The organism is Streptomyces massasporeus (assembly GCF_014648995.1).
In the GTDB taxonomy this organism is placed as follows: domain Bacteria; phylum Actinomycetota; class Actinomycetes; order Streptomycetales; family Streptomycetaceae; genus Streptomyces; species Streptomyces massasporeus.
On sequence record NZ_BMSE01000002.1, the window covers coordinates 459,885 to 515,999 of the forward strand.

The 56,115-nt window shown below is 70.8% G+C and carries 55 protein-coding genes and 2 tRNA genes (1 of these 57 cut by a window edge); 29 read left to right on the forward strand and 28 right to left on the reverse strand.

The annotated features are described in order from the left end of the window. A protein-coding gene (gene pepN, locus IE153_RS06885) for an aminopeptidase N (RefSeq protein WP_189588868.1) crosses the window boundary here: on the reverse strand, positions 1-1,151 show its beginning. The gene continues 1,429 nt to the left of window position 1, outside the view; the window shows 1,151 of its 2,580 coding nt (coding positions 1-1,151); the start codon lies at positions 1,149-1,151; the stop codon falls past the left edge of the window. Between the two features lie 137 nt (positions 1,152-1,288). Here pepN and IE153_RS06890 point away from each other — a divergent pair, with 137 nt between their 5' ends. Continuing rightward, positions 1,289-1,927, forward strand: coding sequence for a mycothiol-dependent nitroreductase Rv2466c family protein (locus IE153_RS06890; protein ID WP_189588869.1), 639 nt, complete (start codon positions 1,289-1,291; stop codon positions 1,925-1,927). Positions 1,928-1,930: 3 nt separating this feature from the next. On the opposite strand, the gene IE153_RS06895 is transcribed toward IE153_RS06890, so the two are convergent. The 10 genes from IE153_RS06895 to IE153_RS06940 form a co-directional block, all read right to left on the reverse strand. Continuing rightward, a complete protein-coding gene (locus IE153_RS06895; RefSeq protein WP_031106210.1) occupies positions 1,931-2,158 on the reverse strand; it encodes a hypothetical protein in 228 nt (75 codons plus the stop codon). Then, on the reverse strand, positions 2,158-3,213 hold the full coding sequence (locus IE153_RS06900) for a glycerophosphodiester phosphodiesterase family protein (RefSeq protein ID WP_189588870.1): 1,056 nt from the start codon (positions 3,211-3,213) through the stop codon (positions 2,158-2,160). The genes IE153_RS06895 and IE153_RS06900 overlap by 1 nt, the downstream gene beginning before the upstream one ends. Before the next feature lie 26 nt (positions 3,214-3,239). Next, complete coding sequence (locus tag IE153_RS06905) at positions 3,240-4,664, reverse strand: FGGY-family carbohydrate kinase (RefSeq protein WP_189588871.1); 1,425 nt, start codon at positions 4,662-4,664, stop codon at positions 3,240-3,242. A gap of 19 nt (positions 4,665-4,683) precedes the next feature. Next, positions 4,684-5,715 (reverse strand): 2-hydroxyacid dehydrogenase, encoded by a 1,032-nt coding sequence (locus IE153_RS06910; protein WP_189588872.1) that lies wholly within the window; start codon positions 5,713-5,715, stop codon positions 4,684-4,686. Further along, on the reverse strand, positions 5,712-6,737 hold the full coding sequence (locus IE153_RS06915) for an ABC transporter ATP-binding protein (protein WP_229828884.1): 1,026 nt from the start codon (positions 6,735-6,737) through the stop codon (positions 5,712-5,714). The genes IE153_RS06910 and IE153_RS06915 overlap by 4 nt, the downstream gene beginning before the upstream one ends. A 106-nt stretch (positions 6,738-6,843) precedes the next feature. Further along, positions 6,844-7,665 carry a DeoR/GlpR family DNA-binding transcription regulator gene (locus IE153_RS06920; protein ID WP_189588874.1) on the reverse strand — a complete coding sequence of 274 codons (822 nt, stop codon included), beginning with the start codon at positions 7,663-7,665 and terminating at the stop codon, positions 6,844-6,846. After that, on the reverse strand, positions 7,662-8,753 hold the full coding sequence (locus tag IE153_RS06925; RefSeq protein WP_189588875.1) for an ABC transporter ATP-binding protein: 1,092 nt from the start codon (positions 8,751-8,753) through the stop codon (positions 7,662-7,664). The genes IE153_RS06920 and IE153_RS06925 overlap by 4 nt, the downstream gene beginning before the upstream one ends. Next, complete coding sequence (locus IE153_RS06930) at positions 8,750-9,574, reverse strand: carbohydrate ABC transporter permease (protein ID WP_189588876.1); 825 nt, start codon at positions 9,572-9,574, stop codon at positions 8,750-8,752. Before IE153_RS06930 ends, IE153_RS06925 begins: the two co-directional genes overlap by 4 nt. Next, positions 9,571-10,455 carry a carbohydrate ABC transporter permease gene (locus IE153_RS06935; RefSeq protein WP_189588877.1) on the reverse strand — a complete coding sequence of 295 codons (885 nt, stop codon included), beginning with the start codon at positions 10,453-10,455 and terminating at the stop codon, positions 9,571-9,573. The genes IE153_RS06930 and IE153_RS06935 overlap by 4 nt, the downstream gene beginning before the upstream one ends. Before the next feature lie 4 nt (positions 10,456-10,459). Further along, positions 10,460-11,881 carry an ABC transporter substrate-binding protein gene (locus tag IE153_RS06940; RefSeq protein WP_189588878.1) on the reverse strand — a complete coding sequence of 474 codons (1,422 nt, stop codon included), beginning with the start codon at positions 11,879-11,881 and terminating at the stop codon, positions 10,460-10,462. 156 nt (positions 11,882-12,037) lie between these two features. Here IE153_RS06940 and IE153_RS06945 point away from each other — a divergent pair, with 156 nt between their 5' ends. From IE153_RS06945 to IE153_RS06955, 3 genes are read left to right on the forward strand one after another with little or no spacing between them, the layout of a single operon-like run. Then, a complete protein-coding gene (locus tag IE153_RS06945; RefSeq protein WP_189588879.1) occupies positions 12,038-13,513 on the forward strand; it encodes an FGGY-family carbohydrate kinase in 1,476 nt (491 codons plus the stop codon). Beyond that, positions 13,510-14,133: a histidine phosphatase family protein gene (locus IE153_RS06950; RefSeq protein ID WP_189588880.1), complete on the forward strand. Its 624-nt coding sequence runs from the start codon at positions 13,510-13,512 to the stop codon at positions 14,131-14,133. The genes IE153_RS06945 and IE153_RS06950 overlap by 4 nt, the downstream gene beginning before the upstream one ends. A 12-nt stretch (positions 14,134-14,145) precedes the next feature. Next, complete coding sequence (locus IE153_RS06955; RefSeq protein ID WP_189588881.1) at positions 14,146-14,922, forward strand: SAM-dependent methyltransferase; 777 nt, start codon at positions 14,146-14,148, stop codon at positions 14,920-14,922. Positions 14,923-15,046: 124 nt separating this feature from the next. Here the strand turns inward: IE153_RS06955 and IE153_RS06960 are convergent, their stop codons facing one another. The 8 genes from IE153_RS06960 to IE153_RS06995 form a co-directional block, all read right to left on the reverse strand. Then, positions 15,047-15,694 (reverse strand): superoxide dismutase, encoded by a 648-nt coding sequence (locus IE153_RS06960; RefSeq protein WP_189588882.1) that lies wholly within the window; start codon positions 15,692-15,694, stop codon positions 15,047-15,049. A 134-nt stretch (positions 15,695-15,828) separates the two neighbouring features. Then, on the reverse strand, positions 15,829-17,211 hold the full coding sequence (locus tag IE153_RS06965) for an amino acid permease (RefSeq protein ID WP_189588883.1): 1,383 nt from the start codon (positions 17,209-17,211) through the stop codon (positions 15,829-15,831). Positions 17,212-17,332: 121 nt separating this feature from the next. Continuing rightward, the gene (locus IE153_RS06970) at positions 17,333-18,226 is read right to left on the reverse strand and encodes a TauD/TfdA dioxygenase family protein (protein ID WP_189588884.1); all 894 of its coding nucleotides are present in this window, start codon (positions 18,224-18,226) and stop codon (positions 17,333-17,335) included. Between the two features lie 33 nt (positions 18,227-18,259). Then, on the reverse strand, positions 18,260-19,603 hold the full coding sequence (locus IE153_RS06975) for an LLM class flavin-dependent oxidoreductase (RefSeq protein ID WP_189588885.1): 1,344 nt from the start codon (positions 19,601-19,603) through the stop codon (positions 18,260-18,262). Then, positions 19,600-20,334, reverse strand: a complete 735-nt coding sequence (locus tag IE153_RS06980; RefSeq protein WP_189588886.1) for an ABC transporter ATP-binding protein — start codon at positions 20,332-20,334, stop codon at positions 19,600-19,602. The genes IE153_RS06975 and IE153_RS06980 overlap by 4 nt, the downstream gene beginning before the upstream one ends. Then, positions 20,310-21,200 carry an ABC transporter permease gene (locus IE153_RS06985; protein WP_189588887.1) on the reverse strand — a complete coding sequence of 297 codons (891 nt, stop codon included), beginning with the start codon at positions 21,198-21,200 and terminating at the stop codon, positions 20,310-20,312. Before IE153_RS06985 ends, IE153_RS06980 begins: the two co-directional genes overlap by 25 nt. Next, positions 21,197-22,255 carry an ABC transporter substrate-binding protein gene (locus IE153_RS06990; protein ID WP_189588888.1) on the reverse strand — a complete coding sequence of 353 codons (1,059 nt, stop codon included), beginning with the start codon at positions 22,253-22,255 and terminating at the stop codon, positions 21,197-21,199. The genes IE153_RS06985 and IE153_RS06990 overlap by 4 nt, the downstream gene beginning before the upstream one ends. Before the next feature lie 239 nt (positions 22,256-22,494). Then, positions 22,495-23,694, reverse strand: a complete 1,200-nt coding sequence (locus IE153_RS06995) for an ROK family protein (protein ID WP_189588889.1) — start codon at positions 23,692-23,694, stop codon at positions 22,495-22,497. A gap of 452 nt (positions 23,695-24,146) precedes the next feature. Between IE153_RS06995 and IE153_RS07000 the strand changes: the two genes are divergently transcribed. Further along, positions 24,147-24,767 carry a biotin transporter BioY gene (locus IE153_RS07000; protein ID WP_189588890.1) on the forward strand — a complete coding sequence of 207 codons (621 nt, stop codon included), beginning with the start codon at positions 24,147-24,149 and terminating at the stop codon, positions 24,765-24,767. Between the two features lie 85 nt (positions 24,768-24,852). Here IE153_RS07000 and IE153_RS07005 read toward each other — a convergent pair whose 3' ends face one another. Next, complete coding sequence (locus IE153_RS07005) at positions 24,853-25,578, reverse strand: hypothetical protein (RefSeq protein ID WP_189588891.1); 726 nt, start codon at positions 25,576-25,578, stop codon at positions 24,853-24,855. A 241-nt stretch (positions 25,579-25,819) separates the two neighbouring features. On the opposite strand from IE153_RS07005, the gene IE153_RS07010 reads away from it, so the two are divergent. Next, positions 25,820-27,817 (forward strand): serine/threonine-protein kinase, encoded by a 1,998-nt coding sequence (locus IE153_RS07010; RefSeq protein ID WP_229828946.1) that lies wholly within the window; start codon positions 25,820-25,822, stop codon positions 27,815-27,817. A gap of 93 nt (positions 27,818-27,910) precedes the next feature. Here the strand turns inward: IE153_RS07010 and IE153_RS07015 are convergent, their stop codons facing one another. After that, the gene (locus IE153_RS07015) at positions 27,911-29,401 is read right to left on the reverse strand and encodes an amino acid permease (protein WP_189588893.1); all 1,491 of its coding nucleotides are present in this window, start codon (positions 29,399-29,401) and stop codon (positions 27,911-27,913) included. A gap of 278 nt (positions 29,402-29,679) precedes the next feature. Here IE153_RS07015 and IE153_RS07020 point away from each other — a divergent pair, with 278 nt between their 5' ends. Further along, positions 29,680-30,165 carry a ribose-5-phosphate isomerase gene (locus tag IE153_RS07020; protein WP_185014222.1) on the forward strand — a complete coding sequence of 162 codons (486 nt, stop codon included), beginning with the start codon at positions 29,680-29,682 and terminating at the stop codon, positions 30,163-30,165. 854 nt (positions 30,166-31,019) lie between these two features. Continuing rightward, entirely contained in the window at positions 31,020-31,829 is an 810-nt protein-coding gene (locus IE153_RS07025) for an Fpg/Nei family DNA glycosylase (protein ID WP_189588894.1), read from the forward strand. Positions 31,830-31,887: 58 nt separating this feature from the next. Here IE153_RS07025 and IE153_RS07030 read toward each other — a convergent pair whose 3' ends face one another. Beyond that, entirely contained in the window at positions 31,888-33,138 is a 1,251-nt protein-coding gene (locus IE153_RS07030) for a GNAT family N-acetyltransferase (protein ID WP_189588895.1), read from the reverse strand. 162 nt (positions 33,139-33,300) lie between these two features. On the opposite strand from IE153_RS07030, the gene IE153_RS07035 reads away from it, so the two are divergent. The 4 genes from IE153_RS07035 to IE153_RS07050 all read left to right on the forward strand — a co-directional run bounded on the left by IE153_RS07035 (position 33,301) and on the right by IE153_RS07050 (position 38,320). Further along, positions 33,301-34,479 carry a PP2C family protein-serine/threonine phosphatase gene (locus IE153_RS07035; protein ID WP_189588896.1) on the forward strand — a complete coding sequence of 393 codons (1,179 nt, stop codon included), beginning with the start codon at positions 33,301-33,303 and terminating at the stop codon, positions 34,477-34,479. A gap of 120 nt (positions 34,480-34,599) precedes the next feature. After that, positions 34,600-35,442 carry an ABC transporter ATP-binding protein gene (locus IE153_RS07040; RefSeq protein ID WP_229828888.1) on the forward strand — a complete coding sequence of 281 codons (843 nt, stop codon included), beginning with the start codon at positions 34,600-34,602 and terminating at the stop codon, positions 35,440-35,442. Then, positions 35,442-37,868 (forward strand): ABC transporter permease, encoded by a 2,427-nt coding sequence (locus tag IE153_RS07045; RefSeq protein WP_189588897.1) that lies wholly within the window; start codon positions 35,442-35,444, stop codon positions 37,866-37,868. The genes IE153_RS07040 and IE153_RS07045 overlap by 1 nt, the downstream gene beginning before the upstream one ends. A gap of 14 nt (positions 37,869-37,882) precedes the next feature. Then, positions 37,883-38,320, forward strand: a complete 438-nt coding sequence (locus IE153_RS07050) for an HD domain-containing protein (RefSeq protein ID WP_189589255.1) — start codon at positions 37,883-37,885, stop codon at positions 38,318-38,320. A 15-nt stretch (positions 38,321-38,335) separates the two neighbouring features. Here the strand turns inward: IE153_RS07050 and IE153_RS07055 are convergent, their stop codons facing one another. Continuing rightward, entirely contained in the window at positions 38,336-39,448 is a 1,113-nt protein-coding gene (locus IE153_RS07055) for an acyltransferase family protein (RefSeq protein WP_229828890.1), read from the reverse strand. A gap of 698 nt (positions 39,449-40,146) precedes the next feature. Here IE153_RS07055 and IE153_RS07060 point away from each other — a divergent pair. Both IE153_RS07060 and IE153_RS07065 read left to right on the forward strand, forming a co-directional pair. After that, complete coding sequence (locus IE153_RS07060; RefSeq protein WP_031107160.1) at positions 40,147-40,341, forward strand: hypothetical protein; 195 nt, start codon at positions 40,147-40,149, stop codon at positions 40,339-40,341. A 490-nt stretch (positions 40,342-40,831) separates the two neighbouring features. Further along, positions 40,832-41,008, forward strand: coding sequence for a hypothetical protein (locus IE153_RS07065; protein ID WP_189588898.1), 177 nt, complete (start codon positions 40,832-40,834; stop codon positions 41,006-41,008). 551 nt (positions 41,009-41,559) lie between these two features. Here IE153_RS07065 and IE153_RS07075 read toward each other — a convergent pair. The 3 genes from IE153_RS07075 to IE153_RS07085 form a co-directional block, all read right to left on the reverse strand. Further along, positions 41,560-42,018: an ASCH domain-containing protein gene (locus IE153_RS07075; protein WP_189588899.1), complete on the reverse strand. Its 459-nt coding sequence runs from the start codon at positions 42,016-42,018 to the stop codon at positions 41,560-41,562. 243 nt (positions 42,019-42,261) lie between these two features. Further along, positions 42,262-42,513: a hypothetical protein gene (locus tag IE153_RS07080; RefSeq protein ID WP_189588900.1), complete on the reverse strand. Its 252-nt coding sequence runs from the start codon at positions 42,511-42,513 to the stop codon at positions 42,262-42,264. A gap of 349 nt (positions 42,514-42,862) precedes the next feature. Continuing rightward, positions 42,863-43,279, reverse strand: coding sequence for an Imm10 family immunity protein (locus IE153_RS07085; RefSeq protein WP_189588901.1), 417 nt, complete (start codon positions 43,277-43,279; stop codon positions 42,863-42,865). Between the two features lie 470 nt (positions 43,280-43,749). Here IE153_RS07085 and IE153_RS07090 point away from each other — a divergent pair, with 470 nt between their 5' ends. Beyond that, a complete protein-coding gene (locus IE153_RS07090) occupies positions 43,750-44,544 on the forward strand; it encodes an NUDIX domain-containing protein (protein WP_189588902.1) in 795 nt (264 codons plus the stop codon). On the opposite strand, the gene IE153_RS07095 is transcribed toward IE153_RS07090, so the two are convergent. Beyond that, positions 44,528-45,661, reverse strand: coding sequence for a helix-turn-helix domain-containing protein (locus tag IE153_RS07095; protein ID WP_189588903.1), 1,134 nt, complete (start codon positions 45,659-45,661; stop codon positions 44,528-44,530). The two genes, IE153_RS07090 and IE153_RS07095, sit on opposite strands and share 17 nt — an antisense overlap. Positions 45,662-45,992: 331 nt before the next feature. Between IE153_RS07095 and IE153_RS07100 the strand changes: the two genes are divergently transcribed. The 10 genes from IE153_RS07100 (at position 45,993) to IE153_RS07145 (ending at position 52,203) form a co-directional block, all read left to right on the forward strand. Then, complete coding sequence (locus tag IE153_RS07100) at positions 45,993-46,346, forward strand: SCO3933 family regulatory protein (protein WP_030835946.1); 354 nt, start codon at positions 45,993-45,995, stop codon at positions 46,344-46,346. A gap of 2 nt (positions 46,347-46,348) precedes the next feature. Next, entirely contained in the window at positions 46,349-47,704 is a 1,356-nt protein-coding gene (locus IE153_RS07105; protein WP_189588904.1) for an FtsK/SpoIIIE domain-containing protein, read from the forward strand. 83 nt (positions 47,705-47,787) lie between these two features. Then, positions 47,788-48,468, forward strand: a complete 681-nt coding sequence (locus IE153_RS07110) for a DUF2637 domain-containing protein (RefSeq protein ID WP_189588905.1) — start codon at positions 47,788-47,790, stop codon at positions 48,466-48,468. Positions 48,469-48,484: 16 nt separating this feature from the next. Continuing rightward, complete coding sequence (locus tag IE153_RS07115) at positions 48,485-48,676, forward strand: mobile element transfer protein (protein WP_031108984.1); 192 nt, start codon at positions 48,485-48,487, stop codon at positions 48,674-48,676. A gap of 13 nt (positions 48,677-48,689) precedes the next feature. Then, on the forward strand, positions 48,690-48,845 hold the full coding sequence (locus IE153_RS07120; RefSeq protein WP_104779910.1) for a hypothetical protein: 156 nt from the start codon (positions 48,690-48,692) through the stop codon (positions 48,843-48,845). Between the two features lie 23 nt (positions 48,846-48,868). After that, positions 48,869-49,192: a SpdD-like protein gene (locus tag IE153_RS07125; protein WP_189588906.1), complete on the forward strand. Its 324-nt coding sequence runs from the start codon at positions 48,869-48,871 to the stop codon at positions 49,190-49,192. A gap of 88 nt (positions 49,193-49,280) precedes the next feature. Continuing rightward, positions 49,281-49,466, forward strand: a complete 186-nt coding sequence (locus tag IE153_RS07130) for a hypothetical protein (protein WP_189588907.1) — start codon at positions 49,281-49,283, stop codon at positions 49,464-49,466. Continuing rightward, complete coding sequence (repSA, locus tag IE153_RS07135) at positions 49,459-50,841, forward strand: replication initiator protein RepSA (RefSeq protein ID WP_189588908.1); 1,383 nt, start codon at positions 49,459-49,461, stop codon at positions 50,839-50,841. Before IE153_RS07130 ends, repSA begins: the two co-directional genes overlap by 8 nt. Beyond that, entirely contained in the window at positions 50,834-51,046 is a 213-nt protein-coding gene (locus IE153_RS07140) for an excisionase family DNA-binding protein (protein WP_189588909.1), read from the forward strand. The genes repSA and IE153_RS07140 overlap by 8 nt, the downstream gene beginning before the upstream one ends. Beyond that, complete coding sequence (locus tag IE153_RS07145) at positions 51,046-52,203, forward strand: tyrosine-type recombinase/integrase (RefSeq protein ID WP_189588910.1); 1,158 nt, start codon at positions 51,046-51,048, stop codon at positions 52,201-52,203. The genes IE153_RS07140 and IE153_RS07145 overlap by 1 nt, the downstream gene beginning before the upstream one ends. 66 nt (positions 52,204-52,269) lie before the next feature. On the opposite strand, the gene IE153_RS07150 is transcribed toward IE153_RS07145, so the two are convergent. Then, positions 52,270-52,343: transfer RNA gene (locus IE153_RS07150), tRNA-Gly, on the reverse strand. A 164-nt stretch (positions 52,344-52,507) separates the two neighbouring features. Here IE153_RS07150 and IE153_RS07155 point away from each other — a divergent pair. The 4 genes from IE153_RS07155 to IE153_RS07170 all read left to right on the forward strand — a co-directional run bounded on the left by IE153_RS07155 (position 52,508) and on the right by IE153_RS07170 (position 55,941). Then, a tRNA-Pro gene (locus IE153_RS07155) sits at positions 52,508-52,584 on the forward strand. A gap of 193 nt (positions 52,585-52,777) precedes the next feature. Beyond that, positions 52,778-54,163 (forward strand): trigger factor, encoded by a 1,386-nt coding sequence (gene tig / locus IE153_RS07160; protein ID WP_189588911.1) that lies wholly within the window; start codon positions 52,778-52,780, stop codon positions 54,161-54,163. Positions 54,164-54,518: 355 nt separating this feature from the next. Then, on the forward strand, positions 54,519-55,124 hold the full coding sequence (locus IE153_RS07165) for an ATP-dependent Clp protease proteolytic subunit (RefSeq protein ID WP_167526581.1): 606 nt from the start codon (positions 54,519-54,521) through the stop codon (positions 55,122-55,124). A gap of 109 nt (positions 55,125-55,233) precedes the next feature. Beyond that, positions 55,234-55,941, forward strand: coding sequence for an ATP-dependent Clp protease proteolytic subunit (locus IE153_RS07170; protein WP_435811830.1), 708 nt, complete (start codon positions 55,234-55,236; stop codon positions 55,939-55,941). Positions 55,942-56,115 lie beyond the last annotated feature (174 nt).

A 56,115-nucleotide genomic window follows, 5' to 3' on the forward strand; every position in this document is an offset into this window, starting at 1 on the left:
GCGTCCTGGAGGTCGTGGATGTCCGCCGTGATCGGGTGTGTGGAGGGCAGCTGGTCGGCCCGGTAGGCCCAGGCCTTGCGGCGGTTGGCGAAGGTGATCCAGCCGTTGACGAAGCGGGTCGCGCCCACGAGCGAGAACGCGCCCATGAAGTCCGCGAAGGACTCCTTCAGCCACAGGTCGTCCCACCACTCCATGGTGACCAGGTCGCCGAACCACATGTGCGCCATCTCGTGCAGGACGACGTTGGCCCGGCCCTCGTAGGACGCCTGCGTCACCTTACCGCGGAAGATGAACTCCTCCCGGAACGTCACCAGGCCCGGGTTCTCCATCGCGCCCAGGTTGTACTCGGGCACGAACGCCTGGTCGTACTTCCCGAACGGGTACGGGTAGTCGAAGTGGTCGTGGAAGAAGTCCAGGCCCTGCTTGGTGACCAGGAAGACGTCGTCGGCGTCGAAGTGGGGCGCGAGGCCCTTGCGGCACAGGGCGCCGAGCGGGATCTCCAGCGTCGTGCCGTCCGCGAAGGTACGCGTGTAGGAGTCCGTCACATAGTGGTACGGGCCCGCCACCACACACGTGATGTACGTCGAGATCGGCTTGGTCTCGGCGAACCGCCACACCCCGTCGGCCTGCTCACCGGCGCCGTTGCTCCACACCGTCCAGCCCTCGGGCGCCCGTACCTCGAAGCGGTACGGGGCCTTCAGGTCGGGCTGCTCGAAGTTCGCGAAGACGCGGCGCGAGTCGGCCGGCTCGTACTGCGTGTACAGGTACACCTCGCCGTCCTCGGGGTCGACGAAGCGGTGCATGCCCTCGCCGGTGCGGGAGTAGGCGCACTGGGCGTCGACCACCAGCTCGTTGTCCGCGGCCAGGTCCTCCAGCGTGATCCGGGAGCCGTCGAAGACCTCTCCGGGGTCCAGATCACGGCCGTTGAGCGAGACGGCCGTCACACTCGGGGCGATCAGGTCCGCGAAGCTGCTCGCCCCGGGCTCGTTGCAGCGGAAGCGGACCGTCGTGACGGAGCGGAACGTGCGGGGCCCGTCCCCGGGGTCCTCACCGACCGCGGACCGCAGGTCGAGGGACACCTCGTACCCGTCGACGCTCAGCAGGGCGGCCCGCTCCCGGGCCTCGTCGCGGGACAGATTCTCACCGGGCACGGGCGGCACTCCTCAAGTGTCGTGGGGTACGGCTGAACAGGACCGATCCTGCCACGTGCCCCTGACGCGGGGCAGCCGGGAATGACGGGAGCGCGTACCGGCGTTGCCCGAGAAACGGTTTCCTGCTGAGGAGAGACATGTCGGACAAGACCCCCGTCGACTTCTGGTTCGACCCGCTGTGCCCCTGGGCCTGGATGACCTCCCGCTGGGTCCTGGAGGTGGAGAAGGTCAGGGACATCGAGGTGCGCTGGCACGTCATGAGCCTCGCCGTCCTGAACGAGAACCGGCTGGACGAGCTGCCCGAGGAATACCGCGACATGCTGGCGACCAAGGCGTGGGGCCCCGTCCGGGTCGTCATAGCCGCCCAGCAGGAGAAGGGCCCCGAGGTCCTCGGCGACTTCTACACCGCGCTCGGCACCCGCATCCACAACCAGGGCGAGGGCCCCGGCAAGGAGACGGTCGCCGCCGCCCTGAAGGACGTCGGCCTGCCCGAGTCCCTCCTGGAGCACTGGGACTCCACCCCGTACGAGCCGGAGCTGCGCGCCTCCCACCAGGAGGGCATCGACAAGGTCGGCCAGGACGTCGGCACCCCGGTCATCGCCGTGCCCGGCTCCGACGGCGAGCAGATCGCCTTCTTCGGCCCGGTCGTCACCCCGGCCCCGCAGGGCGAGGAGGCCGGCCGCCTGTGGGACGGCACCCTCGCCGTGGCCTCCGTCCCCGGCTTCTACGAGATCAAGCGCACCCGCACCAAGGGGCCGGACTTCTCCAACCTGTAGGCCTCACCCGGCGGGGGCGGGCTGGATCCTGAGCTCCTCCGGGAGCAGCCCGTCCTCGCCACGGTTGAGGTAGCGCTGGTACCACCGGCAGCCGGCCGCGGTGCAGCGCCAGTAGTCGTCCACGAAGTGCCCGGCCCCCTTCTCCGCCCGGACGGCCGCCCGCTCGGCGGCGTTGAACATCCGGAACTCCTGCATGGTGCCGCAGGTCCGGCACGCCCGGCTCACCGTCATCAGCTCCTCCTCGCGATCACCGCCAAGTCCGGGAAGTCGGTTACGACCGCATCGACCCCCATGCGGTAGTACAGCGCGTATTCCGCGAACGCGTCCCCGAAATCGTTCGGTCCGCTCCCGCGCCGGAACCGATCGGGCAGAAACTGGTTCTCCGCGCGGAAGGTGTACGGACCGATCCGCAGCCCCGCCGCGTGCGCGTCCGCGACGAGCGACGTGCCGGCGAGCGAGACCTTGTCCGGGCCGATCCAGTCCGCGTACGCGGCGATCCGCGCCAGTCCCGCCGGGCTCATCATGTCCTTGTACGTCGTCGGATCACCGGCCGCGACCAGGTCGTACGGCCCGCCCGTCGTGCCCAGCGCCTGCCACAGCGGCACGCCCAGCCGCTCCGCCGCGATCCGCTTCAGGCTCGTCGGCTCGAAGGACTGCACGACGCACTCGCGCCGGCCGAGCCGGTTGCGGCGGATCACGGCCGCCAGCTTCGGCTCCAACGGCAGGCCGATCGAGCGGAAGTACGTCGGATGCTTGGTCTCCGGGAAGACTGCGACGGTCCGGCCGTGCTCCCGCGACAGCCGCCGCGCCAGATCCACGACCTCCTGGAAGGTCATGACTTCTTCCCGCCCGTCGAAGACGGTGTTGCGGTTGCGGACCGCCGGCAGCCGCTCCACCGCCCGCAGCGTCTTCAGTTCGGCCAGCGTGAAGTCCTCCGTGAACCAGCCGGTGACGGCCCGCCCGTCGACCGTCTTCGTCGTACGGCGGCCCTCGAACTCCGGCCGGCGGGCCACGTCGGTCGTCTGGGAGATCTCGTTCTCGTGCCGCACCACCAGCACGTGGTCCTTCGTCGGCACCAGATCCGGTTCGATCCAGTCGGCCCCGGTCTGCACGGCGTACGTGTACGACGGCGCCGTGTGCTCCGGGCGCCAGCCGGCCGCGCCGCGGTGGCCGATGACGACCAGGCCGCCGCCCTTGCGGGGTGCGGCGCCGGCCGTGCCGGCCGTGCCGGCCGTGGCGGTTCCCGCGGCCGCCGCGAGCAGGAGGGATCTCCGTCCGAGCTGCATGCAACTCCCCTTTGTCGAAGACAGGTTCACTTGCGGGCCCGGTCCCGGGCCTGCGCCAGCCGGTCCAGGTGCTCCGCGTAGCCGCTCGTGTAGAACGCGGCCCGCTCCGGGTCCGGCTCGACGACCGCCGTCGGTTTCGTCCACGCCCGCGCGTCCAGCCCGACCCCGTACCGCTCGGCCGCCGCCAGGACCGCGCCCCGGGCGCCGACCTCGCCCTCCACGACCCGCAGCGGCCGCCCGAGCACATCGGCCAGCAGCCGCATCCAGGCGGAGCTGCGGGTGCCGCCGCCGCAGACGGCCAGGCTCCCGGCCAGGCCCGCCGCCTCCAGGCAGTGGCGGGCCGCGTACCCGATGCCCTCACAGGTGGCGCGGACCAGATCGCCCCGGGTCGACTCCAGCGAGACGCCCGTGAGTTCGGCGCGCAGACGGGGTTCCACGAAGGGCGCTCGTTCGCCGGAGGGCGCGAAGTACGGCAGCACACGGACGCCGTGCGCGCCCGGCGGCGTCCCGGCCAGCAGGCCGTCCACCTCGTCGTGCCGCACGCCGGTCGTCGACAGCACCCAGTCCAGCGCCGCCGTGCCGACCATCGCGGGCATGGCGCGCAGCCAGTGCCCGGGCCGGTCGGTGGAGATGTACAGGCCGGCCGGTTCGCCGCTCAGCTCGAGCTCGGTGGTGGCGACCAGGCTGGCCAGACAGGTCCCGACGATCAGCAGACCGTCCCCCGGGGACGTCACCCCGGCGCCCAGCGCGCAGGCCGGCAGATCGTAGGGCCCGTTCGCGATCCGGGTCCCGGAGGGCAGGCCCTCGCCCCGCGCCTCGGCGGTCGCGACCGGGTCGCTGACCGGGGCGAGCAGATCCCGGCGGTGCGCCAGCCCCAGCAGCTCGACGACCCGGTCGTCGTACGTCCGGGTCCGCGGGTCCAGGAACGGCATCGACGCGTCCGACACATCCGTCGCCGGGCCGGCCCCCGTCAGCCGCTGGAACACCATGTCCTTGCAGTACAGGGCCGCCTTCGCGGTGTCCAGTGCCTTCGGCTCGTGCCGGTCCAGCCATGCCAGCAGCGGGCCCGGGCAGCCGGGGAACATCGCGCTGCCCGTCCGCCGGAACACCGACTCGAACGTGCCGTCCGCCAGCCACCGGTCGACCAGCTCGTGCGCCCGCCCGTCCATCCAGGAGGCGGCGGGCCGCACCGGCCGGCCCTCGCCGTCGACCAGCCACACCCCGTCGCCCTGCCCGGTGAGCCCGGCCAGCTCCACCGGCTCCGGGACCCGCCCGGTGACCTCCCCGAGCACGGCGACGACCGCCCCGTACACCTCCTCCATGTCCTGCTCGACGACCCCGCCGTGCAGGGAGAGCTTCACCGGGCGGGACGCCACGGCGAGTTCACGGCCCGTGGCGTCGAAGGCCGCCGCCTTGACCATGGACGTGCCCACATCGATTCCGACGTACATGCGGCTCTCCTCCGGGTCCTCAGGTCAGACAGTGCGCGAGCGGCTCCCCGCGGACCCAGCGGCCCACCTCTTCGGCGGCGATCCGGGCGGCCTTCTCCGCGACCGCCCGCGACGCCCCGCCCAAGTGGGGGGTGAGGACCACGCGTTCGGCCAGTCCCAGCAGCCGGGACCCAGCCGGCAGCGGCTCCCGCTCGTAGGTGTCCAGAGCCGCCGCCGACAGCCGCCCGCTCTCCAGCGCGTCACACAGCGCGCCCTCGTCCAGCAGCGGGCCCCGGGCCACGTTCACCACCACCGCGCCGGACGGCAGCAGCCCCAGCTCCCGGGCGCCGATCAGCCCCCGCGTCTCGGGCGTGAGCCGGGCGTGCAGGGTGATCACCTGCGAGCGGCGCAGGAGGTCGTCCAGCGAGGTCACGCGCAGGCCGTGGATCTCGCCGTGCACATACGGGTCGTGGACCATCACCCGGGCCCCGAACGCGCACAGCACCCGCGCGACCCGGCTGCCGACGGCCCCGTACCCGACCAGACCGACGGGCAGGTCCTCCAGCTCCAGTCCGCTCCGCTCGTAGGTGTAGTACGTCGCGCCCTCCCAGCTGCCCTGCCGGACGAGCGGGTCGTGGGCCTGGGGGATGCGGCGCAGGGCGGCCAGCATCATTCCCACGGTGAACTCGGCGGTGGCGGCGGCGTTGCGGCCCGGCGCGAAGCACACCCGCACGTCGTGGTCCTTGGCCGCGTCCAGGTTGACGTTGACCGGCCCGCCCCGGCAGACCACGACCAGCCTCAGATCCGGGCAGGCGGCGAGGACCTTCCCGGTGACCGGGCCCATCTGCGTGACCAGCACCTCCGCTCCGGCCAGCGCCTCGATCATCGCGTCCTCGGCGTCACTGGCCTCCTGCACCTCGGCGACCGGCCCGAACGGCTCCAGCGGCCAGCCCAGTGTCAGCTCCCGGACGTCCGCCCGCTCCACCTCGTGCTCCACCGCCCGTGCGATCAGCGACGGCAGGACGAAGTGGTCACCGGCGGCCACGACACGCACGCTGTTTCCGTCAGTCATCGCAGGGAAGCTCCCGTCTCGGCGTCGAAGACATGGGTGTGCCCGGGGTCGGCGGCGACCCGGACCCGCTCGTCGTGCGCGAGCCGTACCTCGGGGTCGGTGAGGACGACCAGATGCCGTTCGACACCGTCCAGGGCGAGGGTCGCCAGGCCCGACTCCAGGAGCGGTTCATGGGCGACGACCCGGGCGGGCAGACCGCCCTCGGCGGTGAGGCGGACGTCCTCGGGGCGGATCCCGACGACCACCTTCCGGCCCTCGTCCACCGGCACCGGCAGCGCGATCCGCACCGTGTCGGAGAGCCGGGCGTGGCCGTCGCCGGCGATGCCGGGCAGCAGGGTGATCGCCGGTTCGCCGACGAAGTCCGCGACGAACACGTTGGCCGGACTGTCGTAGATCTCGTAGGGCGTGCCGAGCTGCTGGATGACGCCGTCCTTCATCACGGCGATCCGGTCGGCGAGGGAGAGGGCCTCCTCCTGGTCGTGGGTGACCAGGATCGTGGTGTGGCCCAGGTCCTTCTGGATGCGCTTGAGTTCCCGGCGGGTGGAGTCGCGCTGGGCCGCGTCCAGGTGGGAGAGGGGTTCGTCGAGGAGCAGGACGTCGGGTTCGCGGATCAGGGCGCGAGCCAGGGAGACGCGCTGCTTCTGGCCGCTGGAGAGGCCGGCCGGGCGGGCGCCGAGGAGGTCGGTCAGGCCGACCCGCTCGGCGATGTCCTTCACCTTGCGCTCGACGTCCCCCCGGGAACCGCGGGCGGCCCCGCGGCGGGCCTTCAGCCCGAAGGCCAGGTTCTCCGCGACCGACAGCGGCGGATACAGCGCGTAGTTCTCGAACGCGACCCCGATGTTGCGCTGCTGGGCGGGCCGTTCGACGACCGACGTCCCGCCGACCAGGATGTCCCCGCCGGTGACGGGCTCCAGCCCGGCGATCATCCGTAAGGTGGTCGACTTGCCGCACCCGGACGGCCCGAGCAGCCCGAGCAGCTCCCCGGACCGCAGGGTCAGGTCGATCCCGCGGACGGCGTCCACGGAAGGCCGCCCTCGCGACCGGTAGGTCTTCCGCAGCTCACGTAACTCCAGTCCCGTTCCCGTCATGGCCGTCCCCTTTCATGGCTCGTTCGCCTCCAGGGCGCTTTCAGCCGGCGCCGAGGCCGCGGGCAGGCGTGCCGCAAACCTCGTAACGGACCTTGTGCTCGTCCAGATCCCGCAGTGCCTCCGGCGACGCCCCGTCGTCCACGAGGAGCGTGTCGAAGCGGGACAGCGGGACGACCCGGTGCAGGGCGACCCGGCCGAGCTTGGTGTGGTCGATCAACAGGACGTTCCGTGCCGCCGCGTCGAGCATCGCCCGCTTCACCGACACGATGTGCTGCTCCTGGTGGTAGGCGTAACCCCCGTGCACCGCCGACGTCGACGCGAAGCACACATCCACCCGGAGCTGCTGCACCGCCTCCACGCAGGACACCCCGAGGAACGAGGAGTGCAGCGGGTCGTAGTCGCCGCCCAGCGCCATCAGGTGGATGCCGCGCTGGTCGGACAGGAGGTTGATGGCCTCCAGGAAGTTGGTGACGACCGTCAGCGGTGTGACCTCGGCCGTGCGCAGCCGCCTGGCTATCTCCAGCGTGGACGTGGAGTCGTCCAGCAGGATCGCCATCCCGGGCTCGACCATCCGCAGCGCGTGCTCGGCGACGGCCGCCTTCTCGGCCCGCATGCTCTTCAGCCGGTACTGCACGTTCGACTCGAAGACCCCCGACGGCTGCGCGGTCACCCCGCCCCGGAACTTCCGTACGATGCCCTGCCGTTCGAGCTCGTCGAGGTCCCGGTGGATGGTCATCAGACTCACCCCGAACCGCTCGGCGAGCTCCGCCGCCGTGGCCGAGCCGTCGGCCAGCACCTGCTCGGCCATGGCGGCCTGCCGCGCCGCGGGCCCCTGCTGTCCACCACTGCTGTTGCCGCTCATGGCTGTGTCTCTATCCGTCGTCCCGGTCGCTCCGGCCGGTCGGCCTCGAACAGCAGCAGGTTCTCAGGCCGGACCACGAGCCGTACCGGATCGTCCGCACGAAGGCGCGCCGCGTCGGCCCGGGGGGCCACCAGCGACACCCGCTGCTCCCCGGTGCCGAGACGCACGGTGACCTCGACGGACCGGCCGAGCACCTCGGTGACGTAGACCGTCCCGGTCAGCTCGTGGCCCTCGCCGCCGTGCAGGGCGAGGTCCCGGGGGCGTAGGCCCACCAGTACCTCCGTGCCCGGCGCGGCCCGGGCCCGGACCGGCAGCTCCACACCGCCGTCCGCGCGCACGCCGCTCTGCGTCACCACTCCCGGCAGCAGGTTGATCCGGGGCCGGCCGAAGGCCCGGGCGACCTCGGTGTCCTGGGGTCGGTACCAGATCTCCTCCCGCGTGCCCGTCTGCACGATCCGGCCCTGGCGGATGACCCCGATCCGGTCGCCGAGCGCGAGCGCCTCGACCGAGTCGTGGGTGACGTAGAGGGTGGTGGTGTGCTGCACGGCCCCGATCGCCTTCAGCTCGGCCCGCATCTGCTGGCGGAGCTTGGCGTCGAGGTGGGAGAGCGGCTCGTCGAGCAGGAAGGCCCGGGCGGGGCGGACCAGCACCCGGCCGAGGGCGACCCGCTGCCGCTGGCCGTTGGACAACTGGCCCACGGGCCGGTCCAGCAGCCCGGAGATGCCGAGCAGCTCGGCGATCGCGCCGATCCGCTGCCGGGCCTCGCCGGCGGGCAGCCGGTGCCGGGGCGAGCGCAGCGGCGAGGCGAGGTTGTCGTAGGCCGAGCGGTGCGGGTAGAGGGCGTAGCTCTCGAAGCACATCGCCACGCCCCGGTCGTACGGCTCGACCCCCCGCATGTCCTCGCCGTCGAGCACGACCGTGCCGGAGTCGGGCTGTTCGAGCCCGGCGACGGTTTTCAGGGTCGTGGTCTTGCCCGCGCCCGACGGGCCGAGCAGGCAGAAGAACTCGCCCTCCCGCACCTCCAGTTCGAGCTCGTCGAGCGCGAGCGTCTTCCCGTACGCCTTGCGTATCCCGCTCAACCGGATCACGACTTCACCGCCCCGAACGACAGGCCGCGCACCAGATATCGCTGGATCGTCAGCGCCAGCAGCAGGGGCGGTACGACCGAGACCAGCGCGGCGGCGGCCGTGAGGTTGTACTTGGGCCGGTCCCCGCCGAGGAACGACAGGGCGCCCACGGTCACCGTCTGGGCCTCGTTGGAGGTGAGGATCAGCGGGAAGACGAAGTTGTTCCAGGCGAAGATGAACGCCAGCAGCGACACGGCCGCGATGCCCGGCTTGACCAGCGGGAGCGCCACCTTGAAGAACGCCTGCTTGCGGGTGTAGCCGTCCAGCAGGGCCGCCTGCTCCAGCTCCGGTGTCAGATCGGCGAAGTAGGACCGCATGATCCACACGATCAACGGCAGCGTGACGAGTTGCAGCACCCACACCATGCCGACGTACGTGTCGAAGAGACCGAGCTTCTGGTAGAGCACGAACAGCGGGATGATCACGGTGAGTTCGGGTGCGAAGCGGAACGAGAGCAGCGTGAACATCAGGTTCTCGGAGCCCTTGAACCGCCACCGCGCCGAGGCGTACGCCGCCGGCAGCCCCACCACCAGCGACAGCACGACCGCCCCGACCGACACCACCAGGCTGTTGACGAAGAACCGCACGAACGGGATGCCCTCGCTGTCGCCGAGGACGGTCCGGTAGCCGTCGAGGGTGGGGGAGAAGGAGAAGTAGGTGGAAAAGAGCTGGTCGGTCGGCTTCAGCGACAGGATCACCATCCAGGCGATCGGGAACAGTGCGAAGACGAAGTAGAGGACGAGGGCGGCGTCGCACAGCCATCCCCCCAGGCGTTTCCTCATGTGGTGACCTCCGCGGCCTTCCGCTGGATCTTCCCCAGGTGTTTCACCAGCACCATCGCGGCCAGGTACACCACGGCCCACAGGACGATCGTGTAGGAGATCCCGAAGGAGTAGCGCTGGAAGCGGATGGCTTCCAGGTATGCCCGGATCTGGAGTACGACGGTCGAGTCGCCCGGGCCGCCTTCCGTGAGCGCGTAGATGATGTCGAAGACCTTCAGCGAGTCCATGAACCGGAAGATCACCGCGACCAGGACGTACGGCCACAGCATCGGCAGGGTCAGGCGCCGGAAGGTGTACCACCACCCCGCGCCGTCCACGGCCGCCGCCTCGAACGGGGAGGTGGGCAGCGACCGCAGTCCGGCGAGGGCGAGGATCGCCACGAACGGGGTGTAGACCCACACGTCCACGGCGATCGACGACAGCAGCGCGCCCGTCGGGGTGTCGGTCCACTGCACCCCGCCCAGCCCGAAGGGCTTGAGCAGGTGGTTGACCACCCCGACCGACGGCTGGAGCATCAGCTTCCAGATGATCGCCGCGATCACCGGGGCGATCATCAGCGGCAGGATCAGGATCTTCTCCAGCATCCGGCCCAGCAGGGACGAGCGGTACAGGAGCAGGGCGACGGCCACGCCGAGCACGGTCTCGGTGAGGGCCGCCCCGACCGCGTACAGCACCGTCACCCACGCCGAGTTCCAGAACGCCTCCTGGGTGAAGACGGCTCTGTAGTTCTCGAACCGCACCATGTCCGGCTGCGGTTTGCTCGCCGAGAAGTCGAACAGCGTGTAGTACAGCCCGAGTCCGAAGGGGTAGAGGATCCCGCAGGTCAGCAGCAGTGCCGGGACGATCAGGAGGTACGGGCGCAGGGTGAGCCGCCACCCCATCGCTCTAACCCACCTTGCCGGCGAGGTCGTCCGCCAGCCCGTCCAGGACCGACTTCGCGCCCTTGCCGCCGTAGATCTCCTGGAGGGCCGCCGCCCAGCTGGTCGTCGCGTCGAAGAACTGCGCCTGCGGGGTGAACTGGATCTTCGTCTGGTCGACGACCGTCTCGAAGGTCTCCAGGAAGCCCGGCAGGTGCCGCATCTTGTTCTTGTAGGCGGCGTCGTCGGCGACGGACTTGCGCACCGGGTCGATGTGGTTGTGGGCGATCGCGCTCCTGCGCAGGTGCTCCTTGCCGGTGGCCCACTGCAGGAACAGCCAACTGGCGCTCTTCTTCTTGCTCTTGGCGTTCATGCCGAGCGACCAGATCCACATGTTGGTCGCCAGCGACCCGCCGGGCCCCTTCGGCCCCGGGTGGAAGGCGATCTTCCCGGAGGCGGGGCTCGCGCCCTTCACCGCCTGGAAGTAGGCGGCCGTGTCGGCGTCGAACAGCATGCCGGCCTTCTTCGCGCCCAGGTCGCTGGAGCACTGGTACCAGGTGTACGACGTCCAGGACGGCGGCCCGCCCTGCTTGACCATGCGGGCCCAGTCCTCGGTGAAGGCGACGGCCTCGGGGCTGTTCATGGCGGGGGTGAGCTTGCCGCCGTCGACGGTGAAGTCCTTCAGCCCGTTGCGGGCGTACATCGTCATGAAGCCCGGGTGGATGGTGGCCCAGCTCCTGGACCCGCGTACGGCGATCCCGTACATCCCGTCGTAGCCGGCGCCCGGCGCCTTGCGCTTGATGGTCCCGGCGAGTTCGGTCAGCTCGTCGAACGTCTCGGCCGGCTTCACGCCGAGCTTCCCGAACAGCTCGGTGTTGTAGGCGACGACGTTGGTCTCCCAGCCCCACGGCAGCGCGTACTGCCCGCCCTGCCCGAGCGGCGCGCCCGCCTTCAGGGACCACTGGTCGGCCTGGAGCAGGTTCGGGAAGAAGTCCGCCTGGTCCCATTCGGCGCCCGTCGCCGAGGAGTTGCGCATCCAGGGGCCGAGATCCTCCAGCCAGTTCGGCGGCCCGTACTGCCACACCATGTACGCGCCGAGCATGAACACGTCGTAGGAGGCACGCCCGCTGGACAGGTCCACGGTGAGCTTGTCGAAGTAGTTGTCCTCGGGGAAGACGTCGTACTCGACCTTGATGCCGGTCTTCTCGGTGAACGATTTCAGGTCGGCTATCAGGGCGTCCGTGTACGGGTGCTTGTTGAGCAGGGCCTTGACGGTGGTGCCCTTCTCCCGCTTCCAGTCGAAGGAACCGGTGACGTCGTCCGCCGCCGACCCGTCGCTCTTGTCGTCGTTCCCGCCGAAACCGGCGCCGCAGGCCGCGAGTAACGGGGCCGCCGCCGCCCCGGCGGCGAGGGCGAGGAAGCGCCGGCGGTCGTGCACGTGCGTGTCCATCCGTACCTCCGCGTGGAGCCTGGTTAACACGTCGAGTCGACTCGTTAACAGAGGGTGGAACGGCTGAAGTTGGGCGTCAATCCCTCGCGCACGGGAAAATATCGGGGCACAGTGAGAAGTTCACAGATCCGGCTGCGACGGCACGGGAGGTTCCGGATGGTGGACGAGGGTGCGGGCTGGCTGGGTATCGACCTCGGCACGCAGAGCGTCCGCGTGCTGCTCGTCACCGCCGACGGCACGGTTCTCGGCAGCGGCTCGGCCCCGCTGACCGGGCGGCGGGACGGCGTGCGGCACGAACAGGACCCGCTGCGGTGGTGGGCGGCGCTGTGCACGGCGTCCAGGGCGGCCCTCGGCTCCGCGCCCCCGCGCCTGCGGGTCGGCGGACTCGCGGTGTGCGGCACCTCCGGCACGGTCCTGCTGACCGACGGCTCCGGCCGTCCGGTGAGCCCCGCGCTGATGTACGACGACGGGCGGGCCCAGGCCGAGGCCGCGCGGGCCCGGCGGGCGGGGCTCGCCGTCCAGGACACCTGGGCGCTGCCGAAGGCGCTGTGGCTGCTCGGGGAGTACGGCGGCGGCTCGCTGCGCCTGGCGCATCAGCCCGACCTGATCGTCTCCCGCCTCACCGGCGAGCCGCCCCCGGCCGATTCCAGCCACGCCCTGAAGACGGGTTACGACCTCGACGGCGACCGCTGGCCGCGGGCCGCCCTGGACGGACTGGGCGTGCCCGACAGCCTGTTGCCGGACGTCGTCCGCCCCGGGACGCGCCTCGGCGAGGTCGGCCCGGCCGCCGCCGACGCCACCGGCACCCCCGCCGGCACACCGGTGTTCGCCGGGATGACCGACGGCTGCGCGGCCCAGATCGCGTCGGGCGCGCTGCGGCCCGGCTCCTGGAACTCGGTGCTCGGCACCACGCTCGTGCTGAAGGGCGCCGCCCGCGACCCGGTCCGCGACCCCTCCGGCGTGGTCTACAACCACCGTGCCCCCGACGGCACCTGGCTGCCCGGCGGGGCGTCGAGCGTCGGCGCCGGGGCACTCTCGGCGCGCTTCCCCGACGCCGACCCGGCCGGTATGGACGCGCGGGCGGCGGCGTACGAACCGTCCCGTGCGGTCGCCTACCCGCTGGTGTCACCGGGGGAGCGGTTCCCCTTCCGGGCGCCGGAGGCGACCCCGCTGATCCTGGGCGACCCCGCGGAGGGCGCCGATCTGTGGGCCGCGCTCCTCCAGGGCGTCGGCTTCGCCGAACGCCTGTGCCTGGACTACCTGCACCACCTCGGCGCTCCCCTCGACGGCCCGCTCACCTTCACCGGCGGCGGCGCCCGCAGCCCCTACTGGAACCAGCTGCGCGCCGACATCCTGGGCCGCCCGGCCCGCGTCCCCGAGCAGACGGAACCGGCCCTGGGCATGGCGGCGCTCGCCGCGTACGGGGCGTCGGGGTCCGGTGCGACGCTCGCGGACGTCGCCGAGCGTATGGTCCGCGTCCGGACCGTCGTCGAACCCCGCCCCGGCCGCACGGCCGCCTTCGCCGAGCCGTACGCGCGTCTGGTGGACGCCCTGCGGGACCGCGGCTGGCTGCCCGGGCCGGTCGCCGCGCACGCACACAGCCGACTGAGCCGGGATACTTCCGCATCATGAGTACGACCCTCCTGCTGGTCCGCCATGGACAGACCGTCTGGCACGCGGAGAACCGCTATGCCGGCATCAGCGACATCGACCTGACCGACACCGGCCGCACCCAGGCCGAGGCCCTCGGCCGGTGGGCCGGTGCCCACCCCGTCGACGCGATCTGGACGTCCCCGCTGTCCCGCGCCGTCGCCACCGCCGAGCCCGCCTGCCGTGCCCTCGGCCTCACCTCCCAGAGCGAACCCCACCTGCGTGAATGCGATTTCGGCGTGCTCGAAGGCCGTACGCTCGCCGAGTTCGAGGCCGAGGACCCGGAGTGGGCCGCGGCCTACCGGGCCGACCCGGTGGAGCACTCCTTCCCCGGCGCCGAGGACCCGCTGGCCGCGGCGGCCCGTGGCGTGAAAGCCCTGCGGGACATCGCCGCCGCCCACCCCGGCGAACGCGTCCTGGTCGTCGCCCACAACACCCTGCTGCGCCTGGTGCTGTGCACCCTGCTGTCGATCCCGGTCGGCGAGTACCGCAGAGTGCTCCCACGGCTCCGGAACGCGGCGATCAGCGAACTGCGCATGAACCCCGACGGTTCCGCCGCACTCCTCTCACTCAATGTGCCGTGCGAGACCGATGTGCCGTAGCACCATGGGCACATGACGCAGATCGACACGTCGGTGCCGCACTCGGCCCGGATCTGGAACTACTGGCTGGGCGGCAAGGACAACTACCCGGTGGACGAGGCGGCGGGTGACGCGTACACCGCCGTCTTCCCCGGCATCGTGACCATCGCCCGCAGCAGCCGCGCCTTCCTGGGCCGCAGCATCCGGTACCTCGTCCAGGTGGCCGGCGTACGGCAGTTCCTCGACGTCGGCACCGGCCTGCCGACCGTCGACAACACCCACGAGGTCGCCCAGCGCCTCGCTCCCGAGTCGCGCGTCGTCTACGTCGACAACGACCCGCTGGTCCTCACGCACGCCCGCGCCCTGCTCACCTCCACCCCCGAGGGCGCGACGGCGTACGAGCCGGTCAGTCTCTACGAGCCCGAGCAGATCCTGGAGGCCGCCGGGAAGACCCTCGACCTCACCCGGCCCACGGCCCTGATCCTCAGCGGCATCCTGGGGCACGTGGCCGACTACGAGCAGGCCCGCGACCTGGTCCGCCGTCTCCTGGCCGGCCTGCCCCCGGGGAGCCACCTCTCCCTCAACGAGGGCTCCCGCGGCACGGACCCGGCCTACGAGCAGGCCCAGGACGCCTACAACGAGACGGGCGCGGTCCCCTACTTCCTGCGGCCGGTCGAGCAGATCGAGGCGTTCTTCGAGGGCCTGGAGCTCGTGGAACCGGGCGTGGTCTCGGTGCCGCTGTGGCATCCCGAGCCGGGCGCGCCGACCGGGCCGATCGGCCAGCACGGCGGGCTGGGCCGCAAGCCGTAGCGCGGCGAACGGACAGAAGCCCCCCGCGAGTCACGTCCTCGCGGGGGGCTCCCTCTTACCGCCTGCCGTGCGTGAAAGGTGAGAAGACGATCACGAGGCAGGACGACTCAGCGGCGGGCCGTCGTCACGGCGCCAGCAGCAGCACGTCCGTCCGGGACTTGGCGGCCTCGTAACGGCGCGCCACGTCCTGCCAGTTGACGACCTGCCACATGGCCTCGATGAAGTCCACCTTCTGGTTCTTGTACTGCAGGTAGAAGGCGTGCTCCCAGGCGTCGAAGACCAGGATCGGGGTGGCGCCCTGGCCGACGTTGCCCTGGTGGTCGTAGACCTGCTCCACGATCAGCCGCCCGCTCAGCGGCTCGTGGGCGAGCACACCCCAGCCCGAACCCTGCGTGGTCGCGGAGGCCTTGGTCAGCTGGGCCTTGAAGCCGGCGAACGACCCGAACGACTCCACGATGGCGTCCGCGAGCTCCCCCACACCGTCGGCGGCCAGCGGCTCACCGCCACCGTCCTTCGGGCCGGTCATGTTCTGCCAGTAGATGCTGTGCAGGATGTGCCCGGACAGGTGGAAGGCCAGGTTCTTCTCCAGCCCGTTGACCGCCCCCCAGGTCTCCTTGTCCCGCGCCTCGGCAAGCTGCTCCAGCGTGTCGTTGGCGCCCTTCACATAGGCGGCGTGGTGCTTGTCGTGATGCAGCTCGATGATCTCGGGGCTGATCACGGGGGCGAGCGCGGAGTAGTCGTAGGGCAGTTCAGGCAGCGTGTAGACGGGCATGGGCGGGATCCCCTCCGGACCTCTTATTGCAACAGCCTTGCAACTGCACGCTAGCAGCAGGAACGGGTCGACGGGTGGTCCGGGCACGCAAAAGGCCCCCGCGTGTGTCGCGGGGGCCTTCGGCGGTGGATCTCCTACTGCTTGGCGCGGGCCCTCTGCCACCCGTACCCGACGGCCGCCAGGACCAGGATCATCCCGCCCGTCGAGTACAGCTGCACCCGCGTGTCCGGCTCCCGGGCCATCAGGACGAAGACCGCGGCCATGCCGGCCAGGGCGACCCAGGTCAGCCAGGGGAACGCCCACATGCGCACGGCCAGCTTCTCGGGTGCCTCGCGCTCCAGGCGGCGGCGCAGGCGCAGCTGCGAGACGGCGATGAAGATCCAGACGACCAGGATGACCGCGCCGATCATGTTCAGCAGCCAGGCGAAGACGTCGTCGGGCCGCCAGTAGCTCAGCAGCACGCACAGGAACCCGAAGACGGAGGACGCCAGCACGGCGATCCGGGGCACCCCGCCCGAGACCCGGCCCAGCCCCTTCGGGCCCTGGCCGCGGTCGACGAGGGAGTAGGCGATGCGGGAGGCGCCGTAGATGTTGGCGTTCATGGCGGACAGCAGGGCGACCAGGACGACCACGTTCATCAGCTGGCCGGCGCCCGGGATGCCGAGCTCGTCGAGGGCGGCGACGTACGGGCCCTTCTCCACGACCTCCTTGGAGTCCCACGGCACCAGCGTGACGATGACGGCCATCGAGCCGATGTAGAACAGCGCGATGCGCCACATCGCCGTGCGGACCGCGGTCGCGACGCCCTTGACGGGGTTCTCCGACTCGGCCGCCGCGATGGTGACCGTCTCCAGGCCGCCGTAGGCGAAGACCGACGCGAGCAGGCCGATGACCAGGCCCTCACCGCCGTTCGGCAGGAAGTCCGTGAGGTGGCTCGCGCCGGGGGAGTCCGTGCCGGGCAGGATCCCGAGGATCGCCAGGACGCCGAGCACCAGGAACAGGGTGATCGCGCCGACCTTCAGCGCCGCGAACCAGAACTCGAACTCGCCGAAGTTCTTCACGGCCGCGAGGTTCGTGCCGCAGAAGACGACCATGAACAGCGCGACCCACGCCCACTCGGGCGTGCCCGGCAGCCAGCCGCTGACGATCTTCGCGGCGCCGATGCCCTCCAGGCCGACGGCCGTGCACAGCAGCACCCAGAAGGACCAGCCGGCGGTGAATCCGGCCCAGGGGCCGATCGCCCGCTCCGCGTGCGCCGAGAACGACCCCGACGACGGATACGCGGCCGACATCTCGCCGAGCATCCGCATCACCAGCATCACGAGGACACCGGAGAGGGCGTAGGCGACCACGATGGACGGGCCGGCCGCGGCGATACCGGCGCCGGAGCCGACGAACAGACCGGCTCCGATCACCCCGCCGAGGGCGATCATCGACAGGTGGCGCTGCTTCAGGCCGTGAGACAGGGAGGTGTCGTCCGTGCTGGACGGGGTCCCCGTGGTGGTGCTGCTGGGCATGGGCGCGGCTCGTCCTATGCGTGAGAGGCGTACGAGGGCAAAAACGCCGCCAGTCTCGGATGCCTCTCCGCTCACACGAAGAGGCATCCCACTATCCGGACGGTCGCGTCGCTCTGTGTGGCTAGGCGGCGAGCGGTGAGTAGTGCGAGGCGTCGCCCTCGATGGCGTAGCTCTCCTTGCCCTCGATCCCCACGGGGATGTCCCCGGCCACGGTCACCCGGTGCAGGCGCCGGGGCCGCCCGTCGTAGTTGTCGACGGCGTAGTGCTGGGTGATGCGGTTGTCGAACAGGACGAGCTGGTTCGGCGACCAGCGGTGGCGCAGGACGTTCTCCGGCCGGGTGACGTAGGCCTGGAGCAGGTCGAGGATCTTGCGGGACTCGCCGGGCGAGAGGCCCACGATCCGCTGGGCGAAGCCGCCGATGAACAGCCCGCGCTCGCCGGTCAGCGGGTGGACGCGCACCACGGGGTGGACCGTGCGGTACTTGATCGAGGTGAACTGGGCGCGCCGGGCGGCCTGCTCCTCGTCGACGTCCTCCTCGGGGACGGCGTAGTCGTAGTCGTTGGTGTGCTCGGCCCACAGGGTGTCGGCGAGGCTGCGCAGCGGCTCCGGCAGGTTGCGGTAGGCGGCGGCCGAGCTGGCGATCAGCGTCTCGCCGCCGTAGGGCGGAACCGTGATGCTGCGCAGGCTGGTGGCCTGCGGCGGGTTCAGCACGAAGGTGACGTCGGTGTGCCAGTGGTTGGCGGCCCGGCCGCCCTCGCTGTCGACGGGCAGCACGTTCGGGGCGCCGTCGACGGCGGACACCGTCGGATGGGCGGTGGTGATGTCGCCGAAGTGGCGGACGAAGGCCTGCTGGCCGGCGTCGTCCAGGCCTTCCGCGTCGAAGACCAGGGCCTTGTGGACGTTGAGCGCCTCGCGCAGGGCGGTGGAGGTCTCCTGGTCGAGGGGCCGGGTGAGGTCGACGCCCTCGACGCGGGCGCCGATGTTCGCGGTGACCTTGTGGATCTCGATGGTCATGACGGGTTCCTTTCGGAAGAACCGGAAGAGGGGTCAGACGAGAGCGGGGGCGATGACGTGCTGGTTGGCGGGCCGGGGGAGGCCGTAGCGCTCCCGCAGGGTCCGGCGGGCGTCGCCGTACTCGGTGCGGAGCAGCCCGCGGGCGCGCAGGATCGGGACGACGTGGTCGACGAAGGTCTCCAGGCCGGACGGCAGGACGGCGGGCATGATGTTGAAGCCGTCCGCGGCGCCCGACTCGAACCACAACTCGATGGTGTCGGCGACCTGCTCGGGCGTACCGGCGAAGGTGAGGTGCCCGCGCCCGCCGCCGAGCCGCCCGATCAGCTGCCGCACGGTGAGCCGGTCGCGCCGGGCCAGCTCGACGATGAGCGTGTAGCGGCTCTTGGCGCCCTCGACGGCGCTCTCCGGCGGCAGGTCGGAGGGGAGCGGTCCGTCCAGCTCCAGGGTGCCCGGGGCCAGTTGCAGCAGCCGCTCCAGGCGGTCCACCCCGTGCGCGTGCACGATGTGGTCCTCCAGGACCCGCTCGTTCGCCAGCGCCTCGGCCTCCGTGGAGCCGATCACCGGGACGATGCCCGGCAGCACCTTGATGTGGTCGGCGTCCCGGCCGGCCGCGACCGTCCGCGCCTTGAGGTCGGCGTAGAAGGCCCGGGCGTCCTCGATGGTCTGCTGGGCGGTGAAGACGGCCTCCGCGTACCGCGCCGCGAACCGCTTGCCGTCCTCGGAGGAGCCGGCCTGCACGAGCAGGGGATAGCCCTGGGGTGTGCGGGGCACGTTGAGCGCCCCCTCGACGCTGAAGTACCGGCCCTGGTGCCGGGGCGGGTGGATCTTCGCGTCGTCGCCCCACACGCCCGCCGCCTTGTCGGCGATGATCGTGTCGTCCTCCCAGCTGTCCCACAGCTTCAGCGCCACGTCGAGGAACTCGGCGGCCCGCGCGTACCGCTCGGCGTGCGCCGGTTCGGCGTCCAGACCGAAGTTCCGGGCGGCCTCGGCCCCGGCGGTGGTGACGATGTTCCAGCCTGCCCGGCCGCCGCTGAGGTGGTCCAGCGTGGCGAACTTACGGGCCAGGTTGTACGGCGAGTTGTACGAGGTGGAGGCCGTGGCGATCAGGCCGATGTGCTCGGTCGCCGTCGCCAGCGCGGTCAGCAGCGTGATCGGCTCCAGCGCCCCGGCGGGCCGCTGCGCGAGGTTGTTCCACAGCTGTGGGCCGTCGGCGAGGAACAGCGAGTCGAACGTGCCGCGCTCGGCGATCCGGGCGAGCCGTACGTAGTGGGCCAGGTCCACATGCGCGTACGGGTCGCTCTCCGGCAGCCGCCACGACGCCTCGTGGTGGCCGGTGTTCATCAGGAACGCGTTGAGATGCAGCTGTCTGCGGGTCATCGATGGTCCTCCGTGACACCGAGCGCGGCCAGCAGCCGCTCCCGGTACTCGCCGAGCAGGGGGTCGCGGTACGACCGCGGGTGCGCGCGGTCGATGGTGAGGTCGAGGCCGATCCGGCCCTTCTCCAGGACGAGCACCCGGTCGGCGAGCACGATCGCCTCGTCCACGTCGTGGGTGACCAGCAGCACCGAGGGCCGATGCCGCTCCCACAGCTCCCTCAGCAGGCCGTGCATCCGGATCCGGGTGAGCGCGTCCAGCGCCCCGAACGGCTCGTCGGCCAGCAGCAGTTCCGGCTCATGGACCAGGGACCGGGCCAGGGCGGCGCGCTGGGCCTCCCCGCCGGACAGCTCGCCCGGCCAGGCCCGCTCGCGGCCCTTCAGCCCCACCTCCTCCAGGGCCGCACGGCCCCTGCGGCCGGCGTCCTTGCCCTCCGCGCCGAGCAGCACGTTGTCGAGGACCCGCCGCCAGGGCAGCAGCCGGGAGTCCTGGAAGACCACCGACACCCGCTCGGGCGCGGTGAGCTGCCCGCTGCCCGCGACGCCGTGGTCGAGTCCGGCGATCGCCCGCAGCAGGGTGCTCTTGCCGGAGCCGCTGTGCCCGAGGAGGGCAGTCAGCTGCCCGGCGGGCAGATCGAGGTCGATGCCGTCGAGGACCGTGCGCCCCTCGAACGACCGTGTCAAGCCGCGCAGTTGGACGGCGGGACGGGTCAGCTGCTCAGTGTGCGGCGCCATGACAGCACCCTCCGTTCGACGATACGGACCGCGCTGTCGGAGATGAGGCCGAAGATGCCGTAGACGACCAGGCCGACGAGGATGACGTCCGTCTGGCCGTAGTTCTGCGCCTGGAACATCATGTAGCCGAGGCCGCTGGTGGCGTTGATCTGCTCCAGCACCACCAGACCCAGCCAGGAGCCGGTGACCCCGAGCCGCAGGCCGACGAAGAAGCCGGGCAGGGCGCCGGGGACGACGACCTGGCGGATGAACCGGAACTTCGACAGGCCCTGCACCTCGGCGAGTTCGACGAAGCGGCTGTCGATGCCGGACAGCGCGGCGTGTGTGTTGAGGTAGATCGGGATGTAGACGACGATCGCGATGATGGCGATCTTGAAGGTCTCGCCGATGCCCAGCCAGAGGATGAACAGCGGGATCAGACCCAGGGTGGGGATCGCCCGGTTGAGGTTGACCGTCCCGTCGATCAGTGCCTCCCCGGTCCGGGTCAGCCCGGACGCCAGCGCGAGCAGGATCCCCACGACCAGGCCGATCGAGAAGCCGGTGGCCGCGCGCTGCAACGAGGTCAGGATGTCGTCCGGCAGCGTGCCGGCCGTCCACAGCCGGCTGCCCGTCTCCAGCACCGTCCAGGGAGCCGGGATCGCGCCCGGGTCGAGCAGCCCGGCGGCGGAGGCGGCGCTCCACAGCGCGAGCACGGCGGCCGGCCCGACGAGCCGGGTGGCGGGCAGCCGCTTGCCGGGGGCCAGCCGCCGGCGCCTGCGCACCTGGCGTGTCTCCTCCTCGGCGAGGGGAGCGAGCGGTGCGCTCGTGTTCGTGTTCGTGCTCGTGGTGTTCGTGCTCGTGTGCGTGGTCGTGGTCACGGCGGTCACCTCCGGTACTCCGCGGGCACGGCCTGGGCCGCGAGGGACTCGAAGCGGTGGTCGAACAGCTCCGAGACGTCGAACTTCTTCACGAAACCGCCCTCCGCGAGCAGATCGGCGGTCTCCTGCTCCCAGGTGATCGCCTCGTCCCAGCGGGGCGGGAACAGTGGCTTGTTGGCCAGCGCGGTGACCGCCTTGGCCTGCGCGAGGGTCAGGTTCTGCGTCCCGACGTAGAACTGCTCGTTCCACTCGTCGGGGTGCTCGTACGTCCACACCTGGCTCTTCGCCCAGTACGGGACGTACGCGGCGACCGCGGCGGCCTTCGCCCGGTCGTTCAGCACCGACACCGGCGCCCACAGCAGGTTCAGCAGGTCCACCACGTCCGTGGTGATGGTGCGGGCGGTCTTGTACTGCGTCAGATACGCGGGCGCCTGGGTGTTGGCGAGCGGGGCGATGTCCACCTGCCCGGACTGCAGGGCGGTGAGGAACTGGTTGCTGGTCAGCGGCACCAGCTCCACGTCGTCGTACTTCAGCCCCGCCTTCTTCAGCGCCCGCAGCAGGACGACCCCCTGCGCCTGCCCCTGGGAGAAGGCGAGCCGCTTGCCCCGGAAGTCGGAGACCCGGCGGATGTCGCTGCCGGGCTTGGTGGCGAAGAGGTAGTTGGGCTTGCGGGTGATGTTGATCGCGACGATCTTCGCGTCGAAGCCCTGGTAGTGCGCCTGGATCGGCGGAATCCCGGCGTTGTTGGCCACCTCCAGGGACTTCGCGCGGAAGGCGTTGATGACATCGGGGCCCGCGCCGATGTTCAGCCAGTTGGACACCTTGAACGGCAGATCGCGGAACCCGGCCAGCTTGAACTGGAGTTGCTGCGCGTTCTGGTACGAGGAGATCTTCAGGCTCGTCCCGGCGGGGACCTTGGAGGCCAGGGGAGCGTCGGAGGCCGTCTCGTCGGCCGCCGCGCTGCTGTCGGCGCAGCCGCTCAGTCCGGCCGCCGCGGCTGTCACGCCGAGCAGTGAGGTCAGGAACAGGCGCCGGTCTGGACCGGAAACGGAGGACGAGGGCATGGAAGGCTCCCTGGGTATGGAAGGCGGCACAGCGAGCGGAATTCCGGGCAGGAGGGCAGGAAAAGACCTGCCAAGGGAATTCACGCGAATGTCACAAAGGAAGGAGAAGGCGCTCCGTGAAGGGGCGCCGGGGGCGCGTCAACGGGTCAGCAACAGAGGGTGCGACAGCTCGTGAGCGGGCTCATGAACAGGATGTTCCTGGTCAGCGGCCCGGCCTGTCAACATTCCGAGTTTCTGAATTAAATAGCCTCAGGTGACGCGGCCAGCGGATCCCGGTAGAGGACGTCGAGGGCCACCGAACCACCGGCCACCGCCAGCACGGAATCCGGGAAACTGATCGGCGAGACGGTTGCGGCGCGATCCGTCCCGATCTCTTCCCGCAGCGCCGTCAGGCAGTCCTCCCGGTGCATGGCCCCGATCTCCGTCACGACCACCCGCTCCGGGTTGAGCACATCGAGCAGCAACCCGACCGCACGGCCCACCCGCCGCGACCGCTCCCGGAGCAGCCGCACCGCGACCGGGTCACCGGCCGCCGCCGCACCGACCACGTGCATCGGGTTCACCCCGTCGACGACGCCCGCCTCACGGGCCCGCCGGCACAGGGTCCGCTCGCTCAGCTCGACCTGGAGGCAGCCCACCCGGCCGCAGTCGCAGGGCTCCGTGCCGCCCGGCACCGGCAGATGGGCGATCGCCCCCGCCTGGGAGCGCGGCCCATGGTGCACCTCGTCATGGGTGGTGAACGCCGCGTCGACCACATTGCCCGCGAACAGATGCAGCACGCTGCCGCTGCCCCGCGCGCGACCGAACAACCGCTCCGCGTTCACCAACGCCCGTGCGTGCCCGTCCACATGGACCGGCAGGCCGGTGCGCGCCCCGAGCAGTTCCCGCACCGGCACCTCGCGCCAGCCCAGCAGCGGATGCTCCACGACGGTGCCCGAGTCCCGGTCCACCCAGCCGCCCGCCGCGAACCCGACCCCCAGCGCCCTGCTGCCGGGAACACCGGCGAGCAGCGCCACCAGCGCGTCGGCCGCCCGGGCCAGCACCCGGGCGGGGTCGGTGCCGTCGTGCTTGAACTCGCCCCGGGCCACCACCCGTCCGCGCAGGTCCAGCAGCGCGACCGTGGTGTACGGCACCGCCACATGCACCCCGCCCACCACGAACCGGGTGTCGTCGAGGTCGACCGGCAGGTGCGGCCGCCCCACGCCCTTGGACCGCCGCAGCACGGCGGACTCGCGGATGAGGCCCAACTCGCTGAACCGGGCGCAGTAGTCGGTCACCGACGCCGGCGACAGGCCGGTCAGCCGGGCGATGGTGCTGCGCGCGACCGGTCCGTGCTCCAGCACGGACCGCAGGACGACGCTCGCGCTGGTGCGGCGCCGGTCGCTGTCGGCGACACGGGGGATGGGGGACGTCAGAAGGGGAGCCGCGGTACGGGGCATGGGAATCTTCCTGGAGGCCGGTCCGACACTGCGCCGTCTCGATCGGCGGGCCGGATCCCTCCGCCCCGCCTCACCGAGGGCGGCGACAGGTGGCCGTGCCCTGGCGTCGCAGGTCGACATAGCGACGCGACGAGAAGTACCGGGCCTGGGCAACCATGTTCGCGACGCTAGCAAAACGGCCCCGCACTGCCCAGACGGCGACCGACGGGCGAGACGGCCGCCCCGGCGCCTTTGGGGGAAACCTACAGAGGCCCGGTTTCCCGCTCCCGTGTCGCACGGCACCCCATCACCGTGACCGGCATCACGCCTGACTCGCTGTAACCCGCATCCTTTGTGTGAAGCCGACCAACGGCCGGTCCCGGCCTTTGTGGACGGCTGACGGTGATCGGGGCGAGGGCGCTGGGATAGCGTCACGGTGTCCCGACCGGCCCTCACCCTCTCGCGGAGTCCCCATGAGCACCGCTGCCGCCACACCCGCCCGCACCGGACAGGTCCTCGCCGACCTGCTCCCCTCCCCCAAGCTCTCGGCGGCGCTCGAGCAGGGCGGTGCCCCCACCCGAGTCCGGGACGCGGCCCTCGTGCTCGGCGGCGCCGCGCTCACCGGCCTCGCCGCCCAGATCTCCGTGCCCGTGCCGGGCTCCCCGGTGCCGGTGACCGGCCAGACCTTCGCCGCGCTGCTCGTCGGCACGTCCCTCGGCGCCGGCCGCGGCTTCCTGGCGCTCGCGCTGTACGCCGTGGCGGGCATCGCGGGCGTGCCGTGGTTCGCGCAGGGCACCTCGGGCGTCGCCCCCTCCTTCGGCTACATCCTCGGCATGATCCTCGCCTCCACCGTCGTCGGCGCCCTGGCCCGCCGCGGCGCCGACCGCTCGGTGCTGCGCACGGCCGGCGCGATGCTGGTGGGCGAGGCGATCATCTACGCCGTCGGCGTGCCCTACCTGGCCCTCGCCACCGGCATGTCCGCCACCGCCGCGATCGCGGCCGGCCTCACGCCGTTCCTCATCGGCGACGCGCTGAAGGCCGCGCTGGCGATGGGCGTCCTGCCGACGGCCTGGAAGTTCGCGAACAAGCGCTGACACCGCAGGCGTTGCGAAGAGGCCCGCCGGGGGGGTACGCCCCCGGCGGGCCTCTTCGCGTACGAGACGCGACAGGGGGGCCGGTTCAGCCCTCCTGAGCCCCTGGCCGCCGCCGCTGCGACCACCACATTCCGGCCACGCCCGCCGCGAGCAGCGACGCACCGGCCGCGCCCAGCGGCAGCAGATCACGGGCCGGACCGGTCTTCGGCAGTTCCTTCCCGCCCGGGCCCGCCGGCTCGTTGTCGGTACCGAGCAGCAGGGGCGTGGCCGGGGCGTCCGGCGACGGGTTGCTCGTGCCGAACGGCACCGGGCCCTGCTGCCAGAAGGTCTTCTTCCCGTCGCTCGTCTGCACGGGCAGACAGATCTTCCCGGTCTTGCCGAGGTCGAACGTCGCGTCGACGGCGTACGACTTCGACTTACCCGCCGCGAGATTGTCGATCGGGCATGCGAATCCGCTGTTCGAACCCTCCGGAAGTCCCTTCTCGGGTATCGCCGAACACCCCTCGACGCCCTTGACGGCCAGCCCGTCGAAACCGACGACCAACAGCCGGATCTTCCCGCTGTCCTTGCTCCCCTCGTTCTTCACCGTGGCGGTAATGGCCGTCTTTTCGGAATCGTTGTCGACCGAGATCTTCCCGGGCAGCGTCGTGGTGAGCTTCACCCCGGCCGGCGCCGCGTCAACCGCCTTTCCCCCCTTGCCGCTTGCGGGTCCTTCGTCCTCCGCCCCGGCCGTGCCGGAAAGGATCAACACCGCCGAGAAAGATGCCATGACCAGCGATCCGGCGACCGCTGTCGTACGACGAGAACTCATGTTCGTCCCCCTTGCGTCCCCCTGGGCTGCGCCTGAATTCGCAGCACTGAAAGAGGTACCACAAGATTTCCCCGCACTATCCTGGTACGGCGCGAAGTGTGACCGTTGTGTTTCACTGGAGTCGGTCGCGGCGTCGTGGAGGGGGTGCAGCGGATTGCCGGGGAATACGAACAGTGGCGGTGTTCCAGGGATATTGGTGACGGGACGCTATCGGTTGGTCGAAAGTATCGGCCAGGGGGGAATGGGGCGGGTGTGGCGAGCCGCCGACGAAATACTCGACCGGCAGGTCGCCGTCAAGGAAATGCGGATCGACGGTCTCGACGCGGAGGACAGCAGGACCCGCCGCGAACGGACCCTGCGCGAGGCCAGGGCCACGGCCCGGATCGACCATCCCAACGTCGTCCGGGTCTACGACGTGGTCGACGAAGGCGAACGCCTGTGGATCGTCATGGAGTTGGTGGCGGGCCGTTCCCTCGAACGGATCCTCGCGGAGTCGGGCCCGCTGAGCCCCGGCGAGACGGCCCGCATCGGACTCGGTCTGGTCGCGGCGCTACGACAGGTGCATGAACGCGGCGTACTGCACCGCGACATCAAGCCCGGAAACGTGCTCGTGGAACACGCGGACGGGGTGGCCGGATCCCTACGCGGCAACGGCAACGGTTCCGGCCACGGGCGACGCGTCGTCCTCACCGACTTCGGCATCGCCGCGATCCAGGACGCCAAGGCGCTCACGATGGTCGGCATGCTGGTCGGCTCGCCCGACTACATGGCCCCCGAGCGCATCTCCGGCCGCCCCCAGGGCCCGCCGTCCGACATCTGGTCCCTGGGCGCGACCCTCTGTGCGGCCCTGGGCGGCCGCTCCCCGTTCTCCCGCGACACCACACTGGCGACCCTGCACGCGGTCCTGTACGAGGAGCCCGAACTCCCCGCCACCTCCGGCCCGTTGCGGGACATCCTGACGTCCCTGCTGGCGAAGGAACCGTCGGCCCGCCCGGACCTGGAGGCGTTGGAGACGGCGCTGGAGCCGGTGGCGTATCCGGCGCCGACACCCACGGTCGCGGTGGGGCCGCGGGATGCGGAACCGGGGCGGGAGGTGGAGCCGGAACCGGTGCTGCAGGAGGAGCCGCAACCGGAGCTCGTGCCGGACGACGAGTGCGCACCGCGCCCGGAGTCCACACCCGCCCTCGACCCGGAAACCCTCGGAGGGCGACAGCCGCTCCCCGAGCCCCGGTCGAGGGCGTCCGTCTCCGCACCACCGCGGGAGTCACCCACGCCCGCACACCTCCCGGCTCCTCTTCCCGCGGCGCCACGCGACCCTCGCCGGCCCGCCCCCGCCCTGGACCCGCACCACCCCATCGCCCATACGCCCGCCTCACCCCTCGCACCCACCGCACCCGGGGAAGCCGCCGCGAAAGTTCCGCCGGTGGCGGCCCGTTCCGGAGGCCGGGCCGACAGCACCACCCACCCCCCGAGCCCGGTCTCCCTCACCCGCGCCCAGGCGGAGACCGAGCGCCGCCCCCACCCCGCATCCCTCCCGATGCCGCCCGGCGAACTCCCCGGGCCGCCCGCCCCGGCAACGCCCCGCTCCCGCCCCCGTCGCCGTACGGTGCTCACCGCCGCGGCGGCCACCCTCGCCACGGCGGGCACGGTCGTGGGAATCCTGCTGGCCACGTCATCGGGATCGCCGGGCGGGAACGACACTCCCCACGCGGGCTCCTCGGCGTCCGCGCCGGCTACCACCGGAGACACCACCGGGAACACCACCGGGGACACCACCCCCTCTCCCACCGTCGAGGGCACCGCCAGGCCGCAGACCCTGCCGCCCGGCACACACCGGGAGGCCGGCGGGTTCGCCTGGGCGACGCCCGACGGCTGGCGGCGGGACGTGAAGACGGGGGCGGAGGTGCACTACACCTCCCCGGACGGGTCCCAGGAGCTGGTCGGCAAGTCCTCCCTGGCCCGCGGCGACCTGCTGGAGACCTGGCAGACCTCGGAGCGCAACGCCCACCAGGGCCAGGACTACCGCAAGATCCGCCTGGAGGAGACGACGTTCCGCGGTCACCCGGCGGTGGTCTGGGAGTACACGTTCACGCTGAAGGGCGTCCACTGGCACGCCCGGCTGCTCGGCTTCAACGTGACCGGCAAGTCGTACCAGGTCAACACGTGGTACCAGGAGGAGATCGAGCAGGAGGCGCTCGCCACCTACGAGAAGGTCAAGGACAGTTTCACGGTGCTGTAGGCACCGCGGCGGGCAAAGGAAAGGGGCCTGCGGCGCGTGCCGATGCACGGACCACAGGCCCCCGTTCACGACGAACGGCGAGCGGCCGGAGGATCAGCCGGCCGACACCTCGTTGCGCTCCTCACCCTGGACCTGCGCGGCGTCCGTGGCCGGACGCCCACCGCGGATCCCCTTCTTCACGAAGGCGATGACGAGCACCACGGCGGCGACGAGCAGCGACAGCAGGATGGTCTGACGCCCGTCGTGCTCGGTGTCGGTGAGCATGTAGCCGAGGATGAACACGATCAGAGCGGCAGTCGCCCAGGTCAGGTACGGGTACAGCCACATCTTCACGACGAGCTTCTCGGGCGCCTCGGCCTTGATGATCTTCCGCATGCGCAGCTGGGAGAAGCAGATCACCAGCCACACGAACAGGGCGACCGCGCCACTGGAGTTCACGAGGAAGAGGAAGACGGAGTCCGGGAACTTGTAGTTGAAGAAGACGGCCACGAAGCCGAAGGCGACGGAGGCGAGGATCGCCGTGCGCGGCACGCCGTTGGAGGTCGTGCGGGCGAAGGCCTTCGGCGCGTCGCCGCGCTGGCCGAGGGAGAAGGCCATGCGGGAGGCGGTGTACAGGCCGGAGTTGAGACAGGACAGCACCGAGGTCAGCACGATGAAGTTCATGATCTGACCGGCGTGCGCGATGCCGAGGGAGTCGAGCGCGGCGACGTAGGAGCCGTCCTTGGTGATGGACTTGCTGTCCCAGGGGAGCAGGCACACGACGACGGCGATCGAGCCGAGGTAGAAGACGGCGACACGCCAGATGATGCTGTTGGTGGCCTTGGTGACGGCCTGACGCGGGTTCTCGGACTCACCGGCGGCCAGGGTGGCGATCTCGCTGCCCATGAAGGAGAAGACGACGAGCAGCACACCGGTGAGGATGGCGCCGGCCCCGTTCGGCAGGAAGCCGCCGTGCGCGGTCAGGTTGCTCACCCCGGCCTGCTCGCTGTCCACACCCGGCAGCAGCCCGAACACGGCCAGCCCGCCGACGACGATGAACGCGGCGATGGCAACGACCTTGATGCCCGCGAACCAGAACTCGAACTCGCCGTAGGAGGCGACGGAGACCAGGTTGGTGGCGGTCAGCACCAGCATCACGATCAGGGCCCAGCCCCACTGCGGCACGGCCGGTATCCAGCCCTCCAGGATCACCGCACCGGCGGTCGCCTCGACGGCCAGCACGACGACCCAGAAGAACCAGTACAGCCAGCCGATGGAGAAACCGGCCCAGGACCCCAGCGCCCGGTCGGCGTGCGCGGAGAAGGAACCCGAGGTCGGGTTGGCGGCCGACATCTCACCGAGCATCCGCATCACCAGCACCACGAGCGTGCCGACGAGGGCGTACGACAGCAGGATGCCGGGCCCGGCGGTGGCGATACCGGAGCTGGACCCGACGAAGAGTCCGGCGCCGATGACACCGCCGATGGCGATCATCGAAAGATGCCGGTTCTTGAGCCCGGCCTGCAGTCCGGAGCCCTCGGCTCCGGGTTCTCCGGGCCCTCCGGGTTCGTTTCCGGTCTTGTTCATGGTCGGCTGCGAGGTCATGGAACGGATTTCCTTTGCGCCGGGGAGCTGTACTTCCGTACGAACCGAGCGAGCCGCACGAAAGGGGTGTTTCGCGGCATGCCGGTGTACGGGGGGCTCGCACGAGCGGTGTACGAGCCGGTCCAGTGAATCGGAGGCGAACGATTAGGAGAACCTTTGAATCCAGATTGTTACTTGAGGTTTTCCTGAGGTTCAGTAATGCGGCTCACATTCGCCCAGGGTTTTCATGAGCGCCACCCCGCGCGCCTTCCCCGAAACACCCGTGTCACACTCGTCCCATGCGCGTGTACCTCGGCTCGGACCATGCGGGCTACGAACTCAAGAACCACCTCGTCGAGTGGCTGAAGGCGGCGGGCCACGACCCCGTCGACTGCGGCCCGCACATCTACGACGCCCAGGACGACTACCCGCCCTTCTGCCTCCGGGCGGCGGAGCGCACGGCCGCGGACCCCGACGCCCTCGGCGTCGTCATCGGCGGTTCGGGCAACGGCGAGCAGATCGCCGCGAACAAGGTCAAGGGTGTCCGTGCGGCCCTCGCGTGGAGCGAGGAGACGGCGTCCCTGGGCCGCCAGCACAACAACGCGAACGTCGTCGCGGTGGGCGCGCGCATGCACTCGCAGGACGAGGCGACGAAGTTCGTGGAGACGTTCCTCGCCACGCCGTTCTCCGGTGACGAACGTCACATCCGCCGCATCGACATGCTGGCGTCCTACGAAACGACCGGCGACCTGCCCCCGATCCCGCCGCACCACCCGCAGCAGTAGCCCTCCGGGCGACCTGGGCCGCCGAGAACGACACCCCGACGCTGCCCGATCCCGAGGGGGCCGGGTGGTCGGGTTTCCCTCCGCGTCGCCCGCGGGGCTGGATCCCCGAGCCTTGCGCCCGGGGGTCGAGCCTGGGGCTCGACGTCCGAGCCGAACTCGGAACGGAGTCCCCGCCCCCCCCAGCAGGGGACCCGCCCTCTGCCGCCCGTGGCGGGCATGGCCCTGCGGGGTTCGGGTCCGGAGTCTTGTGGGGTTCGTGTCCGAAGCCTTGCGGGGCTGTGGGGACGGAGCCCTGTGGGGGTTCCAGGGAAGCCTGGCGGGGGTTCGGGAGGAGGCCTTGCGGGGGTTTGGACGGAAGCCCTGTGGGGTTCGGGTCCGGAGTCTTGCGGGGCTGTGGGGACGGAGCCCTGTGGGGGTTCAAGGGAAGCCTGGCGGGGGTTCGGGAGGAGGCCTTGCGGGGGTTTGGACGGAAGCCCTGTGGGGGTTCGCGGGGCGCAGCCCCCAGAGGGGTGCAGGGGACGCAGTCCCCGCCGGGGCCGGGGCGGAGCCCCGGAGCCTTTCGACCTCGGCCTCTTGAAATACCGATTCGGGTGGGCGGGCGGGCAAGGCCCCGCCGGGGCCGGGTCGGAGCCCCGGATCCTTTGGACCTCGGCCTCTTGAGGAAGTGGGTCGGGTGGGCGGGTGGGCAGGGCCCTGGACCCGTTCGCCCTCAGCCTCCTGAAGGAACCGATTCCGGCGTGCCAGTCCCCGCCGGCGCCGGGGCGGAGCCCACAGAGCCTTTCGACCTCGGCTTCTTGAGAGGCCGAGTCGGGCGGGCGGGTGGGCAAAAAGGGCAACGATCACAGGGAGAACCCGTGCCGGAAGGCCACACCATCCACCGCCTCGCCCAGGACTACGCCGCCGCCTTCCTCGGCACGAAACCCCGCACCACCAGCCCCCAGGGCAAGTTCACCCCCGCCGCCGCCCTCCTCACCGGCACGGAACTCACCCACACCGAAGCCCACGGCAAGCACCTCTTCCTCGGCTTCCGCGACACCGACTGGATCCACATCCACCTCGGCCTCTTCGGCAAGGTCACCTTCGGCCTGGCCCCCGAACCGCCCCCCACCGACACCGTCCGCCTCCGCGTAGCGAACGACACCGCCTACGTGGACCTCCGGGGCCCCACCACCTGCGCCCTCATCACACCCCCGGAGAAGCAGGCGATACACGACCGCCTCGGCCCCGACCCCCTCCGCGACGACGCCGACCCGGACACCGCGTACCGCCGCATCTCCCGCAGCCGTACGACGATCGCCGCCCTCCTCATGGACCAGAAGGTCATCGCCGGCGTCGGAAACGTCTACCGCGCGGAGGTCCTCTTCCGGCACCGCATCGACCCGTACCGCGCCGGCAAGGACATCACCCCCACCGAGTGGCAGGCGATCTGGACCGACCTCGTCGACCTCATGCACGAGGGCGTCCGCAACAACCGCATCGACACCGTCCGCCCGGAGCACACGCCGGAGGCGATGGGCCGCCCGCCCCGCGTGGACGACCACGGCGGCGAGGTGTACGTCTACCGCAGGGCCAACCTGCCCTGCCACATCTGCGGCGGCGAGATCCGCACCGCCGATCTCGCCGCCCGCAACCTCTTCTGGTGCCCGGCCTGCCAGCGCCCTTGAAGCCCCGGGCGCCGGCGCCCCTGAAAAGGCCCGGCCGCCCGCGAAAGAGACCCGGGCGTCAGAACCCGTGCGGCAGCCACGGCGGCACACCCGCCCCGAACCCGAGCGACGCCTCCGCCAGCGCCCCCGGCCGAAGCTCCCGCACCCGCCCGGCCGCCCCCAGCGCGCCCAGCGACACGCCCCCGAGATACGCCGCACCCAACTCCCGTACGGACAGGGCGACATCCGCCGCATCCGCCGTACGCTCGCACGACGCGCCCTTCGCGTCTCCGCTCAACCGCCAACGCCCGGCGTTCCAGGGGCAGAACGCGTCCTCCACCTCGAACACCACATCCACCGGCGTCTGATACGTCCGTGCCGCCAGCGCGGCCCCCACCTCCACCGGCCGCACGTACAGCGAGTCCCGCACCCGCGGATGGCACCGCCGCGGGTCGGTCACCAGGTACTGCCATGCGTCGTCCACCGGACGGCTCCGCACGGTCACCTTCGACGTCAGGTCGATCCCGAACAGGAACCGCCACAACGCCGCGTCCGCCGTGGGGTCCAGCCCCGCCAACTCCTCCACGATCACTGTGCCGTTGGACCCGGACGGCTCCCACTCGGGCTTGACGCGGTACCGCGCGTACCCCACCGTCTCCCCGTCCCGCTCGGCGAGCACGCACTGCAGGGGCGACGCCCCCTCCCGCTCGCTCGCCGGATCGAGCACCCCGAGCCGCTCCCAGCCGGGCTGCCGGGCCAGCATCCCGGGCCGGGCCGGAACCAGCCGCGCGTACACCGCCTCGCACACGTCGAGCACATCGGCCGGCACCGCGTACCGCACCCGTACGTCATCCGTACCGTCCGGCACCGACAGCCCTACCCGGGTCGTGTCGATCTCGGCGGTCAGCGACAGGGTCGCGTTGCCGTACCCGAAGCGCCCGTAGATCGCGGGTTCGGACGCGGTGAGCACGGCCAGCGGCTCACCCCAGGCGCGTACGTCGTCCAGCTGCCGCCGCATCATCGACGTCAGCAGGCCGCGCCGCCGATGTGTGGCGGCCACGCTGACCATCGTGACGCCCGCCACCGGCAGGGACGCGCCACCGGGCACGGTCAGCCGGAAGCTGAACGCCCCGGCCGTCCCCACGCACTCGTCCCCGTCCCAGGCGCCGAGCGAACGGTCGAACTCGGTCAGCGCGTTCCACAACTCCCGCTCCTCGGCGGACTCCGGCACCCCTCCGAAGCCCCGGATCAGGGTGTCGTACCACTTGTCCCAATCGTCCTTCCGAAGGACCCGCAAGTCGGGCGAAAGACCGTTCGCGTCAGTTCCCATGAGCCATGCCTACCAGGGCAATGCGGGACGAGCGAGGGAATTTCTCCCGGGTGGCGGCAGGGCCGCGCGCTGTGAAGTTCACTGTGAAGTCGGCCCTCGGACGGGGGACAAGTGGGACCTCCCGTGCCAAGCGGCTGGTCCGATGGATAGGGTCCCGAACTAATGGCATCAGGACGAGAGCGGCGCGCGGAAGCCGAGACGTTCACGGCCCGGTTGAAGAAGCAGTGGCACCGGGTCCGCGTCGGCGTGCGCCGCGCCGCCGTGGACTACTTCCGCGGCAACGGCTCGGACTGGATCGCCCTGGCCGGTCTGCTCCTGATGGTTCCCGTGATCGCGTCGGCGACACTGGCGAACTCGGTGTGGTTCTCACCGGCCGCACTGGTCCTGCCCGTCGTCGTGGGCGGCCTGCTGCTGCGCCCGGCCAGCCTGCTCGGCCTGTACGCGGCGGCGGCCACGGCGCTGATCGTGGAGTCGGTGCGGCTCGGCCCCTACACGGAGGGCCCGTCGAGGGTCACCCCGGGCGTCGTGCTCGTGGTCGCGGCCTGCGGCTTCTTCGGACTGCTCCTGGCCCAGTTCCGCAGCCGGGTCGGTGTGCCCTGGCGGCGCGGCGGCACCATGCTCTTCGACCTGCGCGAACGCATCCGGGTGCAGAGCAAGCTGCCCGACCTGCCGGACGGCTGGCACCGGGAGATGGCCCTGCGCCCGGCGGGTGGCCAGTCCTTCTCGGGCGACTTCGTGGTCGCGGCGCGCACCAACGGCGGCCGTACGCTCGAGGTCGTCCTCACCGACGTCTCCGGCAAGGGCATGGACGCGGGCTCCCGCGCCCTGCTGCTGTCCGGCGCGTTCGGCGGCCTGCTCGGCTCCCTCCCGCCGCACGCCTTCCTCCCGGCCGCCAACGGCTACCTCCTGCGCCAGGACTGGGACGAGGGCTTCGCCACCTCCATCCACCTGGTCCTCGACCTGGACTCGGGCGACTACGAGCTCTACTCCGCGGGCCACCCGCCGGGCCTCCAGCTCAGCGCCGGCAGCGGCCGCTGGGAGGAGAAGACCGCCGAGGGCCCGCTCCTCGGGGTGTACGACGGCGCCCAGTTCGACCCGGTGAAGGGCTCACTGCGGCCCGGTGACGTGCTGATGCTGTTCACGGACGGCCTGGTGGAGACCTCCGACCGCGACATCGTCGAGGGCATCGACCGCCTCACCGGCGAGGCCGACCGCTATGTGGCCGGCGGCTTCCACGGCGCCGCCTGGCACCTCATCGAGGCCGTGGCCAAGGACGTCAACGACGACCGGGCCCTGCTGCTGATCTGCCGAGAGGGCCCGACGGCCACCGCAACCCGCTGAGGTGGGGTTTTCCCCAGGTGGGTTAGGCGGTCGTCCTCATGGCCCGGCCGGCCTGCGGCTCCGTACGTTCGAGACACACCGGCGCATCGGTGCGAACGACTCGGATCCGGAAGGACACACATGTCAGGCGACTGGGCCGTGGAACTGCACGGCGTCCGCAAGCGCTACGGCCGTGGCGGCACCGCCGTACACGCCCTGCGCGGCATCGACCTCACCCTCCGGCACGGCAGCCACACCGCGGTGATGGGCCCCTCGGGCTCCGGCAAGTCCACGTTCCTCCAGTGCGCGGCGGGCCTCGACCGCCCCACGGCCGGCACGGTCCGCCTCGGCGGCACGGAGATCACCGGCATGAAGGAGAACAAGCTCACCGCCCTGCGCCGCACCCGCATCGGCTTCGTCTTCCAGGCCTTCAACCTGCTGCCGTCCCTCACGGTCGAGCAGAACGTCGTCCTCCCGATGCGCCTGGCCGGCCACCGCCCCGACCGCCGCCGCGCCGCCGAGGTGCTGGACCAGGTCGGCCTCGCGGACAAGGCCCGCCGCCGCCCGGGCCAGTTGTCCGGCGGTCAGCAGCAGCGCGTGGCCATCGCCCGTGCCCTGGTCACCCGCCCCGACGTCGTCTTCGCGGACGAACCGACGGGTGCCCTCGACACCACCACGGCCACGGAGATCCTCACCCTCCTGCGCGCGGCCGTCGACACCCACGGCGCCACGGTCGTCATGGTCACCCACGACCCGGCGGCCGCGGCCTGGGCCGACCGCGTGCTGTTCCTGTCGGACGGCGAGATCGCCGACCACCTGGACCGCGACGGAACCGCGGGCCACCACCACCTCGACCGCGACCACCCCGGCAGCGACCACCCCGGTAGCGACCACTTCCATTTCCGCCGCGCCCACGCCGACCGCATCGCCGCCCGGATGACCTCCCTGGCCGTCCCGCGCGCCCACGCGAAGGCGGCTGCCTGATGCTCGCCCCCAACGGCCTGGCCCGCGCGGCCCTCCGGTTCCGTCCCGCCGCGTTCGTCGGCACCTTCGTCGCCCTCGTACTGGCCGCCACGATCGTGTCGGCCTGCGGCATCCTCCTGGAGACGGGCGTACGCGCCACGGTCCCGCCCGAGCGCTACGCGCACGTCCCCGCGGTGGCCGCGGCCGGGCAGCGGGCCGGGAACCCCGACGAGGGCGGCGTGGTGCCGGACCGGGCCCGCCTCGAGGACTCCCTGGTCGCGAAGGCCGCCGCGGTGCCGGGAGTACGGGCCGCGATTCCCGACGTCACCTTCCCGGTGCTCACGCCCGAGGGGACGCTCACCGCACACGGCTGGGGCTCCACCGCCTTCACCGGCGAACGCCTCACCAGCGGCCGCGCCCCCGGCCCCGGCGAGGTCGTCCTCGCCCCCGGCTCACCACGCCCGGCCGGCGGCGCCGTCGCCCTCACCCTCCCCGACGGCCCCCGCACCTACCGCGTCTCCGGAACCACCGCCGCCGGGCAGGGCACGGTGTGGTTCAGCGACGCCGAAGCCGTCCGCGTCTCCGGCCACCCCCACCGCGTCGACGCCATCGCGGTCCTCCCCGACCCCGGTGTCGGCACGGCACCCCTGAAGTCCCGCCTCGCCCACGCCCTGGGCGGCCGGACCGAGATCCACACCGGCGACGACCGGGGCACCGTGGAGGACCCCGCCCTCACCGAAGCCCGGGAGGTGCTGATCGGAATCGGCGGCTCCTTCGGCGGTGTCGCCACCATGGTCGCCGTCTTCACCGCGGCCGGCACGGTCGCCCTCGCGATCGGCCGCCGCGCCCGCGAGTTCGCCCTGCTGCGCGCCATCGGCATCACCCCGCGGCAGATCCGCCGCGCCATCGCCACCGAGGCGCTGCTCGTCGCGCCCGTCGCGGGCGCCCTCGGCTGCCTGCCCGGAATCGCCCTGGCCGCCTGGTGGTTCGGCCGGCTGAAGGACAAGGGCGCCGTCCCGGCACCCGTCGATCTCGCCGTCTCCTGGATCCCCCTCACCGTCACGACCGGCACGGTCCTGGTCACCGCCCTGCTCGCCGGGTACATGGCCGCGCACCGCAGTTCACGCATCAAGCCGGGGCAGGCGCTGAGCGAGGCGTCCGTGGAGCGGCTGCGTCCGGGCTGGATCCGCACACCGCTCGGCGTGGCCGCGGCGGCCGGCGGTTTCGTGTGCGCGGGCCTGGCCGCTTCGGCGACGGGCGAGGACGCGGCCAACGCCGCCCTCGGTGTGGTCATGCTGTTCATGCTGGCCGTCGCACTGCTGGGCCCGCTGATCGCCCGCGCCTGCGCGTCCCTGCTCGGGCTCCCCCTGCGCGGTGCGGGCGCACCCGCCGCTCTGGCCGCGGCCAACTCCCGTACCAACGCCCGGCGTCTGGCCTCCGCGATCACTCCGATCGTGCTCGCCATGGCGTTCTCCTCCGTGCTGGTCTTCCTGCACACCAGCGAGGACCGGGTCACCGCGGAGCAGCAGCGGGCGGGCATCGTCGCCGATCACGTCGTCACGGCCGACGAGGGCGCCCTGCCCCCGGACGCGGTACGACGGGCCGGGCGCACACCCGAAGTCACCGCGGCCGTGGGCCTGCTGAGGACATCGGTCCTCGTCCGGGCCTCGGGCGCCCTGACCCCGGTCTCCGCCCAGGGCGTCACGGGCTCGGCCCGCGACCTGGCCGCCGTACAGGACCTGGACGTCGAGAAGGGCCGACTGTCGCTGAAGCCGGGCGAGATCGCCCTCGACACGTCCGTCGCCCGGAACGCGAAGGTCGGGGTCGGCGACCGCATCCGCCTCCACCTGCCCGACGGCACCAGGGCCACCCCGCTGGTGGCGGCGACGTACGGACGCGGCATGGGCCTGTCCCAGGTCACGTTCCACCGCACCGACCTGGCCCGCCACGTCAGTTCGCCCTTCGACACCGAACTGTGGGTCAAGGGCGGCACGGCGAAGGCCCTCGCCCCGCTCGGCCGGGTCCTGGACCGCGCCGACCACACCACCGCCCGGTCCCTCGACCGTGAGCTCAACGCCTGGGCCAACACGGTCATGGCGGCCGTTCTCGGTGGCTTCGCGGCGGTCGCTGCCGTCAACACCCTGGTGATGACGGTCCTGGACCGCCGCGGCGAACTCGGCACGCTCCGCCTGCTCGGCTCCACCCGCCGCCAGGTCCTGCGCATGGTCCGCTGGGAGGCCCTGCTGGTCGCCGTCGCGGGCATCGCGCTCGGCACGGCGATCGCCCTGGCCACTCTCGTCCCGATGATGAGGGGCCTGACGGGCCAGGGGCCGTACATCCCGCCGCTCGTCTACGGCTCGTTCGCCGCCGCGATCCTCGTCGTCGGCACGGCCGCGGCCACCCTTCCTGCCCGGGCGGCGCTGCGCGGGGAGACACTGGAGCGGTGACCGAGACATCCCGGATGACCCTGGCCCAGGTCGAGGCGACCGCCCGCGCCGCACACACCGGCCAGACCGACAAGGCGGGACGGCCCTACGCCGAACACCTGCGGGCCGTGGCGGAGGGCGTACGGGCGCGGGGCGGCGACGACGAGCAGATCGCGGCGGCCTGGCTGCACGACGCGGTCGAGGACGACGCCCTCTCCGCGGAGTGGCTGCGCGGGGCCGGCTTGAGCAGCCGTACGAAGGACATCGTGCTCGCGGTCACCAAACGGGCAGGGGAGCCGCCGGAGGCGTACGCGGCGCGGATCCTCGCCACGCCCGGGGCGCTGCTGGTGAAGGAGTCGGACCTGGCGCACAACGCGGACCCGGCCCGGCTCGCGGTCCTCGACGAGGCGACCCGGAAACGACTGACCGAGAAGTACGCACGGATGCGCGCACTTCTCGGTCTCGTCGGATGAACTCCGCTCGGAGGGTCAGGCGTTGACCTTCTCGCGTTCGCGCTCGCTGCGCTCGGCGCTCTGGCGTTCGCGGGCCAGCTCGGCCGCGTCCCGCTTGAAGGCCCAGGCCATCTTCGGCTCCATCGCGAACCGGAAGACGCGCTGCACCGGCTTGGTGCACAGCACCGTCACGACGGCGGCCGCGAGGGCGGTCACGAGGATCTCACCGGCCGGATGGTGCAGCCAGGACGCCTCGAACCAGCCCTGGTAGTCGCCCGCCTTCACCAGGAAGCCGTGCAGCAGGTAGCCGTAGAGCGTGCCGGCACCGAGGGCGGTGAACCACATGTGGCGGCGCGGCACCCAGGCGAAGAAGCAGGCGGTCAGCACCAGGGAGCAGCCGAACATGGCGAGCACCATGACCGGGCCGGTCCACCACGGGGCGCCCAGTTCCTGCGCGGCGTCCCGGTGGTAGAACCACGCGGTGTTCATGCGCGGCACCGCCCACCAGCTGAAGGCCAGGGCGGCGGCGAACACGGGCACCGAGGCGATCCGCACCGCACGCGTGCGCACCATGTGGAAGTGCTCGGGCTTCATGACCAGGCCCAGCACGAAGAACGGCAGGAACTGCAGGACGCGCTGCAGGTCCAGGTCGTCGCCGATCTCCGGGGTGACGGTCGCCAGCATGGCGAGACCCAGCGCGAGCGGCAGCGGCCAGCGCACCAGGTTCCAGATGGGGGTGGTCAGCCGCCATACGAACAGCGCGACCAGGAACCAGGTCAGGTACCAGGGGTCGAGGAGGCTGATCTCCTGGTGCGGGTCGTTGTCGATGACCCGCTTGAACAGGGGATAGGCCGTCTCGAAGATGATGTACGGCACGGCGACGCCGGTGATCAGGCGCTTCAGTCGGTCGGGCCGCATGTCGAAACTGCGCGAGAAGTAGCCGGAGATGATGATGAACGCCGGCATGTGGAACGCGTAGACGACCTGGTACGCCGCCTCGAGTATCCGGCTGTCGCCCTTGAGCGGCTCCCAGACGTGGCCCATGGCCACCAGCGCGATCGCGAGGTACTTCGCGTTGTCGAAGAACGCGTCGCGCTGCTTGCCGTTCTGCTTCTTCTGCGTGCTCTGCGGCGAGCGCGGGCTCGGCACTCCGTCCGCCGGCGACTGTGCCGGGGGAAGTGGCGCCCTGCGGTCGCCGTTCGGTCGCAGCGAGTTCGTCACAGACCCTCCCACCAGGAGCTCGGGGAGACGATCCGGGACCTCGCTGCGCGTGCGGGGGACGAGGCAGCGTGGAACATCTGAGGCACCCTAGCGTTCCCTGCAGCTATTCGTAAAACGCCGGAAGTGATTCCTGGCTATTCGCTGCGGGTACCCCGGATTACGGGTAGTTGACGGCACTGTCGGCGTGATGGCCAACACATCGTCCGATGGCGGATTGTGTGCACCGACTGGGTCTTGCTTGTCATGATACTTCCGGACTAAGTGATGCATAAGACCAGCAGGCGACTCCAGCGGAATGTCCGCTTCGACCCTCTTCGGCCCGTGGTCCACGGGGCTGTTGCCGGGCTTGTGGCAGCAATTCGAATTAGCTGCGAACGCGTTGTGTGGAGACGGAAACGATTCGGGCGAATTCCCTGTGCGGGTGGCCCGTCGAATTGCCGTGCGACTCCCCGCTGTTGGGTGCTCGCGCGCAGGCGGCACACCCGCGTGGCGGCGACACGCGTGTAGTCGATGCGTCACCGGCCGCATAGCCCGGGCGTGTTGGTGGCACGATGGTTCTGGCGGGGGTGCGCGGGGTCGCGTCCCCGGGCCGGGAGAGCGGACCGACCGAGGGTGTGTGATCAGTTGTGGCCATTTCACTGTCTGTGGTGCTGCTGTTGGCGATCATCCTTGTGGTGTTGCTGAGAGGGGGATCCATCAAGGCAGGGCCGGCGATCGTGGCGATCCTCTTCGGCTTCTTCCTCGCCTCGACCGGCATGGCCCCGTCCATCAACCGGTTCCTCAACTCGATAGCGGACACCATCAACTCCATCAGCTTCTGACCGGCCCGGGAGCGCCCCTGCCGTGCCCCGCGCACGGCGCCGCGGCGTACCCCATGCGTCCGTGGCCCGGTGCACGGCCGACCGAGCCGGCCGTCACCGCGTGACCCGACGCGGCCCGCACCGAGCGCGGCGAAACGTCCCACCGGCTGCCCGGGAACGCGGACGCCGGGCAGGACGAGGGGCGGCGCCCCCGTCGCGACAGAATCCCGCCGGAACAGTCCCGGCCGCCATGCGACCCCGGCCACCACGCGGCCCGGCCGGGGCCCACCCGGGGGCGATCGCGCCCGAAGCCGCCGCAGCCCCGCACTGCTGATGGCCTCGGCCGCCGCGGCGGCCGCACTCATGGCGATCGTCACCACCACCGTCACCCTGATCCGCGACAACGACCGTCCGGCCCCGGCCGACGACCGCCCGGCCTCGCCCGCCGCCGAGCGGCCTGGGCGGCGTCGACACGTCCCTCAAGAGCTGCTCCGTCGTCGACACCTCCCTCGTGGGCGCCGGCTCCGACCTCACGACGCCCCGCTTCGGTCTCGCCGACGGCCGTAACACCTGGAGCCGGCCCGTCGACTCCACTCCCGACGGCGCCGCCGGCGACGAGGGCGCGCTCATCGGCACCGGCGACGGACGCGGCCCGGACGCGACGGGCCTCGGCAAGGGACGCGTCTAAGGACGCGTTACGGCTACGGGGCCGAGGACGCCGAAGGCCCGAGCGGCGTGGGTCCGGCTGCACGGTCTCCTCCCCCCGGCCGCCGTGACCGGCAAGGAGCTCTGGCGGACCCCGAGCGGCAGCGGCGAGATGAGGGTCGTCCGCGACGGTCCCGAGGGCGCCGCCACGTCCGTGCCCGAGGGCGGCATCACTTTCTCGCGCACCGGTGGCGGCGTCCGCGCCGTCTCGCCGCGCACCGGGCTCACGCTGTGGGAATCCCACACCACCCTCACCCTGGAGCGGCAGGGGCCGCCGACCGCCTCCGCCACCCAGGTGTACTTCGCGTCACCCAGCGGCCGCCTCGCCATCCTGAACGCGCGGCGGCAAGGTCGAGGACACCCGACCCGGCCGCGACGGCGGCGGCCGGGTCGACAGCCTGCTCGTCACCTCCGGGGCGCGGCTCCTCCTCGTCGGCGACGCCCTGTACATCCCCCGCGGCGTCCGCTCCGTCTACGCCGTAGACGTACGCGACCTCTGAGAGCGGGGGACGGCTGCCTGACCGTGCGGGTCGGTCAATGTTCGGCGAGGCGGAGATCGGCGACGAGTCGGAAGCGCTCCAGAACCGCCGGGGTCGTGTCGTCCACGGTGAAGCCGGGGTCCTCCAGGGCCGCACGCATGTCCTCGCTGTGCCAGAACCGCTCGTGGTCCTCGCGCCACTCGGCCACGCTGGTGTGCCCCTCGCCCTCGTCCACCACGTGCGCGAGATCGACCTGGGCCAGCGGGACGACGCGGACGTTGGTCACTTCGATGACCGCGACCGGCCGGCCGTCCGAGTCGACGACCACGGAACGGTCCCCGGTTTCCGGTAACGGATCCCCCTCGTGCTCGTAGTCGACGACGAGTCCCGTCGTGGAGGTCTTCGAACCGCCGAGGATCGCCGCGACGAGCCGGTCGCGCAGGGAGCCGGGGAATGCGAACTCGGTCCGGGGCATCGACGCGATGTCCGCGGGCGTGAAGGAGTGAGGGATCATGCCGACGACCGTAACGACCCCGGAACCGATCAGGGCCGGGTCGGAGAATTGTCCTCCGACCCGGCCCTGATGCGTATGGAGCGGGCGACGGGAATCGAACCCGCGTAGCTAGTTTGGAAGATCGCGTATGCGTCTCCGCCCTGACCAGCTGCGACATGACCTGCGGGTTCGTTACCCGGATCCCTGCCACTGCCCGTGGTTCCCCTCTCGGGCGTGCACCTCCGGGCACGTGAGAGGCACGGCCTACATCAGCTTGGTGATCCAAGGCGCCAATGCGGAGATCATGGCCGCAGTTGCCGTGACCAGCTGGACGAGCTGCGTGGCTGCCTCGCGCCGCGACCGACGGTCGTCTGGACGGCACTGGTGGCCGACGGAACGATCGTTCCGGCCAAGGAAACGATCGTTGCCTTTGAGTGGCCCACCGTTGTAAGGTTCAGCGGCAGAAGCATTGCCATGCAATGCTTCTACGGGTAGTGCGGTGTCTCGCTTCTTCATGCGAGCCCCCTCTCGTTATGGACCGTGTGGCACTGCGTCTCTGCCAGGGGAAGAGTGCCGACGGTCCGCTTTTGCTGCCCTTGTGAGACAACTGTGGCGAATCCTAGCGCAGTTGATGGGCCGCGTGCCCACGCGGTTGGTGAAACGGCTTTGAGCTGGAGTTTCAATGGGCGAGTCAAGCGCCGCGGTGCGCGACCAGTAGCCGAAGAAGTCGTGGGCCGGGGCCCTGGCCTGCGGCCGTGGAATCGATCAACGCTGCGACCTGCGACTTAGCTGTCGGTGGTTGTCAGAGTTGGTCATCGTTGAGCACCCCCGCATGGCCCCGAGACGGCCGAGTGGCGACCGTAGTTCAGACCCCGATCACGATCGGGAGCGCGTCCGGCCGGCCGTAAGCGAGGATGCGCGTGAGTGCCTCCTTCATGTGAGCTACGTCTGCGGCCGGTGCGTGTAGCACTGCCTCGACGACCGGGTCATCCAGGAACAGGGCTTCCAAGGAATCGGGGTCGAACGTGACCCGCAGGATGTCTCCTTCCAGCTCCACCGTGCGCACGCATCCGTACGCGGTGCCTTGGTCGGGGGTGACAACGCAGTACGAGTCGCAGCCGTTGCGGATGTTCTGCGCATCGGGTTCCTTGAAGCTGCACTGGAAGTCGAGCGCGAAGCCCTCTCCGCCTTCTGATTCGGCAACTCCGGCAGTCAGGGCATAGATGTCCGGCCCCGGCTCGTGGCATCCGTAAGCGATCTTCGCCGTGAATCTGTAGGTCACACGCGTGTTCTACCAGGGCCTGCGGCGGCCGATGACGTGAGGTCGGCGGAGCGGCTTTGGGCTGGAGCTGCTTTGGGGCGAGTGATCATGGCCCCGTAAGCTTCCGGCGAGTCGGGCAGTCTGTGGACCTGCCCGTTAAAGCACGACGTTGGGGCCATGATCTTAGAGGCTCGCCCCAAAGTGGCTGCCTAAAGCCGTGGAGCCGACCGCCCCAGCCACAGAGAGTGTCTCCCGCTTCATGCCCGCTGCCGCGAGCGCGCCGCCGGGCGGGGCCGCCGCTGGCGAAGACAGGGCGGTGGCCCCGCCGTACAGGCGGCGCGCGCCCGCGCCGTGCGCGGGCCTTGATGAAGTAGGGAAAGTTCTACCGCGCGTGGTGATCGCGGAGACGGCATTCACTTACGACTTTCGTACCTGGTCGCTACGCTTGCTCCCGTCGCAGTCACTCAAGCTTCAGGGAGCGTGCTCACCGGATGGGACCGAAGTCGGAGCGGGTCTACCGCACGATCCGCGAGTGGATCTCGACGGGGAAGTACCTGCCTGGCTCCAAGATTCCATCAGAGCGAACCCTGTCCGATGAGCTGGGCATCGGCCGCACGGCTCTCCGCCAGGTACTGGCCAAGCTCGTTGCTGAAGGCGCCATCGAAGTCCATGGCCGCAGCTCCTATCGCGTGCCGGATCGGTCTGTGACTACTCAGGCTCCGGGGGACGTCGAACCGTGGCAGATCCATGGCGAGCGGACCCTGTACGACAACCGTTGGGTGAAGCTGAGCCTCGTCGACGTTGAGCCGCCGGGAGTCGACCGCTTCGAGCACCACGTAGTGAAGCTGCACCACGTCGCTATCGCGGCCGTCATCGACGACCAGGACCGCGTCCTGATGATGTGGCGCTATCGCTTCGTGCCTCAGTCGTTCGGGTGGGAGCTCCCGGGAGGCATCGTCGACGCGGGGGAGGGCCCCTTGCAGACGGCGTTGCGTGAGGTCGAGGAAGAGACTGGCTGGAGGCCGGATTCCCTGGAGCACGTGGTCACGTATCAGCCCATGGTGGGCATGGTCGACTCGCCGCACGACATCTTCGTGGGCACGGGCGCCAAGCTCGTAGGTGAGCCGACGGATCTGGAAGAGGCCGGGCACATCGCGTGGGTGCCGCTCTCCGACATTCCTGGTCTCATGGCCCGCGGTGAACTCATGGGATCGGGCACGCTGGTTGCCCTGCTGCACGTCTTGTCCTCGCGGTCCGCCGGCACTTCTCCTACAACCGCTGCGTGAGCTGCTCGACTCTCCGTCGATGCCGCACTGATCCCGTACGGCTGGCTATCAAGCGGGCCTGGCGTAGGTGCTCGTGCGCCTGGTCGTGCTCGCCACGAGCCATGTGCGCCTGGGCTAGGTCGCAGCGCAGTCCGGCGGATGCCCGTATGAAGGTTGGGTCTGCCGTGTCGAGTGCCGTGTAGAGGCTCCCCACTGCCTCGTCGTCACCTATCAGGGCGAGAGCGCTTCCGCGCCAACGAGTGAGGTGCCCTTCGTTCAGGAAGATGCTCAACATGTCCGGGTCGCGGGCCGCATCTCCTGGAGGCAGGCTGCGTGCGGCCCGATCGAGTGCCCGTTGGCAGTCCTCCGGCAGTCCTGCGCGAGCGCAGATCTCGGCTTCGGCCGCGTGGAGCCAAGCCGTTAGCCGCGGGGACATGGCTGATCCTCCGAGTCGCTGAGCATCCCGTATCAGTTGGACGGCCATGGATGCTCGCCCCGCATCACAGAGCACGTACGCCTGCTCGGCTGTGGCGTGCGCGAGGTACATCGGCTCTTCGGCTTCCTTGGCGGCCCGCTTCCCCAGCTCGTAGTGGCGCCAGGCCCGTTCGACCGCACCCACATCTAGTGCCTGCCATGCGGCCAGCGTCGCCGCTCCGGCCAGTGCTCGCGCGACCGGGCGCCGGGTTTCGGGAAGGACCGCGAAGGTCAGGGCCTCTTCCAGCCTCGTCAGGTGAGCCGTCATCTCGTCGACCAGCCCGGCCGCGCCCATCTGCCGGTCCATGGTCCTGAGCAACTCCGTCTGATCCATGAACGTGTCGACCATGGTCAGGCTGAGGCTGCGGGCCGCATCGATCCGGCCCATCAATTCGTCGTATCCATCTGCGGCGACTGGCTGGCCCGACTCCGCTGGCACTCCGGTCAGTTCGGCGTCTGTAACGCCGAGCAGCGCGCGAAGGATCTTCGCGTAGCGGGCCGAGATCTGGCGTCGGCCGTTCTCCCACTCGGAGACGTACACGCGCAAGCTGGCCGTTGATGCGACGTCCAACAGGTGCTGGCGGGCGTGTCGTTCAATCTCTCGAACCAGCCGCTCTTGCGACCACTCCCGTGCGTTCCTCGCCGCCCTGAGTCCGTTCGTCACGTCACGCCATCCTGCTCGGGTTCCGGGGACCTAATAGCAGCATGCCTCACATCTCCGCAGGTCGGCAGGGGTTAACGGGTCAGGTGTTAACCCCTGTTGGCTACCGAGGCGTTGGCAGAAACGGTTCCCTAGAACCATCGCAGCAAGGCGAGTTGAGAAGCCGAAGCAGCGACAGCGCTTGACATCTGGTGCGCACCAGATGCAACCTACTGGTGCGCACCAGTTGGGGCGCGATCTCGCAGCTTTGCTGCACTCATCTGTCAACGCACGAGAGCGGCGACCCACCGCCAAGCAAGTACGCCGCTCCCGCCCCTCTCAAGGGAGTTCCATCATGCGTCAGATCCCCGTCGAGACGTCCGGCGCCACCGTGATGGTCGCCAAGGCCCCGCAGCCCAAGGTCCGCGACCGTAGGACCGGCGAGATCGCTATCGACGCTGACGGCGTCAAGCTGATGACCGTGGACGTGATGTTCGCGGCGAACGACGAAGTCGAGATCCTGTCCATCACCGTCCCGGAGCCCGGTATCTCCAGCGACCTGGCCATGGGCACCCCCGTCGCCTTGACGGGTCTGATCGCCCGGCCGTGGGAGAACGAGTTCAACGGCCAGAAGCGCCACGGCATCGCCTTCCGCGCGGTGGCCGTCACCTCGCTGGCCGCCACCGGTTCGGCATCCGAGGCGGCCTGATCATGACCTGGTTCATGGTCGCTGTGGTTGTGGTCGTCGCCGCTGCGGGTCTCCTGCGGTGGCGGCGCCCCGCCTGGTACTGGCTGACGTTCGGGGTCGTCGTCGCCACGGTGCGGGTCCTGGTCCGCTACGCGTCGGTCATGGACGCCTGCGGCCTGACGGTCCCTCCCTCGCGCTGGCGGCTGGCTCTGGCTCGGGTGGCCAATCGTCCGGTGCCGGAGTCCCGTGTGCCGCGCATCCTGCGGTTACGGCCGACCCGGACCGGCCTGGTCCTCCGGCTCAAGCTCCGTCCCGGTCAGGACGCCTTCGACGTGTCGGCGGCCACGGACCGGCTGCGCCACTCCTTCGGGATGTACGGCGTGACCTCCCGCGAAGTCCGCTCCGGCGTCGTCGAGGTGCGGATGACCGGCTACGACGTGCTCAAGCAGGTCCAGATGCCCGCCAAGACCGACACGCGCCCGATGCGGGTTCCGGTCGCGCTGCGGGAAGACGGCTCGGTGCACTACCGCGACTACCGCGCCGTCCCCCACGGCCTGACTCTCGGGGCCACGGAGTCCGGCAAGTCGGTCTACCAGCGCAACCTGGTGGCCGGGCTCGCCTCGCAACCCGTCGCCCTGGTCGGCATCGACTGCAAGCAGGGTGTCGAGCTGTTCCCGCTGGCACGCCGCTTCTCAGCACTGGCCGACAACCCGGACACCGCCCTGGAGCTGCTGGAAGCGTTGGTTGAGCACATGGGGGAGGTCTACCAACTGATCCGGGCTGAGCAGCGCATCAGTGTCGCCGTGCCGGATGCGGAGATCGCCGCCGACATCTGGGACCTGCCCGACGACATCCGCCCGGTCCCGGTCGTGGTCTTGGTCGACGAGGTCGCCGAACTCGCCCTGTTCGCCAACAAGGACGAGGAGAAGCGCCGGGACCGGATCATCACCGCCCTGGTCCGTCTCGCCCAGCTCGGCCGCGCGGCCGGCATCTACCTGGAGATCTGCGGGCAGCGCTTCGGCTCCGAACTCGGCAAGGGCATCACCATGCTCCGCGCCCAGCTCACCGGCCGCACCGCCCACCGCGTCAACGACGAAACCTCCGCCAACATGGCCTTCGGCGACATCTCCCCGGACGCCGTCTTGGCCGCCATCCAGATCCCCGCCGAGACACGCGGCATAGCGATCGCCGGTGACTCAACCGGTGGCTGGCACCGCATCCGCGCCCCGCACACCTCGCTGCGCCAGGCCGTGAACACCTGCAACAAGTACGCCGACCGCACACCCGACGTGCCCGCCCTTGCGGCATACCGGCCCGCGGCTGGCCCGTTGCCCTCGGCCCGGGTGCCGCTGTCCAAGACAGCTCCCGCCACGGCCTGACCTTCCCCCGCTTCACCGGTCGGCGCGACCGCTTCGCGCCGGGTCCCTACCCCTCCCATGCCACATCACCGGAAGGAGCCGTGATGGCCCGCCCCGCTCTCCGCGTCGACGCCGTCCTGGTCCAGGCCGTCATCGCCGGGGCGCTGTCCTTCGCCCACCTCCACGACCTCGCCGCCGCTGCCGGACAGGACGGCTGGAAAGCCTGGGCCTACCCGATCAGCGTCGACCTGCTCCTGGTCGCCTCCTGGCGGCGGCTCCGCAACGACGGCCCGTCCCGGCTGGCCTGGTGCTGGTTCGTCATCGCCCTGGTCGCCTCCCTCGGCGCCAACGTCGCCACCGCCGGACTCCTCGACCTGACCGACGTCCCGGCATGGCTGCGCATCCTCGTAGCCGCCTGGCCCGCTCTGGCCTTCATGGGCGGCACCCTCCTCGCCCACTCCGCCACAGACCCGGTGCCGGATCCGCCGGCACCCGCAGCCCCGGTCAACAAGCCGCACCCTGAGCCGGTAACCGAGACCGAACCAGAGCGCGAGCCCGAGCTGGCCCCAGCGGTCGACGACACTCCGGCACTACCGGCTGCCGAACCCGCCCCGGCCGAGCCCGCTCCTGCTGTGCCGGTCCCGGCCGCGCTGGTCGACCACGCCCGCAAGGTCGCCGACGACCACCACGCCCGTACCGGTACGCCGATCGACACCGACACCCTGCGCGCCCGTCTCGGCGTCCCGCCCCAGCTGGCCGACGCCATCGCCGCCCAACTCGCCTGACCGAAGGGACACCGCCATGCCCGCTCGTGACCACTTCCACTCCGTGATGCGCATCGGCCCTGTGCAGATCGGCACCCACCGCGACCGCCACGGCCAGACCAAGTACGCCGCCGTGTGCACCGCCGACCGCTGCGGCTGGTCCTCCGACTACTCCAGCCAGTCCGCCGCCCAGCTCGCCGCCCGCACCCACCGCTGCCGCGTCCGCTAGGAGGCCGTCCGCCATGGAAGTACCGCTCTGGCTCGCGCTGCTCGTCGTCGGCTACCTCGGCGTCAAGCTCATCCGCCCGCCCGCCTGGCTCATCGCCGTCCTGCTGCTCGGTGGCTTCCTCCTCGCCGACAGCGTCCTGGCCCCCGCCATCGACACCTTCATCAAGTAACCGCCCCGGAAGGAGAACCGCTGATGTTCCGTCCGAAGATCCCGACCATGCCCACGCCGACCGGTCAGGTCACGCCGCCTGCCGTGGTCGAGCCGACCACCATCGTCCCGGCCGTCCAGACTTCGCAGCCCTCCCCGGCGGCTCCGGCGCCCGCGCCGTCCCGGCCGACGGTTCAGCTCACGCCTGGGACCGCGCTCGCCCTTGTCGGCGGCGGTACCGCCGTGGTCCTGGTCGTCGGCGCCGTCCTGGTCTCCATGCTCCTGGCGGTCGCCGTCACCGGCGCCTCGCTTGCCATCTGCGCCCTGGTGATCCGCTCCCTGGTCAACGCCGACGCCAAACGTCGCTGACCGGCTTCCGGGCGGCCTCAACCGCCAAGTCTCCGCCGCCCGGTAGCCGTGCCCCACTCCGATGTCGCAACCGGAAGGAACCCCCAGCATGACGGACCGCACCGTGCCCTCGCCTCGCATCTGCCCGAACTGCGACGGTCACGCCTCCGCCGCCATCACCACTGGCGGCCGCGACCGGTACGGCCACCGGCGGATCATCACCGTCGACTGCCGGGCCTGCAACGGCCTGGGCACCGTCCAGCCCCACCGCACGCGGGAGGGCGCCCGTGCCTGACACCCTGCTCGACCCGACCACCCTCGGCGACCTGCTGCGGGTGGCTTCGGCCCCCGACTTCGACCGCTGGCACGAGCAGATCCGCCGCACCGGCGGCTGCGCCGACCCCATCCACCTCACCGGCTGGACCCTCACCAAGGACAAGACCACCGGCGAAACTCTGCACCGCTACAGCACCGAGAACGAGCCGGGCGGGCGTCTCCGTGTCGCCTGCGGCAACCGCCGCGCCTCCCGCTGCCCCTCCTGTGCCTGGACCTACGCCGGAGACACCTACCACCTCATCCGCGCAGGGCTCGCCGGAGACGACCGCCGCGACATCCCCACCACCGTCCGCGACCACCCCCGAGTCTTCGCCACGCTCACCGCCCCCTCCTTCGGCCGTGTACACAACCGGCCCGACCACGGCGCCTGCCGGTGCGGCACCCGCCATGCCGGAGACGCCCCGGAACTCGGCACCGCCCTCGACCCGGCGACATACGATTACGCGGGCGCCGTGCTGTTCAACAACCACGCTGGGCAGCTCTGGCAGCGCCTCACCAACCGCCTCCGCCGCGAGATCGCCGCCCGCGCCGGCATCACCCAACGCGAGCTGAAGGAATGCGCCCGCCTCTCGTACGGCAAGGTCGCCGAGTTCCAGAAGCGCGGTGCCCTGCACTTCCATGCCGTGATCCGCATCGACGGCCCCGACGGACCGGAGACCGCCCCGCCGTCCTGGGCCACGGTCGACCTCCTCGCCGACGCGATTCGAGCAGCTGCCGCGCACTCCTACACCTCGGTCTCCGCCCCGGCCGTCGAGGACCAGCCCGCCCGGACCTTCCGCTGGGGCACCCAGCTCGACGTCCGGCCGGTGAAGGCCTTCGGCGACGGCTCCGACATCACCGAACAGGCCGTGGCCTCCTACGTCGCCAAGTACGCCACCAAGGCGGCCGAGAACACCGGCACCCTGGACCGTCGCATCGGCGAACTTGCCGAACTCGACCGCCACGGCGTACCCGACCACACCCGCCGCCTCATCGAGGCCTGCAAGCAGCTCGACCCGCTCTACCCCGACCGGCGCCTGTGGGCCTGGGCTCACATGCTCGGCTTCCGCGGCCACTTCTCCTCCAAGTCCCGCCGCTACTCCACCACCCTCGGCGCCCTCCGCCAGGCACGCGCCGACTACCGCGCCGCCCAGGAACACGCCGCCCTCGGCCTCGACGACCAGGAGCCGGACACCGTCCTGGTCCTCGCCGACTGGCAGTACGCCGGACACGGCCACACCCCCGGTGAGTCCGCGCTCGCCGCCACCATCGCCCGCGACCTTCAGCTCAACCGCGAAACCGCCCGCGAAGCCCTCGCAGATCTGCGATCGGAAGGAGAGCACGCCCATGAATGAGCGGTACCTCAGCGTCGACCAGGTCGCCGAGATACTCGGCACGACGGTGCGTTTCCCCCGGCGCCTGATCGAGGAGCGGCGCATCACGTACGTGAAGGTGGGCCGTCACGTGCGGATACCCGAGAGCGCGGTTCGCGAGTTCATCGACGCCAACACCGTGCAGCCGCGGCGGCGTGGAGCAGTCCTTCGGGGGGTGGCTGCCTGATGGCACAGAAGCGCCGGCACTTCGGCCGGGTCCGCAAGCTACCGTCCGGCCGGTACCAGGCTCGCTATCTCGGCCCGGATGGGCAGCTCCGTCCCGCGCCCCACACGTTCCGCACCAAGAAGGACGCCGACGACTGGCTTGCCGACAAGCAGACCGAGCTGCGGCGCGGTGACTGGCACGACCCGGACGCCGGGAAGGTGCTGTTCGGTGAGTACGCCGCTGCCTGGATCAAGGAACGCGAACTGACCTCCACCACCCGGCAGCTGTACGGCTCGCTCCTGCGGCACCACCTCGAACCCGCCTTCGGGGGCGTCAACGTCGCGGAGATCTCGCCCCCGCTCGTGCGACGCTGGCGCGCCGACAAGCTCGCGTCCGGCACCGGCCCGACCACCGTCGCCAAGGCCTACGCCCTGCTGCGCGCGATCATGGGCACGGCTGTCGCCGACCAGATGATCAGGCGCAACCCGTGCACGATCAAGGGCGCCAGCACCGTGCACACCCCCGAACGGCCCACGGCCACCGTGCAAGAGGTCTACGACCTGGCTGACGCCATGCAGCCCCGCTACCGGGCACTCGTACTGATGGCCGGATTCCTGGGTCTGCGCTGGGGTGAGCTGGTCGGCCTGCATCGCCGGGACATCGACCTTGACCACGGCACCGTGCGTGTCCGCCGGGCCGTTGCCGAGCTGTTCAACGGACAGCGCGAGATCAAGGCCCCCAAGAGCGCCGCGGGCAAGCGCACCGTGTCGATCCCGGCCGCGATCACCCCGGACATCCGTGACCACCTGGAGCGGTACGCAGAGGCCGGCACTGATGGCCGGGTGTTCCTCGGCGCCAAGGGGGCCACCCCTCGTCGGAACCACTTCAACCGGCTGTGGCGCAAGGCGTGCAGCGACGCCGGGATCAAGGGCCTGCACTTCCATGATCTTCGGCACACGGGCAACACCCTGGCGGCCTCCACTGGTGCGAGCACACGTGAGCTGATGACCCGCATGGGCCACAGCACCGCCCGGGCCGCGCTGATCTACCAGCACGCCAGTGCCGCACGCGACCGTCTGATCGCTGACGCCCTGAGCGACCTGGTCGACAAGGGCCGCAAGCCCAGGCCGAAGCAAGATCAGGAGCCGGAGGGGCACGCGGGGGACACGCCGGACTGAACACAGTCCCCGGAAACACTCAGGGCCAGGCGGAGGAATGATCCTCTGACCTGGCCCTGAGCCGTATGGAGCGGGCGACGGGAATCGAACCCGCGTAGCTAGTTTGGAAGACTAGGGCTCTACCATTGAGCTACGCCCGCACAGCACGCGCCGCAGGTCGGGTGACCGCGGCACTGAAGGCATCGTAGCGGGTCGGCCCCCTCCGTCGCACACCGCATTCCCGCCGGAGCGGACGCGGCGCGGACCCTGTGGAAATGCGGCGGCCGCAGCGCCGGCCGGCATGTACCCTACGTCTCGCACCAGACGGGGTGTGGCGCAGCTTGGTAGCGCGTCCGCTTTGGGAGCGGAAGGCCGTGGGTTCAAATCCCGCCACCCCGACCAGCCACCCGATCATCTCGCGTGATCGCCCATCCGATCACTCACGTGATCGCCTTTTGGGCGGTGTAGGCGCTGCCGTTACTATGCAAGCTGCACGCCCGTGTGTCTCAGCGTCTGAAGTCTCCGGGCGGCGAAATCCGCCGGGCCGTTCTGGCCCCGGCAGAAACCAAGAAGTCAGCCACAAGGAGACCGAACCGTGAAGAGCGCCGTGGAGACCCTGAACCCGACCCGGGTTCGGCTGACTGTCGAGGTGCCCTTCGAGGAGCTCAAGGACAGCCTCGACGCGGCGTACAAGAAGATCAACCAGCAGGTCACGGTGAAGGGCTTCCGTAAGGGCAAGATCCCTGCCCGTGTCATCGACCAGCGGTTCGGCCGCGGTGCGGTGCTGGAGGAGGCGGTCAACGACGCGCTTCCGAAGTTCTACACCGAGGCGGTCAACGAGGCCGAGCTCAGCGTGCTGGGCCAGCCCGAGGTCGACATCACGGAGCTGAAGGACGGCGAGACGCTGAACTTCACCGCCGAGGTCGACATCCGCCCCTCCATCGAGATCCCGGACTTCTCCGGCATCGAGGTCGAGGTCGACGCGGTCGAGGTCACCGACGAGGACGTCGACAAGGCCGTCGAGGAGCTGCGCGAGCGCTTCGCCTCCACCGCCCCGGTCGAGCGTGCCGCCGAGGACGGCGACGTCGTCACGATCGACCTGCAGGCCAAGGTCGACGGCGAGGTCCTGGAGGACGGGGTCGCCGACGGCGTCTCCTACACCATCGGCTCCGGCGAGCTGCTGGACGGCATCGACGACGCCGTGAAGGGCGTGGAGGCCGGTGGCGAGGTCACCTTCACCTCCGAGCTCAAGGGCGGCTCCGCCGCCGGCAAGGAGGCCGAGGTCACCGTCAAGGTCACCCAGGTCGCCAAGCGTGAACTGCCCGAGCTGGACGACGAGTTCGCGCAGCTCGCCTCCGAGTTCGACACCATCGAGGAGCTCCGCGCGGACAGCCGCAAGCGCCTCGAGAACATGAAGCAGTACGACCAGGCCACGCAGGCCCAGGAGCGCGTCCTGGAGAAGCTGCTCGAGCTGGTCGAGGTCCCGGTCCCCGAGAAGCTGCTCGAGGACGAGGTCAACACCCGCAAGCACAACCTCGAGCACCACCAGCTCGGCCAGATGGGCATCGACCTCGCGAAGTACCTGGAGATCCAGGGCAAGAGCGAGGAGGAGTTCGACGCCGAGACCAAGGAAGCCGCGGTCAAGGGCATCAAGACGCAGTTCGTGCTCGACGAGCTCGTCAAGCAGGAGAAGCTGAACGTCAACCAGGAGGAGCTCACCGAGCACCTCATGCGCCGCGCGGCCTCCTCCGGCATGTCCCCCGACCAGTTCGCCCAGGCGGTCGTCGAGGGCGGCCAGGTTCCGCTCCTGGTCGGCGAGGTCGCCCGCGGCAAGGCCCTGGCCGTCGTGGTCGAGAAGGCCACGGTCAAGGACACCAACGGCGAGATCATCGACCTCGACGACGAAGAGGACGAGGACACCACCGAGGCCTCCGCCGAGGAGACCCCGGCCGAGTCCGCCGAGGAGAAGACCGAGGGCTGAGCCCCGGTAGCGGTGAGTCCGTGAAGAAGGCCCTGGGGCACGCCCCAGGGCCTTCTCGCCACCCAGGGGGCAAGCGCATTCCAGGGGCGCGGGGAACTGCGCGACAAGCCCTCACCCGCCCGCCGCCCGGCGATTTCCGCACCACCCACGACGAGACCGCACGGCGCCCCGGCGGAGCCCACCGCGCTACGCCCCCGGCGAACACTCCCATCTCCGGGATTCCCCGAAGGGACCCGCGCGTTAGGGTCCATGAATACGAGGGCAGTGGAGTCCCCGAACGGCTCCTAGCCCCTAGGGAAACGTGAGACGGCCCGGCGCCGTCGTAAGACGAGCAGGTGGATACGTGACGAATCTGATGCCCTCAGCCGCCGGCGAGCCTTCCATCGGTGGTGGCCTCGGCGACCAGGTCTACAACCGGCTGCTCAACGAGCGGATCATCTTCCTCGGCCAGCCGGTCGACGACGACATCGCGAACAAGATCACCGCGCAGCTGCTGCTCCTTGCCGCCGACCCGGACAAGGACATCTACCTGTACATCAACAGCCCCGGCGGTTCCATCACGGCCGGCATGGCGATCTACGACACCATGCAGTTCATCAAGAACGACGTGGTCACCATCGCCATGGGCCTCGCGGCCTCGATGGGCCAGTTCCTGCTCAGCGCCGGCACCCCCGGCAAGCGCTTCGCGCTGCCGAACGCCGAGATCCTGATCCACCAGCCCTCCGCCGGCCTGGCCGGTTCGGCATCGGACATCAAGATCCACGCCGAGCGGCTGCTGCACACCAAGAAGCGCATGGCCGAGCTGACCTCGCAGCACACCGGCCAGTCGGTCGAGCAGATCACCCGCGACTCGGACCGCGACCGCTGGTTCGACGCCTTCGAGGCCAAGCAGTACGGCCTCATCGACGACGTCATCCCCACGGCCGCCGGTATGCCGGGCGGCGGCGGCACCGGGGCCTGAGCGGTCCCCACGGGGCCTGTGGCGCCCCGTGAGGCCCGCGGAGCCCTCCCGGGCCCCAGCGACCCCAGACAGCCCCAGCCGACCGCCTCAGCCCTTTTCAGGAGACACCGTGAACCAGTTCCCCGGCAGCGGGATCTACGACCGTATGCACGCCGTGCAGGAGATGAACGCCTCGCAGGGCCGCTACACCGGCCCGCAGGCCGAGTCCCGCTACATCATTCCGCGCTTCGTCGAGCGCACCTCCCAGGGCATCCGCGAGTACGACCCGTACGCGAAGCTCTTCGAGGAGCGCGTGATCTTCCTCGGCGTCCAGATCGACGACGCCTCCGCCAACGACGTCATGGCGCAGCTGCTGTGCCTGGAGTCGATGGACCCCGACCGTGACATCTCGGTGTACATCAACAGCCCCGGCGGCTCCTTCACGGCGCTCACCGCGATCTACGACACGATGCAGTACGTGAAGCCGGACATCCAGACGGTCTGCATGGGCCAGGCCGCCTCCGCCGCCGCCGTCCTGCTGGCCGCCGGCACGGCGGGCAAGCGCATGGCCCTGCCGAACGCGCGCGTGCTGATCCACCAGCCGTACAGCGAGACCGGCCGCGGTCAGGTGTCCGACCTGGAGATCGCCGCGAACGAGATCCTGCGGATGCGCTCGCAGCTGGAGGAGATGCTGGCCAAGCACTCCACCACGCCGGTCGAGAAGATCCGCGAGGACATCGAGCGCGACAAGATCCTCACGGCCGAGGACGCGCTGAGCTACGGACTGATCGACCAGGTCATCAGCACCCGGAAGATGGACAACTCGAGCCTCCGCTGAGGCGAGAGGCAGTAACGTCTGCCGCCCCTTGGCACGGTTTGACTCGGTTCACGTCAAAGCGAACCGCGCCAAGGGGGGCCCGAACGGGGGGCCCGGCAAGGTACCGTCGGACATAAGGCAGCACCAGGAGTCCGCTGGACGTCGACGTCCAGGAGTCTCCCAGGCGAAGGGGAA

Coding starts and splice junctions, on each gene's coding strand:
- IE153_RS06890 (WP_189588869.1), top strand. CDS start 1,289: ATGTCGGACAAGACCCCCGTCGACTTCTGGTTCGACCCGCTGTGCCCC.
- IE153_RS06895 (WP_031106210.1), bottom strand. CDS start 2,158: ATGACGGTGAGCCGGGCGTGCCGGACCTGCGGCACCATGCAGGAGTTC.
- IE153_RS06900 (WP_189588870.1), bottom strand. CDS start 3,213: ATGCAGCTCGGACGGAGATCCCTCCTGCTCGCGGCGGCCGCGGGAACC.
- IE153_RS06905 (WP_189588871.1), bottom strand. CDS start 4,664: ATGTACGTCGGAATCGATGTGGGCACGTCCATGGTCAAGGCGGCGGCC.
- IE153_RS06910 (WP_189588872.1), bottom strand. CDS start 5,715: ATGACTGACGGAAACAGCGTGCGTGTCGTGGCCGCCGGTGACCACTTC.
- IE153_RS06920 (WP_189588874.1), bottom strand. CDS start 7,665: ATGAGCGGCAACAGCAGTGGTGGACAGCAGGGGCCCGCGGCGCGGCAG.
- IE153_RS06930 (WP_189588876.1), bottom strand. CDS start 9,574: ATGAGGAAACGCCTGGGGGGATGGCTGTGCGACGCCGCCCTCGTCCTC.
- IE153_RS06935 (WP_189588877.1), bottom strand. CDS start 10,455: ATGGGGTGGCGGCTCACCCTGCGCCCGTACCTCCTGATCGTCCCGGCA.
- IE153_RS06940 (WP_189588878.1), bottom strand. CDS start 11,881: ATGGACACGCACGTGCACGACCGCCGGCGCTTCCTCGCCCTCGCCGCC.
- IE153_RS06945 (WP_189588879.1), top strand. CDS start 12,038: ATGGTGGACGAGGGTGCGGGCTGGCTGGGTATCGACCTCGGCACGCAG.
- IE153_RS06950 (WP_189588880.1), top strand. CDS start 13,510: ATGAGTACGACCCTCCTGCTGGTCCGCCATGGACAGACCGTCTGGCAC.
- IE153_RS06955 (WP_189588881.1), top strand. CDS start 14,146: ATGACGCAGATCGACACGTCGGTGCCGCACTCGGCCCGGATCTGGAAC.
- IE153_RS06960 (WP_189588882.1), bottom strand. CDS start 15,694: ATGCCCGTCTACACGCTGCCTGAACTGCCCTACGACTACTCCGCGCTC.
- IE153_RS06965 (WP_189588883.1), bottom strand. CDS start 17,211: ATGCCCAGCAGCACCACCACGGGGACCCCGTCCAGCACGGACGACACC.
- IE153_RS06970 (WP_189588884.1), bottom strand. CDS start 18,226: ATGACCATCGAGATCCACAAGGTCACCGCGAACATCGGCGCCCGCGTC.
- IE153_RS06975 (WP_189588885.1), bottom strand. CDS start 19,603: ATGACCCGCAGACAGCTGCATCTCAACGCGTTCCTGATGAACACCGGC.
- IE153_RS06980 (WP_189588886.1), bottom strand. CDS start 20,334: ATGGCGCCGCACACTGAGCAGCTGACCCGTCCCGCCGTCCAACTGCGC.
- IE153_RS06990 (WP_189588888.1), bottom strand. CDS start 22,255: ATGCCCTCGTCCTCCGTTTCCGGTCCAGACCGGCGCCTGTTCCTGACC.
- IE153_RS06995 (WP_189588889.1), bottom strand. CDS start 23,694: ATGCCCCGTACCGCGGCTCCCCTTCTGACGTCCCCCATCCCCCGTGTC.
- IE153_RS07000 (WP_189588890.1), top strand. CDS start 24,147: ATGAGCACCGCTGCCGCCACACCCGCCCGCACCGGACAGGTCCTCGCC.
- IE153_RS07005 (WP_189588891.1), bottom strand. CDS start 25,578: ATGAGTTCTCGTCGTACGACAGCGGTCGCCGGATCGCTGGTCATGGCA.
- IE153_RS07010 (WP_229828946.1), top strand. CDS start 25,820: ATGGGGCGGGTGTGGCGAGCCGCCGACGAAATACTCGACCGGCAGGTC.
- IE153_RS07015 (WP_189588893.1), bottom strand. CDS start 29,401: ATGACCTCGCAGCCGACCATGAACAAGACCGGAAACGAACCCGGAGGG.
- IE153_RS07020 (WP_185014222.1), top strand. CDS start 29,680: ATGCGCGTGTACCTCGGCTCGGACCATGCGGGCTACGAACTCAAGAAC.
- IE153_RS07030 (WP_189588895.1), bottom strand. CDS start 33,138: ATGGGAACTGACGCGAACGGTCTTTCGCCCGACTTGCGGGTCCTTCGG.
- IE153_RS07035 (WP_189588896.1), top strand. CDS start 33,301: ATGGCATCAGGACGAGAGCGGCGCGCGGAAGCCGAGACGTTCACGGCC.
- IE153_RS07040 (WP_229828888.1), top strand. CDS start 34,600: ATGTCAGGCGACTGGGCCGTGGAACTGCACGGCGTCCGCAAGCGCTAC.
- IE153_RS07045 (WP_189588897.1), top strand. CDS start 35,442: ATGCTCGCCCCCAACGGCCTGGCCCGCGCGGCCCTCCGGTTCCGTCCC.
- IE153_RS07050 (WP_189589255.1), top strand. CDS start 37,883: ATGACCCTGGCCCAGGTCGAGGCGACCGCCCGCGCCGCACACACCGGC.
- IE153_RS07075 (WP_189588899.1), bottom strand. CDS start 42,018: ATGATCCCTCACTCCTTCACGCCCGCGGACATCGCGTCGATGCCCCGG.
- IE153_RS07080 (WP_189588900.1), bottom strand. CDS start 42,513: ATGAAGAAGCGAGACACCGCACTACCCGTAGAAGCATTGCATGGCAAT.
- IE153_RS07090 (WP_189588902.1), top strand. CDS start 43,750: ATGGGACCGAAGTCGGAGCGGGTCTACCGCACGATCCGCGAGTGGATC.
- IE153_RS07100 (WP_030835946.1), top strand. CDS start 45,993: ATGCGTCAGATCCCCGTCGAGACGTCCGGCGCCACCGTGATGGTCGCC.
- IE153_RS07105 (WP_189588904.1), top strand. CDS start 46,349: ATGACCTGGTTCATGGTCGCTGTGGTTGTGGTCGTCGCCGCTGCGGGT.
- IE153_RS07110 (WP_189588905.1), top strand. CDS start 47,788: ATGGCCCGCCCCGCTCTCCGCGTCGACGCCGTCCTGGTCCAGGCCGTC.
- IE153_RS07115 (WP_031108984.1), top strand. CDS start 48,485: ATGCCCGCTCGTGACCACTTCCACTCCGTGATGCGCATCGGCCCTGTG.
- IE153_RS07120 (WP_104779910.1), top strand. CDS start 48,690: ATGGAAGTACCGCTCTGGCTCGCGCTGCTCGTCGTCGGCTACCTCGGC.
- IE153_RS07125 (WP_189588906.1), top strand. CDS start 48,869: ATGTTCCGTCCGAAGATCCCGACCATGCCCACGCCGACCGGTCAGGTC.
- IE153_RS07130 (WP_189588907.1), top strand. CDS start 49,281: ATGACGGACCGCACCGTGCCCTCGCCTCGCATCTGCCCGAACTGCGAC.
- IE153_RS07140 (WP_189588909.1), top strand. CDS start 50,834: ATGAATGAGCGGTACCTCAGCGTCGACCAGGTCGCCGAGATACTCGGC.
- IE153_RS07145 (WP_189588910.1), top strand. CDS start 51,046: ATGGCACAGAAGCGCCGGCACTTCGGCCGGGTCCGCAAGCTACCGTCC.
- IE153_RS07165 (WP_167526581.1), top strand. CDS start 54,519: ATGCCCTCAGCCGCCGGCGAGCCTTCCATCGGTGGTGGCCTCGGCGAC.